Here is a 54,266-nt window from a genome sequence, read left to right on the forward strand (position 1 = left end):
CATAACACGGGAAGAAGTTATTAAAAGCCCCGTGGAATGGATAACCAGCGAACTATTTATCATATAGGAAAAGTTATATATGAGAAACCCATAGAAAATAGACAGAAATACGGTGGTGGTAAATATGACAAAAGATAGGATGGTAGAGCTTTTACAAGACCACTTCGAACTGAACTTATACGAGGCTAGGGCATACGTCGCCCTCGTGGCCTTCGGCGTTCTGACGCCGGCCGAGCTCGCCAGTGTTTCAGAGGTTCCCGCCCCGAGGACCTACGACGTCCTCAGGAGCCTCGAGAAGAAGGGCTTCGCCATAAGCCAGCCAGGCAAGGTCAACAAGTACAGGCCCGTGCACCCCACGAACATCCTCGAGAAGTTCATCGATGAGTGGCAGGAGCGCATCAAGGAGGAGCTCGAGGCCAAGAGGAAGGCCAAAGAGGAGCTTCTTGAGCTCATGACCCCGCTCATTGAGACCGAGATTCCAAAGTACGGCGTTGAGAGGGTGTGGGTCGTAAGGGGCATAAGGAACTCAACCCTCAAGACGAGGGAGATGCTCGAGGAGGTCGAGAAGGAGATACTCCTTGCGGATGACGGCTTCATCGCTATCAACCTCGAGGAGGAGCTCGTCAAGGCCATCGAGAAGGGCATCAGCATGAAGCTCGTGGTCACCAAGCCCATACTCCAGAGGATAAGCATGGGCAAGCTCATGGATCTCTACAAGAAGGGCAAGATTGAGCTGAAAGTCGTGGAGAAGATGGAGCTCCCAATGATGATCTGCGACGAGCAGGTGTTCTTCGCGCTCGAGGACCTCGCGGCGAGGTACTTCAACTACGAGACCCAGGTCTGGATAAAGGACCACCGCATCGTCGAGCTCTTCAAGGGCAAGTTCAACGAGTACTGGGAGAACGGAGAAAAGGTGTGAGGCCCTCAGTAGGGCCTGAGTTTTTTCTCTTCTTCGCTGACCTCTTTTATGCGCCAGTATATTTTCCCATCCCTCTCGAAGGCATCAATCTTGTTGCTCTCCCTAAGCCGCATGAGGAGCTTCCTAACCTCCAGCATCTTAAACCCGGTCTTTTCCGATATCTCAGCCGCCGTAAGCTCCTCCTCATTCAAAAGCTCAAGTATTCTTTCCGCTTTCATTCTCCTCCCTCCAGTTTTTTATAACGTTCTATAACCCCGATTAACCTTTCGATTACACCGAGGGTCTTCTCGAGTTCATCCATATCCTCGGGAAGTGAGTTAACCAGCTCCGTGAGTTTGGCCATGAGGGCTTCCTCAACACCCTTGAGTTCCTTCTTTTTCTGCCTTGACCTGTACTCGCACACCGGGCAGAAAACCCTCCCATCCTTCTCAAAGAGGGGTGCCCCGCACTTCGGGCAGTGTTTGTCGAGCATCTTGGCCCCCGAGAGCAGGAGGGGCGTTATGACCTTTCTTATCTCCTCGTTGGTGAGAGCCATCCTCATCCCTCCAGGAGAAGCGAGTAAACCTCAAGGAACGCCCTCTTACCCAGCCGGGAGCGCTTCAACCTGTCTGAGACCTCCGCCATGTCAAAGGCCACAACTTTGAATTCCCTCTTTACTGCCTCAAGAAGCTCCAAAAGCTCCTCCAGTGTGAGCTCCCCATGCTGGAAGCGGGCTATCCTGTACTCCGGGCCCAGAACGTCGAGGTCAACCGTCAGGTAAATCTCCTCCCCAAGGTAGCGCCTCGCCTCCTTCACAACGCGCTCAACGCCGTGGGTCTCGAGGTTAACGTAGCCCTTCCAGCCCCTCTTCGTTTTTCTGCTCCTGTTCAGCGCTGGAAACACTCTAACCCGCCGCGTCCAGAGGCTCGTGTTGGGCGTTGAGGGCACCATGAGGGTGGCGCCGATTACAGCCGCCCGCTCCACGAGCTTTCCCTCGAGGGCGTAGGCGAGCCACGAGCCATGGTCGAGGTAGTCGTGCATGAGGTCGGTGTGGGCGTCTATGCTGAGGAGTGCCCTTGGACGGAGCTTCTCCACTATACCGTAAGTGGCGAGGTGTTCCCCCACAACGTAGCTCCCATCGAGGGGCAGGTTCTGAGACAGGAGCGCCACATTATTTGATTCGACAATTATGTAATTATCCAAAAGCTTGTTCTTTTTGAGCAGGTTGAGGGCATAGAGCACCCCATCCCTGTTCGGCCGCTCACCGAAGGGGACGAACGTCGTCATTCTCTCACCGGGAGAGAGTAGCATTAAAAGCTTTTAAACGTTTAGCGAGAAATCCCTCAGGTGGGAACATGGAGAGGTACACATTCATGATAAAGGCCCCCAAGGGCTATCCTGTTGATGAGATAGCGCGAGAGACGAGGGAATTTGTGGAGGGCCGCTTTGGTCGGGAGGTGAAGGTGGAGGCCCACAGGTGCATAGGCCTCACGGCTGACGTTGTGATACTCCACGGGGATGGCATAGTCCTGGTTAGGAGAAAAAACGAGCCCTTCAAGGATTCTTGGGCCATTCCAGGTGGTTTTGTGGAGTACGGCGAGAGGGTGGAAGAGGCCGCGGTGAGGGAAGCCCGGGAGGAGACAGGCTTAGATGTAGAGATAATAGGCCTCATAGGGGTTTACAGCGATCCCAGTAGGGACCCCCGGGGTCACACGGTCACAACGGCCTTTCTGGCGAGGGGTAGCGGAAGGCTCAGGGGCGGGGACGACGCGAGGGAGGCAAGGGTCTTTAGGCGGGAGGAGCTCAAAGGGCTCAAGCTCGCCTTCGACCATGAGAGGATACTCCGCGATGCATTTGACATCATTGATGCACTGAGCCTTTAATGGCCCTCAGGAAGCGTTGAACCACCTCGGGTGGGGCTTCCCTTCGTGGTGAGCGCTTCAACCGGGGTTTTTTCACCCCTCCCGCGTAGGCCGTTAGCACTTCAATCGCCTGTTCCCACGCTCCACGGAAGTTGATAACCGGCTCGAAATCCTCGTCCACGTAATAGTATTCCCCGGTTCTCCCATCGTAGACCAAAATTGAGGGGTACATCTCGTCGTTCTCACAGGGACAGTCCATATCAAGGCTGAGCTCGATGACGAAGTCCCCAACCTCCGCCCTGCCGCTCTCCCGGAGTTCTTTCCACATCCTCACCACCCTTTATGAATGAAAATTCATGGATTATAAGCCTCACCAAAAGTATTATTAGTCCGTTTCGACAAACATTTTAGTGGTGATAGCATGAGGCCCAAGGTAGCGGTTCTCTTCAAAATGAAGAGCAAGCCCGTTGAGGAACTCGAGAAGTACGCGGATGTAGAGTTCATTCTGTATCCAAGCGTTGATGAGCTCAAGGAGAGGATAGGCGAGTTCGATGGGGTGATAGTCTCGCCGCTTAACAGAATCCCGCGGGAAGTGATTGAAAGGGCGGAGAAGCTCAGGGTGGTAAGCTGCCACTCAGCCGGCTACGACCACGTTGACGTTGAGGCGGCGACGGAAAGGGGAATCTACGTTACGAAGGTCTCCGGCGTCCTCAGCGAGGCGGTTGCAGAGTTCGCCGTTGGCCTGACCATCGCGCTCCTCAGGAAGATAGCCTACACCGACAGGCTCACGCGCTCCGGAAAGTGGGAGAGTCACGCGATGATATGGAGCGAGTTCAAAGAAATAGAGACTGTCTACGGCAAGAAGGTAGGAATCCTCGGCATGGGCGCTATCGGGAAGGCGATAGCGAGAAGGATGAAGGCGATGGGCACGGAGATACTATACTGGTCGCGATCAAGGAAGGAGGACATTGAAAACGAAGTTGGCGCGGTTTACAGACCGCTTGAAGACGTCCTGAGGGAGAGCGACATCGTGATTCTGGCACTGCCTTCGACGCCTGAAACCTACCACATCATCAACGAGGAGCGCCTGAAGCTCCTAGAGGGCGGGTATCTGGTTAACATCGGGCGTGGAACCCTCGTGGACGAGGAGGCCGTCGTCAGGGCCATCGAAGAGGGCAGGCTCAAGGGCTACGCTACAGATGTGTTCGAGAAGGAGCCGGTGCAGGAGCACGAGCTGTTCAAGTACAAGTGGGAGACCGTCTTAACTCCACACCACGCGGGTCTGAGTAGAGAAGCGATGGAAGACATGGGCTTCCAAGCGGTGAAGAACCTCCTCACCGTTCTGAGGGGGGAGATACCGGGAGACCTCGTGAACAGGGAAGTCGTGAAGGTTCGCCCGCCTGAGAAAGTGAAGATGCTCTGAGGTGGTTGTTATGCTGATTGATGAGCTGAGGGAGATAACCCAGATTCCGGGCATTTCGGGCTACGAAGAGAAGGTTAGGGAGAAGATAGCCGAGTGGATAGAGCCCTACGCCGACTATACCGTGGACACCATCGGAAACCTCGTCGTCGAGCTCGGCGAGGGCGAGACGAAGGCAGTCTTCATGGCCCACATGGACGAGATAGGCCTGCTCATAACCGGCATAAGGCCCGACGGGAAGCTGACCTTCAGGAAGGTCGGCGGCATCGACGACAGGCTCCTCTACGGGCGGCACCTGGATGTGATAACCGAGAACGGGAAGCTCGACGGCGTTATTGGAGTATTGCCGGTTCACCTGAACCTTGAGAGGAAGTTCGAGACGGTTCCCTGGCACAGGCTCGTGATAGACATCGGTGCCGAGGGCAGGGAGGAGGCTGAGGCGCTCGGTGTCAAAGTTCTAGATTATGCGGTCTTCAAGAAGCACTTCGCCGTGCTTAACAACCGCTACGTCTCCACGCGCTCTCTGGATGATCGCTTTGGCGTCGTTGCCCTCGTCGAGGCGGTAAAGGATCTGGTTGACCACGACCTCGACGGCAAGTACGTCTTCGCCTTCACAGTGCAGGAGGAGATTGGGCTCAAGGGGGCGAGGTTCCTGGCCCAGAAGTACTCTCCAAAGTACGCCTTCGCCGTTGACTCCTTCGGGTGCTGCGCTGATTTAACGGGCGACGTTCGCCTCGGCGGCGGAGCCGTCATAAGGGCCCTCGACAACTCGGCCATCTACACGAGAAGGCTCGCGAGAAAGGTTGCGGAGATAGCCTCGAAGAACGAAATCCCGCTCCAGATAGGGGTCACCGGCGGGGGGACGGATGCGTCAGTTTTCCAGGACAGGAGTGAGGTTCTCGCTCTGAGCGTCCCGATAAAGTACCTCCACAGCGAGGTCGAGACGCTCCACATCGGAGACCTGGAGGCGCTGGTAAAGCTTATAGAGGCGATAGCCTTCGAGCTTTGATCTCCCCTTTTCTCAATAGAGAGACTTAAGGGCCCGGATTGAAAGGTAGATGAAAAGCAGCAGCAGTATCGTTAGCACCATAAGGGAGTACACCGGGTTCACGACCTCTGAGTAGGCGAGCATTGAATACCTTACCGCCTCAACCGCGTAGGTGGCCGGCGTTGCGAGGCCCACACCGATGAACCAGCGCGGAAAGAGGAGGAGGGAAGCTATCGCCCCGCTCGTGAACATCATCGGGAGCCTGAGGAGGTTCAGCCACGTCATCGCCTCTATCGGATTCTTCGGTATGAGGGCTATGAAGAGGGCCAGCGCGGAGAACGTCGCCCCCGAGAGGATGACGGAGGCTGCGAGCAGGGGCACGTTCCATTCAAGGTACACCATGAACTGCCTGAGGAGCAGAATAGTCACTCCCCCCACGAACAGGCCGAAGAGCGTTCCCACGAGAACTTTGGCCCACACTATCTCCATGTAGCTCACGGGAGCCACGAGGAGGCGCTCGAAGGTTCTGAGGCGGCGCTCGAAGATTACGGAGGAGGAGACAAAGGACGTCGTGGAGAAGAGGAGCGATATAACCACAAGACCCGGCGCGAGGTGGTCAACGTCACCAAAGCGAACTATGAATGCGAGGGTGAACACGAGCGGGAACATGATTCCCCAGCTGAGGGAGCCCGGCTTAAGGAGGTACTCCCTGAGTTCCTTCCACGCAATGGTCAGCACATTCAAAGGGGACACCCCCCGCACGCGCAGCCGCTCTCCTCCCCGGATGAGTCCGTGGTCAGCTTCAGGAAGACCTCCTCTATGCTCGGGGGCTCTGTGATGAAGTCCACGACCGTAAGCCCAAGCTCGCGCTTCACACCCGTGAAGTACTCCAGAAAGGCGTCAATGTCGTTAACGACCACCGTAACGTAGTCCTCCTCAAAGGAAACGCCAAAATCATCGAGGGCCCTGATGAGCCGGTTTGTTATCGGCCTGACGCGCAGCTTAACGCGCACACCTTTCCCGAGGAGGGCGCGCAGTTCGTGCCTCTTCCCCTCCGCAACTATCCTACCGTCGTTTATTATGGCTATCCTGTGGGGGAGGGTCTCGGCCTCGGTCATGTTGTGGGTGGTGAGGAAGACCGTAACCCCCTCCTTGTTGAGGTTCCGTATCATCCCCCTCACTGCCCTCGCTGACTGGACGTCAAGGCCGTTGGTGGGCTCGTCGAGGAAGAGCACCCTCGGCTCGTGAACGAGCGCCGCTGCTATGGTGGCCCTCCTCTTGAAGCCCGTGCTCAGTCTCCCGAACTTCCTCTCCGCCGGAAGGTTGAACTCCTTTATAAGACGGTCCACGTTCTCCATGGGGGCGCCGTAAAGCTTGGCCAGAAACTTGAGGTTCTCCCTAATGGTCAAGTCGTCGTAGAGGTTCGAAACGTCGGGAACGAGCCCGATGATACTCTTAACCCTCCTCTTCTCCTTCACGACGTCGTGCCCCTCTATGTGCGCCTCCCCGGACGTTATGGACGTCAGCGTGGTTAGCATCCTTACCGTGGTCGTCTTCCCCGCACCGTTCGGCCCCAAAAGGGAGAAGAGCTCCCCGCGTTTTGCACTAAGGTCTATACCCCTGACGGCCGTGAAGTCCCCGTACTTCTTCGTGAGCTTCCTGGCCTCTATCGCCATCATCTCTCCCTTTCCCTCCAAAGGAGCAGCAGCATGAGAACGACCCCAGCACCCAGCAGGGCCAGAATGGTCTTGTTCACCCTAGCGCGCCCTCCCACGGGGGTGGTGGTTTCACCTGGCGAGGGGAAGAGAGTTGAGGAAGCGAGCTCGCTGAGGCGCCAGGCGGTTATCACGCTGTAGCAGTTTTCGAGATCGTGGCTCCCGTATTCAACGACGAAAAAGCCTGTGGGAGAGAACTTCACGTGATAAACGCTTCCATTGAAGGTTTTCTCCCACAGGACGCTGCCGTTTGGTGCTATGAGGTCAACGCTCTGGTCTCCCGAGACGAGGGTGTACCCTTTCCACGTCGAAACGCTGAAAGGGGCCATCAGGTAGGGAAGGGAGTAAACCTCCTCTCCGTTGGTGGCGTTGAGAAGGAGCACGCTCCCGAAGTAGCCCGCTACGGCTATCCCCTCGCCGTCCGAGTCAATGGCCTTGGTGAAGTCGTCAAAATCTCTCTCCCAAAGCACCTCTCCGTCGGGAGTGATGGCGATAACCCTCGAGCTGTCCTCGGAGTCGGGAACCTCCAGAAGGGCCAGGCCCCCTTTGGTTGTAACTATCTGCCTCACGTCCCCCTCGCGGGGAATCTCCTTCAAAACGTTACCACCGAGGCCGAGTACGACCAGCTTCTTCGTGGTTCCGGCGTAGATTTGGTTGTCGTACAGGAGGACACTCCACACGTAGCCGCCGACCTTTTTCTCCCACCTCAGCTTCCCGTTCTCAACGAGGTACACGTAGCCCGAGGCATCGCCCGCAACCGCAACGTTTCCATCGGGAGAAACGTCAACGCTCACAACCGCGTCTTCCAGCTTGTGCTCCCAGAGAAACTTCCCATTGGAGAACGCCTGAATCCACTTCCCCTCTGTCCCCGTAACGACAACGTTGTTATTTGAGACCGCTATCGCGTAGGATATGCCCCTCGAGGGCGCCTTCATAAGGAGGGAGCCGTTTGAACCCAGGAGCTCCGCGTCGTATCCAAATGCAAGACCGAGGTTTCCATTTTCATTGAAGTCCATGGAGAACACCGCACACTGATCAGAGTATTCCCACAGCTTCACGGGGGTGGCTGAAATCAGGGGCAGGGTCATGATAATCATCAAAGTTATCGCCACAAGCTTTGGTGGATGCACGGGTTTCACCTTGGCCCCACTATTGGTGGCGGGGATATAAATTGTTAACGGTTCGCTCTAGGTAACAAAATTAGATGACCTTAATCGAACTGACCACCCCATTTAAACCTTTGGTTGCCAATCTAAGGGTTTAGAAAGGCTTTTTTAAGCGCAAAACAACTCTCCATTGAGATGAATAAAAATGGACATCTGCATATTTGTGTGCATCACCAAAAGGGGTGGTAGGGTTGAGATACGTTAAACTCCCAAAGGAGAATACACATGCATTCCTCGAGCGTTTGAAGGAGTGGGGCAAGCTCTACGCCCCCGTAAAGATTTCCGAAAAGTTCTACGACTTCAGGGAAGTTGACGATGTCAAGAAGGTCGAGTTCAACTACAACAGGACGATAATGCCGCCGAAGAAGTTCTTCTTCCAGCCAAGGGAGAAGCTCTTCGAGTTCAACATAAAAGCTGCCGAGTACAGAGAGACTATAGAGGATGTCGAGCCCTTCGTTGTGTTCGGCCTCCACGCCTGCGACATCTTCGGCCTAAAGATAATGGACACGATATACCTCGACGAACTCCCGGACAAGTACTACAAGGTGAGGCGCGAGAAGGGAATCATCATCGGCATCAGCTGTATGCCCGATGAATACTGCTTCTGCAACCTCCGCGAGACGGATTTCGCGGATGATGGCTTCGACCTGTTCCTCCATGAGCTCCCGGACGGGTGGCTCGTCCGCGTTGGAACCCCCACGGGTCACAGGATAGTGGACAAGAACATCAAGCTCTTCGAGGAGGTAACCAGTGACGACATCTGCGCCTTCAGAGAGTTCGAGAACCGCCGTGCAGCATCATTCAAGTACCATGAGGACTGGAGCAACCTGCGCTATCTCCTTGAGCTCGAGATGGAGCACCCGATGTGGGATGAGCAGGCTGACCTATGTCTCGCCTGCGGCAACTGTAACACCACCTGCCCCACCTGCCGCTGCTACGAGGTGCAGGACATAGTCAACCTCGATGGGAACACGGGCTACCGCGAGAGGCGCTGGGACTCCTGCCAGCTCAGGAGTCACGGGCTGGTTGCAGGAAACCACAACTTCAGGCCCACCAAGAAGAGCCGCTTTATGAACCGCTACCTCTGTAAGAACTCCTACAACGAGAAGCTCGGCCTGAGTTACTGCGTTGGCTGTGGAAGATGCACCTACTTCTGTCCGGCCGGCATAAGCTTCGTCAAAAACCTGCGCACGATCATGGGACTTGAGGAGAAGTCCTGCCCGTCAGAGATAAGCGAGGAGATTCCGAAGAGGGGCTTCGCCTACGCGACCGAGATAAGGGGTGAGGACATATGAGCGAGCTGATTCTTCCAAAGGAAATAATGATGCCGGAGGAGAACCCCTACGCGCTTCACAAGGCAAAGGTGCTCAAGGTATATTCACTCACGGAGACGGAAAAGCTCTTCCTGTTCCGCTTCGAGGACCCAGAACTGGCAGAGAACTGGACCTTCAGGCCGGGGCAGTTCGTCCAGCTCACCATCCCCGGCGTCGGCGAGGTTCCGATAAGCATATGCTCCTCCGCCATGAGGAAGGGCTTTTTCGAGCTCTGCATCAGGAAAGCGGGGAGGGTCACCACCGTCATCCACAGGCTTAAGCCCGGAGACACAGTCCTCGTCCGCGGTCCCTACGGAAACGGTTTCCCGGTTGATGAGTGGGAGGGAATGGACCTGCTCCTCATCGCGGCGGGCCTTGGGACGGCACCTCTGAGGAGCGTCTTCCTCTACGCCATGGACAACCGCTGGAAGTACGGCAACATAACCTTCATCAACACCGCCCGCTACGGAAAGGACCTCCTCTTCTACAAGGAGCTCGAGGCCATGAAAGACCTCGCCGAGGCGGAGAACGTCAAGATAATCCAGAGCGTCACGCGCGACCCGGAGTGGCCCGGTCTCCACGGAAGGCCCCAGAACTTCATAGTGGAGGCAAACACGAACCCCAAGAACACCGCCGTGGCGGTCTGCGGCCCGCCGAGGATGTACAAGTCCGTCTTCGAGTCCCTCATCAACTACGGTTACCGGCCCGAGAACATATTCGTGACCCTCGAGAGGAAGATGAAGTGCGGAATAGGCAAGTGCGGTCACTGCAACGTTGGAACGAGCACCAGCTGGAAGTACATATGTAAGGACGGCCCGGTCTTCACGTACTTTGACATAGTATCAACGCCGGGACTGCTCGACTGAGGTGGTGAAAATGAGTGAGAAAGTCCGCATAGCGTTTTACGCCCTCACCTCATGCTACGGCTGTCAGCTCCAGTTAGCTATGATGGATGAGCTCCTTCAGCTGCTCCCGAACGCCGAAATCGTATGCTGGTATATGATAGAGAGGGACAGCAAGGAGGTCGAGCCCGTTGACATAGCCTTCATTGAGGGAAGCGTTTCAACGGAGGAAGAGGCCGAGCTGGTCAGGGAAGTGCGCGAGAAGTCCAAGATAGTTGTTGCAGTGGGTGCCTGCGCCACCCAGGGTGGAGTGCAGAGCTGGACGGACAAACCCCTCGACGAGCTGTGGAAGACCGTCTACGGCGACGGAAAGGTGAAGTTCCAGCCGAAGCCCGCTAAGCCCGTTGAGGAGTACATAGATGTCGACTACAGACTCTACGGCTGTCCGCCGGAGAAGAAGGACTTCCTCTACGCGATAGGAACATTCCTCGCAGGTTCGTGGCCCGAGGACATAGATTATCCGGTCTGCGTTGAGTGCAGGCTTAGGGGCAACAGCTGCATACTCATCGAGAAGGGCGAACCCTGCCTTGGTCCCCTCACCAGAGCCGGCTGCGACGCCAGGTGCCCTGCCTTCGGGATAGCATGCATTGGATGCAGGGGAGCGGTAGGCTACGACGTGGCATGGTTTGACTCACTCGCCAAGACTTTCAAGGACAAGGGCTACACCAAGGAGGAGATAATAGAGCGCATGAAGATATTCAACGCCCACAACCCCAGGATAGAGGAAATGGTTGAAAAGGTCTACAGGAGGTGAAAGAATGAGCATGAAGAACGTCTACCTCCCAATCACAGTTGACCACATAGCGCGCGTCGAGGGCAAGGGCGGCGTTGAAATAGTGGTGGGCGACGAAGGGGTGAAGGAGGTCAAGCTCAACATCATAGAAGGCCCGAGGTTCTTCGAGGCCATAACCCTCGGCAAGAAGCTCGACGAGGCTCTAGCGATTTATCCAAGGATATGCTCCTTCTGTTCCGCTGCCCACAAGCTGACGGCAGTTGAAGCCGCAGAGAAGGCTATAGGCTTCACCCCGCGCGAAGAAATTCAGGCCCTCAGGGAGGTTCTCTACATCGGCGACATGATAGAGAGCCACGCCCTCCACCTCTACCTCCTCGTCCTGCCCGATTACCTCGGCTACTCCAACCCGCTCAAGATGGTGGACGAGTACAAGAAGGAGATAGGGATTGCCCTCGAGCTCAAGAACCTCGGAAGCTGGATGATGGACGAGCTCGGTTCAAGGGCAATCCACCAGGAGAACGCCGTTCTTGGCGGCTTCGGAAAGCTCCCTGACAAGAGCGTTCTTGAGACGATGAAGGCGAGGCTCAAGGAGGCCCTGCCAAAGGCGGAGTACACCTTTGAGCTCTTCACCAAGCTCGAGCAGTACGAAGAAGTCGAGGGGCCGATTACGCACATCGCCGTTAAACCGCGGGGAGACGTCTACGGAATCTACGGCGACTACCTCAAGGCCTCCGATGGAATGGAGTTCCCGAGCGAAGAGTACAGGGAGCACATAAAGGAGTTCGTGGTCGAGCACAGCTTCGCCAAGCACAGCCACTACCACGGGAAGCCCTTCATGGTGGGAGCGATATCGCGCGTCGTCAACAACGCCGATACCCTCTACGGAAGGGCCAAAGAGCTGTATGAGAGCCACAAGGAGCTCTTAAGGGCAACCAACCCCTTCGCCAACAACCTCGCCCAGGCGCTTGAGCTGGTCTACTTCACGGAGAGGGCGATAGACCTGATTGACGAAGCCCTCGCAAAGTGGCCCATCAAGCCGAGGGACGAGGTGGAAATCCGGGATGGCTTCGGCGTCAGCACGACGGAGGCTCCTCGTGGAGTGCTCGTTTACGCGCTCAAGGTGGAGGACGGAAAGGTCTCCTACGCTGACATCATAACCCCGACGGCCTTCAACTTCGCCCAGATGGAGGGGCACGTCAGGATGATGGCGGAGAAGCACTACAATGACGACCCCGAGAGGCTCAAGCTCCTCGCGGAGATGGTCGTAAGGGCCTACGACCCGTGCATCTCCTGTTCCGTGCACGTGGCGAGGCTTTAGCCTCACTATTTTTTTAAGGTTTTAGACTTATTTTTCAGTGGTGAGGGTATGGCCGAGGAGCTTGTGGATGTGGTGATTCACGTTAAAGTCCCGAAGAAGTATGCCGAGGAGTTCAGGAAAGACGTTGAGGCCAGGGCATGGTATCTGGCCCACAAGAAGGAGCTCTTTGAGAACCTGAAAAAGCTCAAGGGCATCATGAAGACCAACAAGTCATGGAAAGAGCTGAAGGAGGAATACTATGAGGGATTTATTGATTGACAGCTCCGTTCTCATCGAGTACTTCAAAGGGAACGAGCAGGCCGTACGGTTGATGGAGCATTTTGAGAGCAGTGACGATGCCCTTTACATCACCGAAGTCGTGTTCAGCGAGGTTGTTTACATCCTCTTGGGCTACTTTTTGAAAGCCTCCCCCCGAACGGTAAAATGTAATCCACATAAGCTTCCTCCAGAGTTGGGCACTGTTTTCAAGGTTCTGGAGGGCTTTGGTTTCATACCGTCGAGTCAAAACACGCTCCTAAAGACCCTCGAGCTCATAGAAAAGTACGCGCTCCTTCCCAACGACGCCCTGATTCTTGCTACCTGCATAGAGCACGGCTTTTCCTTGGCTACGATGGACGAGGACTTCAAACCCCCTGCCGAGAGGGAGAAAGTGGAAATCATGGGTGGTGTTTAACGTGAGAACCCTCATCCTAGCCCTTGGGAACGAGCTCATGAAGGACGACGGAGTTGGGCTTAATGCCGGTAGAATTCTGCTTGAGAGAGGTTACAACGTCCTCGAGGTTGGGACGGACATCTTCCGTCTGGCCAGCCACTACAACGGTGAGGAAAGGCTCGTAATCATAGACGCAATACTGAGCGATAAGCTGAAGCCCGGGGAGGTAATCCATCTCCAGGGGAGGGAGGTCTTCGAGAAGCTGAAGGGTGAAATCAGGAGCGCCCACTTTATGGGTGCAATAGACGGGCTCAAGCTCCTCATGGCGCTCGACGAAAGGCTGAAGAGGGCGGAAATCCACTTCATCGGTGTGGTGGCGAAGGAGGTAGACCTCGGAATGGAGCTGAGCGATGAGGTTGAGAGCGCTCTCCCGAGGGTCATCGAAGTTGTTGAAGGGCTTCTTCGGTGATTTTGCTCCCTTTTCTAAAACTCTCCGGCCTGAGCGGATATGATTTTACCTTTGCAAAGCTCTCCCCGGGGAGGGTTTAAGCAAGGTTTAAATTACATGGACGTAAAACCTTTCAGTGCAGATATCCACGAGGTGATAACATGTCCTACGCAGAGTACAGGAAGAAGATTCTGGGGTTTATTGAGGACCACGAAAAGTGGAGGAAGTCAACCATAAACATGATAGCGAGCGAGAACGTTACCTCGCCGACGGTTACAAGGGCCGTTGCAAGCGGCTTCATGCACAAGTACGCCGAGGGCTGGCCAAGGGCCCGCTACTACCAGGGATGCAAGTACGTTGACGAGGTCGAGCTCCTCGGTGTCGAGCTCTTTACCAAGCTCTTCAAGAGCGACTTCGCCGATCTGAGACCGATTTCCGGAACCAACGCCAACCAGGCCGCCTTCTTCGGACTCACCAACGCCGGCGATAAGGCTATAGTCCTTCACACCAGCCACGGTGGCCATATAAGTCACATGCCCTTCGGAGCGGCTGGAATGCGCGGTCTTGAAGTCCACACCTGGCCCTTCGACAACGAGGAGTTCAACATTGACGTTGACAAGGCCGAGAAGATGATAAGGGAGCTCGAGCCCAAGATCGTGGTCTTCGGCGGCTCGCTCTTCCCGTTCCCGCATCCGGTCAAGGAGCTCGCTCCAGTAGCTAAGGAGGTCGGAGCCTACGTGATGTACGATGCAGCCCACGTCCTCGGCCTCATAGCCGGCGGCCAGTTCCAGGACCCGCTCCGCGAGGGCGCCGACATAATCACCGCCTCGACCCACAAGACCTTCCCGGGACCCCAGGGTGGTGTTATAATCTACAAGCGCTTCGGCGAGACCGAGGAGATAGCCAGGCTTCAGTGGGCCATCTTCCCGGGTGTCCTCAGCAACCACCACCTCCACCACATGGCCGGAAAAGCCCTCACCGCCGCTGAGATGCTCGAGTACGGTGAGGCCTACGCCAAGCAGATCGTTAAGAACGCAAAGGCTCTGGCTGAAGCTCTCGCGGAGGAGGGCTTCAAGGTCATCGGTGAGGACAAGGGCTACACAGAGAGCCACCAGGTCATCGTTGACGTTTCGGACCTCCACGAGGCGGCTGGAGGATGGGCCGCTCCTCTGCTTGAGGAAGCCGGCATAATCCTCAACAAGAACCTCCTCCCGTGGGACCCGCTTGAGAAGGTCGAGAAGCCGAGCGGGCTCCGCATTGGTGTCCAGGAAGTGACGAGGGTTGGTATGAAGGAGGACGAGATGAAGGAGATAGCAAGGTTCATCAAGCGCGTCCTCATAGACAGGGAAGACCCCAAGAAGGTCGAGAAGGACGTCTTCTACTTCAGGAGAAACTACACGAGGGTGTATTACTCCTTCGACTACGGGCTCCCAGAGTGAGCCCTCATTTCTTCTTGTTTTTGGAAGGTTAAAAGGAAATGTCAGCACACTCGCGGAACGGGGTCGCCCACAGGCGGTTCAAGGAAGCGCTTTCCTCCGATTCCGGTCTCAACGAGAACCCTGCCCGGATACTTCTCAATGACCTCCCCTATTATGGCGGCGTTCTTCCCCCTCTCGGTGCCCCTCATGGCCTTGAGGGCATCCTCCGCGTGCTCCCTTGAGACCACCATAACAACCTTACCCTCGTTGGCCACATCGAAGGGGCTTATGCCGAGCATGTCGCTCGCGGCCCTCACCTCCGGCCGGATCGGGACGTCGGATTCCCTGATGAGTATTCCCACGTTGGCCTTGCCCGCCATCTCGTTGAGAGCATTACTGAGCCCGCCCCTGGTTGGGTCCTTCATGGCGTGGATGTTCTCCCAGCCTATCGCTTTTGCCACCCCCTCCACGACCTCCCATATCGGTGCCACGTCGCTCTCCAGCTCCGTCTCGAAGGCTATGCCTTCCCTATGGCTCATGAGCGCTATTCCATGGTCACCGATGGTGCCGCTCACGAGGACGACATCTCCAACCCTCGCCCCCGCGTCGCTTATCGGGTGTTCCGCGATTCCAATCCCTGCGGTGATGATGAACATACCTATGGAATCCTCCACAACCTTCGTGTCGCCGGTGACGATTGGGACGGGGACTTCCCTGGCCGTCTCGTCCATCGAGCGGAGGATTCTCTTCAGGTCTTCCCCTTCGAAGCCCTCGCCGATTATCATTGAGTTCGCGAGGGCGAGGGGTTTCGCCCCCATCACCGCGAGGTCGTTGACGGTCCCGCTGACCGCCAGGCGACCTATATCGCCGCCGGGGAAGAAGAGGGGCTTAACGGTGTGACCGTCTATCGTGAAGACGAGGTGCCTGTCGCCAAAGGGTATCGTGGCCCCGTCGTCAAGGGCCTCCAAACCTATTCCTCCCGCGGAGTTGAGCGTTATGGCCTTCAGAACAACGTCCCTCAGAAATTCCTCCATTATTTCTCCACCGGCTCCGTGCTCAAGTTTTATCCTCACGTTCACCACCAATTTTATGTATCGCCCACTGGCTTAAAAGTTAACCGGCAGCCTTAGTTCTCTCTTCCGAAAGCTTCGCCCTTCAGGGCGGGGATACAGTAATTGAGAAATCAACATGAGAACAGGAAATGAAAACTATTTTAAAGTTTAAAAAACATACCATCGTTAAAGATGAAGCGAACAGTGACGGTAAAACTCCAACCCTCAAAAGAACAGGAGAAAACCCTCAAAGAGTTAGTTCTCATCAGTTCCAAAGTCTGGAACAGAGTAAACTACCTCCGCAGGCAAGAATTCTTTGAAGGAAAGCCGATAGATTTTCTCAAAACAGAGAAAGTGGCCTATGAGGAGTTTAAGGCTGAGATAGGCTCGGCAACAGTCCAGCAAATTTGCAGGAAGAACGCCGAAGCTTGGCGTTCATTCTTTGCCCTCATAAGAACCAAGAGAAGTGGAGAACTTCCCAAGTGGTTCAAGCCAAAACCACCAAACTACATCAAGGAAGGTGGCTTAATCCTCCTCAGGAACGACCAATACAAGATTGAAGGGAACAAGTTTATTCTCAAAGGCCTTGGAAAGTTCAAGAGGCTGGAAGTCCAGTTCAAGGGAAGAATACACTTAAAGGGAAAACAGGGGAGACTGGAAATAACCTATGACCCAATCAAAAGAAAGTGGTATGCTCACATTTCATATACGGTAGAGGAAACACTTTGGGGTGAGGAATGGGTCGAACTCCCAAGAGAACCTTTAGGTAATCTTTCAGCGGGAATAGACTTGGGAGTGAACAATTTAATGGCCGTTTACGTGGAGAACGGAGAGAGCTTCTTAGTGAATGGAAGACCGCTGAAAAGCATAGCATTCTACTGGCGGAGGAGAATAGCCGATCATCAGTCCAAACTCAACAAATCAGGATCTAAGAAGAGTAGAAAACTCTCAAGAATGCACCAGAAGGCTAAACTTCAGGCTAAACACTACATCAACGCGGCAGTAAGGCAAACCGTTGAAAGGCTCTATCAGATGTGTGTCTCCAGAATAGTAGTTGGTTACCCAAAGGGAATAGCGAGAAACTCCGACAAAGGCAAAAAACAGAATTATCTCCTCTCCCACGTCTGGCGGTTCAACACGGTGATAAAACGGCTCAAGGAAGTTGCCGAAGAGTATGGTATTCGGGTTTTTGTTGTTGATGAGGCTTTCACTTCGAAAACTTGCCCCGTTTGCGGGAAGCCTCATGATGGGGCTCGTTTTGTTCGGGGTTTGTTTAAGTGTCCCGCAACGGGGCTTGTCTTCAATGCAGACCTTGTTGGAGCGTTTAACATTTTGAAAAAGGCTGTGAAAACCATAACCCCGAACTTGCCGGGCTTGTCGGCAAGTAGGGGTAACTGGGGGAAGACCCTCCCGGAGGGGTTGAAGACCCGTTTTAGTTTGGGTCTGAATGAGACTCCTCGAACCTTCTCGCACTCGGCGAGGGGTTAACTCTTTGGAACCCTCGCCGTCCACGGCGGGGAGGAGGTCAGGTTTAAAACCGCACAAAGGATAAATACCACGAGTCCTATTATGGTACAGAGGTGGGAAAATGAAGATAGAAGACCACGTGATGTTTACTGCCAAGCACGAGAAGTGGGAGGTTGGGGAGAAGCTCATAGTGATGGAAGATGAAAACGTGGCCCACTTTCTGGCAAAGGTCGCCAACACGGTCAACGGAAAGATTGGGGAGTACCTGATAGACGTTGTGAACGTTGCCGCCATTGTGAGCCTCGCCGAGGATATCTCGGGGGAAGGGGACGTCAGGGAGGCATTCAAAACCCTCAAATCCCCCGGAACCTCAAGGAAGCTCGGCCAGCTGGTTATGGAGACCGACAAGAAGCTTAAGAAACTGCTCGTTGACGTGGCGAAGGCTTACCTCGTGCGGGAAACCCTTGCCAGGCTCAGCCTCCCGGTGGACTATCCGGAGGAGCCAATAACGGAGCTCAAGGTTGTCCTTCCCTTCCACGGCGAGCACGTGAACTTCACCGCCAAACACGTTAAGGACGGAGAGAAGTGGATAGTGGTCAAGAGGCTCATGATAGACGAGGAGACCACCTTCACGGAGGTGGCAAGGCTTCTCGCCAGCATAAACGAGACCGCGACCCTTAAAATAGCCCCCTACGCCGGCATAGACCTAAAGGGTATAGAGGAGTACTTCTCGGGCGTCAGCAAGAAGACGAAGGGGGACGCCCTCATCGCCGCGGTCGAGAAACTCCTCCACTTCCCCGCGGAGAACTACGCCCCGGAGGAGTTTGCCGGGCACGCGAGGGTCTACGCGTTAAGGACTCTCCTGGAGAAGCTCGGCCTGAACCTCGACATCCCCGCCAAGAGCCTCGAGAAATATTTGGAAAAGAAGGGCTAACGCCACAGCTCCTTCTCCTCTTTTGCCCTCCTCTCCAGGTCGTTCTCTATCTCCTTCTCCTTGGCCTGCTCGAGTATCTTGATGAGAAGCTCCTCCATGAGCCAGGAGTTCCACTTGGGATGCCTGACCTCCATCGCAACCTCGAGGGCCCTGTCCACGTCCCCCTGCTTCAGGAGGTTCACGGCGATGCTTCCAAAGGCAAGGGAGCGGAGGTAGTTGTCTGTTATGAGCTGGGCCAGCGCTATGGCGTTCTGGAATTCGCCGAGCTTGGAGTAGTAGGTAACGACCTTCGTGAGGATGGGCTCCTCGCGAGTTTTGTTACCTACGACGGCAACGACGCCATAGTACTTGGGGTCGGGAGACTCTATCAGGCGATCCATGACGAACTTCGAGACCTCCCTGAAGTAGCGTCCCTCAAGTCTGTCAATCAGGCCCTCGAGAGTCTTGGGATCGTCGAGAATCCTCGCCGTTAGCTCTATGAGGGCGTTCGTCCTATCCTCCTGAGGCAGGGAGTGGAAGATGTCAAGGGCGAGTTCGATCTCCCCCACTATGCCGAAGCTTATCATGAGGTTCTTGAGGATGCCGTCCCCTATATCCTCAGACATGCTCTTAGCAACACCTATAAAGCGCTCAAGCGTTACCCGGGGTGCGCCCTGCGTTTTGAGGTAGATGGCCGTTTCCTTGATCCCCTCCGAGAGCCAGTAGGGGTTCTTTATCCCGCTCAGTATCTTTATGGCGCTCCCATACTCCTCCCTCTTCAGGTGAACCTTTATCGTTTCCACGGAGGCTATGGAACGCCAGGGCTCCTCCTCTATCTGCTCTATTATGAAGTGGGCCTTCCTCATGTTGCCGAGTCTCAGGTAGTTATCGAGGAGGGTTAGGAAGTTGTCGTTCTTCTTGATCCTGTGGGTGAACTGGAGGGTGTAGTAGAGGGCCTCGTCGTAGTCGCCCAGATCCGTCAGGGTCTCCACGATTTCCTCGAGGAGTTCGTTCATGAGGGGGGACGGAAGAGCGCGTGCCATCTCGTACGCCCTGTAGAAAACGCGTTTATAAGCGGGAATGCCGCACTTCCCTATGTACCTCGCAATGGTTATGAGGGCCCTTATTAAAGCCTTGGGGTCGTCTATCTCCTTCGCAGCTTCAACAGCCTTCGTAAAAGCGTCTTTATAGCGTTTGTTTCTGGCCCCATAGAGCTCGTAGGCCATTTTGGCGTAGGCCACGGATTTGAAGTACGGGTCCTTTATTATACCTGCAACCTCAAATGATTCATTAACAACATGCTCCGGGATTTCCATAGGCGCTCACTACCGGGCAGTTCTAGTATGGTTGTGGGCACCGATGTATTTAACCTTTACTAAACGGGGGAAAGAAACCGCCATTTAAGGCGTTACAGAAGTGAAGTAAAAGAGATTTGGCCCGTTACCTCGTGTTCCTCTGAGAACGCGAGCCGGGGAGGGGTAATATAAAAGCGTCCCCGCAGGGAATTTCGACGAATGCCTAATTCAGCTTAGCTCATCGTATACAACGCTGACGACCTCACCGTCGTCCATCGAGACGAAGCTGACCTTGACTTTTTTGCCGGTCTTAGGGTCCACCACGACGAAATCGGGCTTCTTCAGGTACGGGCTCTGTGGAAGCTTCCAAACATCGTCGTAATAGTGCTTTATCTCCTTCATAAACTTTTTAACATCCCTCTTAACCACCGTTGTCATACCCATCACCAATCATATATACCACGTAATGATATAAAAAGCTTTCTAATCGTCACACGTTAAACATGATATCGTCATATGCCGATATAGTGGGGCCAAAGCTTTTAACAGCGAAGGGCTACTATCCCCGGGATGCCCATGAAGCTGGGGGGAATAGACGAAGCTGGAAGGGGGCCCGTGATCGGGCCGATGGTCATATGCGCCGTAACGGTGGACGAGGAGAGGCTGGACGAGCTGAGGGAGCTCAACGTGAGGGACTCGAAGAAGGTGAGCCCGCGCAGAAGGGAGGAGCTCTTTGAGAAGCTCACGGAAATCCTCGACGACTACGTCATCCTCAAGCTCTGGCCCGAGGAGATTGACTCCCGCACGGGAACCCTCAACGAGTTCGAGATTGAGAACTTCATAAAGGCCCTAAATTCCCTCCGCGTGAAGCCGGAGGTTCTCTACGTTGACGCCGCGGATGTCAAGGAGGAGCGCTTCGGCGACCTCATAGGGGAGAGGCTAAACTTCAAGCCAAGAATAGTTTCGGAGCACAGGGCCGACGACAAGTACCCCCCCGTTTCAGCGGCCTCGATCCTCGCCAAGGTCACGAGGGACAGGGAGATAGAGAGGCTCAAGGAGGAGTACGGCGAGATTGGGAGCGGGTATCCGAGCGACCCAAGGACGAGGGAGTTCCTTATCAAGTACTTCAGGGAACACGGTGACTTCCCCCCGATAGTGAGGCGCACATGGAAAACCCTCAGGAAGCTCGAGGAAAGTCTGAGGCCGAAAGAACCCGTCCAAAAATCACTCACGGACTTTTTGCGTTGATGAGCTCAAGGAAGTTGCTCTCAACTTTCCCCCTAACACGGGCCAGCTTGCAGTCGGCGGGGGAACCAATGACCGAAATCCAGCCGTAGATGTAGATTTCAAACTCGCTCTTTTCCCCGTGCTGCAGGTGGTTTAGGAAGAGCTCGGGTATTCTTGCGTTGTCAACGTAGGCGACGATGAGCATGTTCTGAGTCTCGTTGGCGTCGAAGCTCCTCGTGAATATTTTCTCTCCCCTCGAAACCTCCACGCCGTTGAAGAACACCCGGTAGTGGATGCCTCTGAGGTCAACGGGCACGTTGTTCGGATTGGTAACGAACACGTTGAGCCTTATCTCCGTGGCCCTTTCCGGGGCGGCGAGCTCTGCGTAGTTGAGGGTCATCCGCAGGGGCTCAACCGGAAGGTCGCACTCCGGGAAGTTGGCACTTTCGAGCACTATCGAATCCTTTATGTTGGTCTCAAGGGATTTCCCAACGGAGAGCTCAACGTTTCTTTCACCAAAGCGGTAGAGGGCCTTCCCCCTCACCACCAGCCGGAGGGTGCTCTTCTCGCCACTTCTCACGTGCTCCTTCCACCCTTCGATTATCCCGACGGTGTTCATGACTACCTTTCCCCTCACCGTGGTGGAGCCCATTGCAGGGATCGTGGTGTTTTCGCCCGCCCCGTATGCTATGGGCACGTCGTTTACGTAGAGCTCCAGCATGGGGTAGTCAATCGTGTAGCTGAAGGGTAGGAAGTTCCTCACCTTTACGGAGGTCTCCAGAGTTAAGGGAGAATTAAGCGCAACAATGTTTGAATCGTAGGAGGAAATTGTCATGGAATATGTCAAATAAGCCGAGAACATGAGAAGGATTGTTATAAGTGCGAGGATAGTGCGCCGACTTCTTATTCTCGCCATAACTCCCTTCTTTGTTTTGTTTTTTAAAGAATTTAAGTTTTTTCTGGGAACGGCAACAAGGGTCGAGAAGCTATATCGTGGGAGAAATTTGGAAGAAGCTGGCGGACCGGCGGGGATTCGAACCCCGGACCCTCGGCTTAGGAGGCCGATGCCCTATCCTGGCTAGGCTACCGGTCCACTTCGAGGCCATTCTTCTCTCAAAATAGAAGGGTATTTAAGCTTTACGGTTCTAGGAGTTAGGGGGAGTGGTATGGACGAGATAGACAGGAAGATACTCAACATGCTGATGGAAGATGGGAGGATTTCCTACCGGGACATGGCCCGGGAGCTTGGAATAGCCGTTGGCACAGTCCATAACAGGATAAAAAAGCTTGAGGAGAGAGGGATTCTGAAGGGCTTTCTCCCCATCATAGACTACGAGAAAGCCGGCTACGGTCTCACGACAATAATCGGCATCCAGGCCCAGGGAAACAGGATAGTGGAGATTGAGAAGCGCATAGCAAAGGATCCCCACGTCACGTGCGTTTACGACGTAACGGGAGATTACGACATAATAATCATCGCGAAGTTCAGGGACAGGAAGGACATGAACGCCTTTGTGAAGTCCCTCCTGAGCATTGAGGGGGTGGAGAAGACCACGACCCACGTGGCCATGGAAATAGTTAAGGAAGATATGCGCATCGAGGTCTAGACAACGTAGTAAGAGCCCTCCATACTGAGAAACCTTCTTGAGAAGTCCCTCATGGTCTCCGCCGGTAACTTAACCTTTTTTCCATTCAGATCTCCCTCGAAGATGAGGGGCTTGTCCTGGAGCGACTCTTCAACGAACTCGGCGAAGCGGTGCACCTCCCCCATCGTCATGGCCTTCACAATCACGTACTCGCTGAACTCGACGACCCTGATTGCACCCCTAAGAACTATCTCCTCGCCGCAGTCCTCCCTGCTGCAGTGAAACTCGAAGGGCTCCTCTGCCTTCGTCTCCACCATCACGCTCTTTCCGCGAACACCGTACACCATGAACCTGTCCATGAACTGGAGCTCGTCAAGTTCCTCCTTAGTTAGCTCCCTCCGGATGTGGACGTGCTCCCTCAGGTGGCTCTCGAGATTGCCTTCAAAGCCGCAGATGGGACACTTCATCACTCCACCCTCTTTACGACGAACTCACAGTAGGGGTCGCCCTTGGCCTCACATTTAACCTCCTCACCCTTCCACTTGCCTCCCACCCACTCCTCGACAATCCTCGTGATATACCCCGCGTCGTGCCAGTGGACGGCCTTTCCAAAGTTGGGCATCCTAGGGAATAGGTTCTTGCCCCTGACCACCACCACGTCGTCCTCGACGAGGGGCACCTCGACCACCCCACCGCCGCTGATCTTCGTGGAGTGGGCGAGCCTCTCAAGCGACTCCCTAAGACTCTTATAGGTAGCCTTATCAACCCTCGCCACTTCCTCGGCGTCCTTGACGCCCCAGAAGTACAGAAAGTCCTTGGCCCTATCGTAGCCGAGGTACTCGATGATGCTCTCCAGGAGGGAAGCTTCCGAGGACTCGTCTATAATCTGAATCCTAACGTCCTCCTGCCACAGGATACCCTCATCGTCCAGGTGAAGTGCCTCCTTTATCCTCTCCACGCTCTCGTAAAGTTCCCACGCCGGGATTATTCCCTCCTCCGTCCTGACGTATCGGAAGTTGTTGACAGAGCTTATGGGGTGGGGAGCCTTCTCAACGAAGACTCTGTGCTTCTGCGTATCCACGTGAACTATATACCCGAAGGGGATGGATATTAGCGTACCTTCCGACTGGGAGGCGAGGGAGGTTGTGAATGATGTTACGGTTGGAATCCCCGATATCTGCAGTGTGTTTATAAAACGGACCATTATCCTGATGAACTCCTCCTTTATGATGGACATGGCGTAGAGCACGGAGAGGTCATCGAGCACCAGGTAGTCGTACTTTCCCCTCTCCAGCTCGTCTCGGATTATCGCGGTGGTAATAGGAAGGTCGCGAGGATTTGAGAGCACCCCCGGGCCCGAGATTGGGGTGGGGGAGTAGAGGTTTGTGTAACCATCGAGGATTTTGACGTTCTCAAAGTTGCTGTAATCCACACCGAAGTTTTTGAGCCATCTCTTGAGCCCCTTTATGTCCTGTCTGAACTCCACGAGGAGGACCTTCTTTCCCTGCTTGAGGAGGGCCTTAACGAACTGGTGCATCAGGATAACGTTGTCATCGTGGAAGCTACCCGTAAACAGTATGGGGTATCCCTCGCGGACACCCCCGCGAAGCACCTCATCAAGCCTTCCAATTCCCGTACGGAGTACGGTCATAGGCGAACAACCACCTCTACGGGAATTTTATACTCCTCATGGAGCCTGTCTATGGTGTCCCCAACACCAACGAGGAAGAACATTCCAGCGGCCTTTGCCCCGGCCTGGTGGCACATCTCTATCAAGGCCCTCTGGGTCTCGCCGCTCCTTATGACATCGTCCACTATGAGGACCTTATCCCCCTTCTTGAGGGCCCAGTACGGGAGGTACAGCGTGGAGACGGTTCCCGAGGCACTGGGGACGTAGTTGACCTCGTAGAAGCGCTCGATACCGACCTCCTTTTTCTTCTTCGCGTAGACGACGTCAACGTTCAACTCGTTGCCTATGTGGACGGCGAGGGGTATCCCGTCCGTTGCGGCGGTGAGGATTTTATCCACATCCTTTCCCATGTATCTGGCCGCAACGTTCTCCGCGATGAGGCTCATGAGGGCAGTGTCACTGAGCACCGCCATATTATCAAAGAGACCGCGCTCATCGAACCTTATTCTCCGCTTAACCTCTTCCTCGATGTTTATGTAGGGTGACAGCAGCTCAAGGAGTTCTTTTGAGCGTCTGCTGCTTGGGAGCACCTTACCCCTCACGTATCTGTTGAGCACTGTGATGGGCAATCCTGTGATTTTTGAGAGTTCCTCGTAAGTATAGCGCTTTTTTAACAGCTTAAGTATTCTTAAAAGCCTTAATTTTTCTTTAACTGCCGCGAGCTGGCTCATTCTCTCTCCCTCCTTGGGAAGAAGATTGACAAAAAAATGTTTAAATAGGTTTCGGTTTACCCAGAGCGTGGATAAATGGAAAGAAACCCCCCTCGTTGTCTTCACTCCCTGAGGAACTCGAGCTCCTCAACGAGAGGCTTCTCCCTCTTCTTCAAGTCCCTCTCCGCCATGTAACCGTAAAGCATGACCAGCAACTCCATTATCTCACCTCCTTTTTTGTCTCTCCGTAATATACAGGTATTTTTTAGGTTAAAAGCTTTTTCAGCACCTTTACAGGGCCAGATGACCATGAAAAGGCATTCTAACCATAAAAAATGCCCGCTGATAACTTTTTAGCCTTAATGAACATGTTTGTTCAAGAAAAAAGAGTTTAAAGGAACTTTTTTCTCAAAATGCGCACATTTTAGGGAAATTCCACATTGCTAAGGGTTATAAACTGCCGGGCCCCTTTTTAATCAGGTGGTGAAAATGGCACTTGAAAACCTCGGAAAGGCCCTTAACAGCGCGCTCAAAAAGCTCGCGAGGTCAAACGTTGTGGATGAGGCGCTCATCAAGGAGGTCATACGAGACATCCAGAGGGCCCTGATAATGAGCGACGTTAACGTCCGCCTTGTTCTCGACCTGACGAAGAAGATAGAGAAGAGGGCCCTTGAGGAGAAGCTCCCTCCAGGAATATCGAGGAAAGAGCACATAATCCACATCGTCTATGAAGAGCTCACGAACTTCCTCGGGAAGGAAGCGAAGCAGATTGAGATAAAAGAGAAGCCCACAATCCTGCTCACCGTTGGAATTCAGGGTTCGGGTAAAACCACCACGATAGCGAAGCTCGCGCGGTACTTCCAGAAGAGGGGCTACCGCGTGGGCCTGGTGTGTACCGACACCTGGCGGCCGGGTGCCTACTTCCAGCTCAAACAGCTCGTGGAGCCCTTCGGCATCGAGGTCTTCGGTGACCCGGAGGAGAAGGACGCTGTGAAGCTCGCGAGGGAGGGTGTCGCCCACTTTAGGGAGAAGGGCGTTGATGTCATCATAGTGGACACCGCTGGAAGGCACAAGGATGAAGCCGGGCTCATAGCGGAGATGAAGGAGATAAGCTCCGTTGTGAATCCCCACGAGGTGATACTCGTCATAGACGGCACCATCGGTCAGCAGGCCTACAGCCAGGCCCAGGCATTCAAGGAGGCAACTCCCATAGGCTCGATAATCGTCACGAAGCTTGATGGAAGCGCCAAGGGTGGTGGAGCCCTCTCCGCAGTGGTTGCCACGGGAGCACCGATAAAGTTCATAGGTGTGGGCGAGCGCGTGGAGGATTTAGAGCCCTTTGATCCAAAGCGCTTCGTTTCAAGGCTCCTGGGTCTCGGTGATATACAGGGGCTCCTGGAAAAGTTCGAGGAGCTCAGCAAGGAGCAGGAGATAAAAGAGGAGGACATGGAGAAGTTCCTCAAAGGGAAGTTCAACCTCCGCGACATGTACGCACAGCTCGAGGCCATGAGCAAGATGGGGCCGCTCAAGCAGATTATGCAGATGATTCCAGGACTCGGCTATTCCGTCCCCGATGAGTTCCTTCAGGCAGGGGAGCAAAGGCTTAAGAAGTTTAAGGTCATTATGGATTCCATGACGGAGGAGGAGCTGGAGAGACCAGAGATTATAAACTACTCCCGCATAAAGCGCATCGCCCGCGGTTCCGGGACCTCTGTGAGCGATGTGAGGGACCTGCTGAACCAGTACAATCAGATGAAGAAGTTCTTCAAGAGCATGAACAAGAGAAAGCTCTCCCGCCTAGCCAAGAAGTTTGGTGGAATGAACTTCGGGGGGTTTGGGATATGATTGAGGCTTTCATTATGGTTGTCGTCCGACCCGGAAAGGAAGAAGAGGTATACAACGCCCTGAAGGAGGTTCCCCAGGTCAAGGAGATTTACAGGGTTTACGGGGAGTACGACGTGGTTTTAAGGGTCGAAGTGGGGAGCATAAAGGAGCTCGACGACTTCCACGACCACGTGCTTAGGAAGGTCAAGAACGTTGAAATGACGGAGACCCTGATAGCGAGCTCCTACAGGGGGTGATGCCTTGAGGGACGCGAAGTCCCTTGTGGCCACCATCTACCTCGACACGGGAAGGGTGGAGTTCGACCCTAACTTTAAATTTAAGTGCCTCGACGACTGTGCCAAATGCTGTGTGGAGCTCGACATTCCCCTGAGGGACGAGGACATCACGAGGATAGAGGAACTCGGCTACAGCACGTGGGAGTTCGTGGACTATGAGAAGATGTTCTACCGCGGAGACAGGTTCGTGGGTTACGCCCTCAAAAAGCGCCCCTTCGACGGTGCCTGCCCCTTCCTCCGGGAGGACGGGAAGTGCGCCATCTACCCCCACCGCCCCCTCGCCTGCCGTCTCTATCCCTTCCTCCTCGTCAAGCACGGGAACGTCCTCGAGATTTACGTCAGGAACGTTGAGTGTCCGGGTATAGGCCACGAAGAGGGCCGGCCCGTTGACGAAGCCTTTATTGAGGAGTACTTCGGCGAGGTGGTGGAGGAATACAGGGGGAAGATGAAGTCCCATGGAGCAATGGTCGGGCAACGAGCGTGACAGCTTTTTGTTTTATTATGTAATTATGCAATTGTGTTTTTAATTAGAAAGGAGGGAAAGGTGTGAGGAGAATAATCCCCATTCTCATTGCCATCTTAGTTGTGAGTGCAGGATGTGTTGGGGAGAAACCCGTGAGTCCATCCACCACAACAACCGTGACCCCTGAAGAGACCGCCACCACCGAGGTTCCCAGAGAAGAGACAACGACTGAAACACCTGCCCCCACTATGACGACAGAGGGGACCGTCAAAGTTACGTTCATCGTCTCGGTTCCAGATTATACCCCCGAGAACGACTCGATATACATAGCGGGCGACTTCAACCGCTGGAACCCCGGCGACGAGAGGTACAGACTGAGGAAGCGCGACGACAGAAGGTGGGAGATAACACTCGAGTTCCCCTACGGGAAGAAGATAGAGTTCAAGTTCACGCGCGGCTCCTGGGAGAAGGTTGAGAAGGGTAAGAACGGCGAGGAGATCCCCAACCGAGTGATGGTGGTTGAAGAGAGCGGAACCTACGAGTTCACCGTTTATCAATGGAGGGACTACGTGGAGGAGGTCGGAGTGGGCGAGCACACTATAACCGGGAACGTGACGACCTTCAAGATGCTCATCCCTCAGCTCAACAGGACGAGGAGGATATGGGTGTACCTACCGCCCGACTACAACACTTCCGGCAGACACTACCCCGTCCTCTACATGTTCGACGGTCAGAACCTCTTCGACAGTGCAACTTCATTCGCGGGCGAGTGGGGCGTCGACGAGACTCTCGAGAGGCTCTACAACGAGAGCGGCTTCTCCCTAATCGTCGTCGGCATAGACAACGGCGCTGACAAGAGGATAGATGAGTACGCCCCCTGGGTGAACAGGGAATACGGCAGAGGCGGCGAGGGCGACGCAATGGTGAGGTTCATAGTCGAGACACTTAAGCCATACATCGACTCCCACTACCGCACCGTTCCCAACGAGACCGGGATAATGGGCTCTTCCCTTGGCGGCCTGATGGCGGTCTACGCGGGCTTCGCCTATCCGGAGACCTTCCGCTACGTCGGGGCGATGAGTTCGGCCTTCTGGTTCAACCCGGAGATATACGACTTCGTGAGGGATACCACCGGCCCAGAGAAGATCTACATCGACTGGGGAACCCTCGAGGGGAACGACCCTGGCGAGATGATAGCGACGAACGAGAAGATGGTGGAGATACTGAGGGAGAAGGGCTACGTCGAGGGGGAGAACCTTCTCGTGGTGGAGGACAAGGGAGCCACGCACAACGAGTACCACTGGGGCAGACGGTTCCCCAACGCTGTGCTCTGGCTCTTCGGGGGGTGAGCCCCAACCGCAAACTTTATAAACCAATGACCGAGAGTATGCATCGGCACGGCGGTCATAGCGGCGGGGTCACACCCGGACTCGTTTCGACCCCGGAAGTTAAGCCCGCCAGCGATCCCGGTTGTACTGCCCTCCGAGAGGGGGCGGGAACCCGGGGACGCCGCTGGCCTCCCAAATTCTCCCAACACTTCTTCCTTACAAAAGACGCTGTCAAAATTAAAAGTATTAAAAGTTAAAGAAAAGGGTTCATTCGTCCACGCGCTCAAAAATCTCCTGTGTTATCTTGAGAACAGCCCTGTAGAGCTTCTCGCTTATTATGCCGTCGTTGTAGTGCTCCTCAAGCTTCTCCCTGTCAAGGATCTCCTTCTTTCCATCGGGCCACTTAACTATGTCCACCTCGAGGTCTATGTAGCGGGCCCTGTCCGGGTAGAGCTCTATGGGAGTGTTTATGTTGTAGTACTCACCCTTTAGCTCGCCGTTCCTCGAGTAGTAGGAGTGCCTGAACCACCACTTTCCTTCCTCTATCTCCGTTATGGCGTAGTCGCCGTTCTCTATGGGCATCTCGAGGCCGTCGTAGAACTTGCCCGGCTTCAGGCGCCTCTTGAAGACGACGCGGAGCGGGTTGAGGGAGACCTCCATTACCTCTCCCGGCCCTATGCGAACCTTCTGCCCATCGGGCTTGACGTGCTCGAGGTGGAAGAGCCAGCCGGGTTTGGGCCCCTTGTTGTTAACGACTGCCTCAATAAAGCCTTCCCTTACCTTGGCCCTTCCGCCGGTTCTCGCGAGGATGCTCTCGGCTATCTCCACCGCGAAGCTGAACTCCGGGTCGTAGGCCTTGAACTGGTGGTGGCCCTCTATGGTGGGAACCGCCTTGTCCCTTACCTCATCGAGCTTCTTTTTGGCCCCTCCTCCAAACTCGACCTCGTATATGTTCCGCCCCTCGATAATCTTGGCGGGAGCGGAGTAGCTTTCGGCCTCTTTGAGCCTGTCCGCGAGCTTTGAAAGGTTTATGAGCTCGTCCCTAAGGAGGTTCCAGTCCTTGTAGGCAGCAGCCGTTCTCCAGAGTATGCCCCACTCCCCGAGGTCTATGCTGAGCCCGAGTATCTTGAGCCTCTCGCGCTCGCTGTTCTCCCTTATCTTGCGGGAAATCTTGACGTGCTTTTGAGCCCCCACGGGCTTTGGTATTAGCACCGCGTAGTCACCGGGTATGGTAAGGTTCGGGCTCAGGTGGGGCAGGACGTTGTACTTCTTGACCTGGACGAGCACCTCGTCCCCTTCCACCGCATCCGGAAGCTCGTTTATCCGCATCGTGCCTATTGCGTCGCCTATGTCCACGTATATGTACTTCTCGTCCCTGTTAACCACTATGCCCTTGTAGATGCCGTAGAGCTGGTAGGGCATCTTCCTAAAGAAAACGTCTATAAGCTCCTCCTCAAACACCTTTTTAACGTCTTCAACCCTTGTTCCGACTAAAATAACTCCCTGGTCGTCCTTTTTGTCGTAGATGTCCACGTCGAAGTCCTCGTAGCTCTTCTCGAGGTTAAGCCTCTCGGCGATTTTCTTGCTCGGCTGGCTTATCTTAAAGCCCCTGTCAAGGAGCAACTTCGTAAGTGCTGTGCTATATATTCCTCGAATCCTCACCGAAACCTCTGAGTTTGTAGACACTTTCACCACCCCGTTTTCGTCTTTCCACAACACCAATGAGCGTCAAGCCCTCCAGTATGTCCTCCGAAGGAGTTCCGCTTAGTTTTTCCACGTTCCGGGGTTCAACCCATAGAAGCCCCATGGAGTGCCACTCCCTGAGGGCCTCTTCAACCTTGTAAACCCATGAGGGGTGAGTGTAAAGGTGATACGTCAGGTGGAGCAGTTTTTCGAAGCGGGCCTCTATTTCATCAACCTTCTCTATACGCTGGAGTATTCCGGAGGGAAGCTTTTTTTCTTTTTCGCTTTCGCCTATGAGGACGAGACCCTCAACGTCCGCACTGAGGTTCTGAAGGGCCGTGGTCACGGAGTAGTCGTATATCCTGTAGAACTGGATGAGCCTCTGGATTGCGGTGTTGAACTTCGCCCTCTCGCTGTAGCTCTCAAGGGCGTGTCCGAGGGCGGATAGGGTCTCCTCAACCCTGAACTTCATCTGGTGCTCATTCTTCTGGAGTTCCTTCGCGTTATCCGCGAGCCCGTAGAGGGCCGCGGCGCGGTATATCTCCGATGAGAGGAAGAACTTCTCCTCGATTATACCGTGAATCTCCCTGAGAATAGGGGCGAGTTCCTCAACACGCGATGAGGGGCCGGCCTCTAGAAGTGCCGCGAACCTCTTCTCAAACTCCTTGTGGAGGAACGAGGCTTTTTTCACCATCTCCCTTAATTCAGAAATCTCCATTGCTCCCACCCAAATCCTTTTAGGGGAAGAGGTACTTTTACTTTTCGCCCGGGGGAGGAAGTATGAGGATAGGCTTCATAATCAACCCAATAGCGGGGATGGGCGGGAAGGTCGCCCTCAAGGGAACAGACGGAGTTGTGGAGGAGGCGATTAGAAGGGGAGCTAGACCCGTAGCGGAGGAGGTGGCGAGACTCTTTCTTCACGAGCTGACCCACTACGTAGAGGCTTCCGACGTGAGCTTCCTAACGGGGCCCGACGGCATGGGTGAGAGAGTCCTCGGGGATTTTGAGTTCCCGTTCGAGGTTATCCCCCACCGTAAAATCGGCCACCGCGAGGTCGAGGGTGTGAGGATTCCCGACACCACAAGTGAGGACACGAAAACCCTTGCAAGGACGATGGTGGGGAAAGTAGACATGGTGCTCTTCGCGGGGGGCGATGGTACGGCAAGGGACGTTTTCAGCGCCGTTGACAGGGCCGTTCCAATCCTCGGAATTCCCACAGGGGTCAAGATGTTCTCCGGCGTCTTCGCGGCATCTCCCGAAAACGCGGCTCTCATACTCGTTGAGTTCATGAAGGGAAACGCGAGGGTAGTGGAGCGGGACGTTATGGACCTCGACGAGGAGGCCTACAGGAGGGATGAGGTGAGGCCAAGGCACTACGGAAAGGCCCTCACTCCCTACGTTGAGCTGCTGGTGCAGGGGGCCAAGGAGCCCACCCAAGTTGACGAGGAGGAAGAGGTTGAGGCGATAGCGGAGGCACTCGTTGAGGAACTCGAGGACGGTGTGTATTTCCTCGGGGCGGGCTCGACCCTCAAGAGGATCAAGGAGCGGCTCGGGATAAACGGAACCCTCCTGGGCATTGACGTCGTGGAGATAAACGATGGAAAGGCGAGGCTTTTAGTGAAGGACGTCTCCGAAAGGGATCTGCTGGCCTTCATCGAGAGAAGACCAAAGGTCATAGTGACCGTCATTGGGGGGCTGGGCTTCCTGTTCGGACGCGGCAACCAGCAGTTCTCGGCCGAGGTTCTGAGGCACATTCCCAAGGAGAACATCATCGTCGTGGCAACGCCCTCAAAGCTCAGGGGAGGAGTGATAAGGGTCTACACGGGCGACCGAGAAGTGGACGAAAAGCTGAGGGGCTACATGAGGGTGAGGGTGAGCCCCTGGGCCGAGCGCATGGTGAAGGTCATCTAGGGCGCGATGGACATAAGCGGACATCCTTCTCTTTCTGTTCATAATGGGACATATTTAATGGCCGTAAAATATATAAGCTTCCAACTTTTAGTGTAAAATGGTGATGTCATGAAAGCGGTTATTCTTGCCGGCGGATTTGGAACGAGGCTCAGGCCGATTTCCTCAACGAGGCCAAAGCCAATGGTGCCTGTTCTCGGAAAACCGAACCTCGGCTACATCCTCGAGGCCCTCCAGAAGGTTGACGAGGTTGACGAGATTATACTCTCAGTTCACTACATGCGCGGCGAAATCAGGGAGTTCATCGAGACTGAGATGGTGGACTACCCCAAGGACATACGCTTCGTGAACGACCCCATGCCCCTCGAAACGGGCGGTGCACTCAAGAACGTTGAGGAGTTTGTGAGCGACGAGTTTCTGGTGATCTACGGCGATGTTTTCACGAACTTCGACTACGGGGAGCTCATCAAGGCCCATAGGGAGAACGATGGGCTAGTGACCGTGGCCCTCACGAAGGTCTATGACCCAGAAAAGTACGGTGTTGTGGAGCTCAGTGAGGACGGAAAGGTGGTGGGCTTCGAGGAGAAGCCCCACAGGCCCAAGACGAACCTCATAGATGCCGGAATCTACGTGGTGAACAAGGAGATCCTCAAGGACGTTCCCAAGAACAGGGAGGTATACTTTGAGCGCGAGATACTCCCCAAGTACGTTGGCCAGGGGTTGGTTTACGGACACCTCATGCCCAGGGAGACCTACTGGGTTGACCTCGGAACGCCCGAGGACCTCTTCTACGCCCACCAGATAGCCCTGGACGAGATAACCAAGCAGAACGGATACTACACGATAAAGGAGGGCGCTGAAGTAGCTGAAGATGTGGAGATACAGGGGCCGGTCTACATTGACAGTGGGGCAAGGGTAAAGCCAGGCGCAAAGATAAAAGCCTACACCTACATCGGTCCCAACACCATAGTCGAGAAAAAGGCGTACCTCAAGCGCTCGATACTCATAGGGAGCGATATAGTGAAGGACCGGGCCGAGATAAAGGACAGCATCCTCGGCGAGGGCGTCATCGTTGGCAAGAACGTTATAATCAAGGAAAACGCCGTCCTCGGAGACTACGCCAAGATACACGACAACCTCGTTATCTACGGGGCAAAGGTTCTCCCGTGGAAGAAGGTCGAGGAGTATGAGGCGTGGATAAAGCTCAAGCTCGACCCCACCAAAGTCAGGCCAGAGCTCACACCGGACCGCTGCCCTCTCGGACTTCCTGAGTGTATTTACAAGAAGTTCAAGGCCATAGCGGGAGAGAAGCCGCCCTGTGATGAGTGTATCGAAAACCAGTGGCTCTTCTGAGCCTTCTACTCTTTTTGGGTGATGGCCATCAGGGTCAAAGGACTAACGAAGGAGCTCATGATTCTGGCGGAAAGAAAGGGATTCGAGGCCGTTCCCGAGTATCGAACAAGGGACGGCACGCGCGTTGACGTCGCCCTTCTCATGGCCGGAAGGCCCCTGCTGGCGGTGGAGTTTGAAAACTCCTACAAGTGGATAAAGCAGCGCGTCCTGTACAACGCCGTTAAAGCCCACAGGGCGGGCTTTCGGGAACTCTGGGTGGTGTATCCGTTCAAAAACCTCTCCCTCGGCGGCTGGCTGGATGAGTTCATATCCGGGGAGCTCGGACTAATGGTGAGGACGCTCCGCCCTGAGGGGCTAACAGGAGAAATGAAGAAGAGGTTAGAGGAGCTCCTTGAGGAGGGAAATCCTGCGCTTGCTCAGGATGACCTTCGGGTGCTTTAGGAGCGCCTTGATGACCTCCCCGTAGTCCCCGCCGGCTATCTTCTCTGCGTCTGCACCGCTGAGCACCTGGATGAAGAGATCAAGGTCCTCGTCCGTTAGCTTCTCCGTAACCTTCCTGACCTTGAGAACCTTTTCGAGCCTCTTTCCGTCGGTCTCCCACCACTCCTTGGTGTAGTTCTGGAGGAGTGAGAGGTTCTCCTCTTCGAGGCCCCTGACTATCCACTTGCTCGCTATCGTTCCAGCCTCCATCGCCTCGGCCATTCCGCCGCCGTGCATCGGGTTGACCTGCCTCGCTGCATCGCCAACTACCACCACGTTGTCCTTTGCAAGCTCCTTGACGAAGCCGCCGACCGGAACGACGCCGACGTTTATCTCAAGGAGCTTCTTTGCTGGAATGTTGTTCTCCTTGAGCCACTTGTCGAGGTAGTACTTGGCGGTCTGCGGGTTGTCGGAGTTAATGCCTATTCCGACGTTCGCCCTGTCCTCGTCCTTCGGGAAGACCCAGACGTAACCCCTTGGGGCGACCTCGTTGCCGAACCAGAGGTGGATTAAGTCAGGGTCGTAGCCCTCTATGAGCATCTCGTACTCGTAGGATGAGTCGAACTCGTGCGGGGGAGCGTAGGTGTTTATTCCAGCCTTCCTGGCTATTGTGCTCTCAACGCCGTCCGCTGCCACGATTACCTCGGCGTAAATTTCAACCGGCTCGTCCTCGTGCTTGGCCTTGATTCCAACCACTTTGCCCTCCTTCTTTATGACATCGAGGGCCTCCGTCCTCGCGAGAACGTCTGCACCGGCTTTAGCGGCGTAATAAGCCAGCATCTTGTCGAAGACCTTCCTCTCGAGGATTACGCCGCTGGCTTCCTTATACCTGAGCTCGAGCTCGTGGCCGCTCGGGGAGTATAGCTTCGCCCCGTAGATCTCGCGGTTGATGTACCTCTTATCGTAGGGGATGTCGTACTTGTCAAACACCTTTATGCTTATGCCCTCGGCGCACTGCTTGGGCGTGCCTATGGCGGGCTTCTTATCAATGAGAAGAACCGAGTGACCGGCTTTAGCAACGTTTCTGGCAATGATCGGCCCGGCTATTCCAGAGCCGACAACAACAACGTCGTACTTCCAGTTCATTCTTTCACCTCCAGGGGCTCTGCACTTAAAGCCCCAACCGGGCAGGCGTTGATGCATATCCTGCAGCTTATGCACTTGTCCTGGAAAAACTCCCATCCGCTTGAGTGAACCTCTATCGCCAGCGTCGGGCAGACGCCGGCACAGCCACCGCAGAGGTAGCACCTATCCTCGTTGACGACGATTCTAATCTTCTCGGGCATTTTTGACACCTCTAATGATTATAGTGAGGCTCTGTCAATCTCAATAACCTCCCCTTTTATCTTTAACGGCACAAACCTGTTCAGCTCCTGCGCCTTGGCGAGGACTTCCCTCTCCTTCATGTTGAGCCTGTCGGAGAGCTCGTCCACGGTGGCCTCGCCGTTTATCAGGAGGTAGTGGAGTATGGCAAGCTGGGTCATGTCCCCGATTTCAGAGAGATAGCGCTCCTTCAGAAGCTTTGTCAGACCGTCGCGGTAAGCCTCAACGTCCCGGAGGGCCTCGAGTATTTTCTTCAACTCATCGTTTGCCTCGAGAAAAGCCTTCACCATCGAGATTATATCCCCGTGCTCCTCGGGGAGTTTGGAGAGGTTTATTTCATAGTCCCCCTTTTTACCCCCTTCCCTAAGGTCTATGTTCTCGTACCAGAAGAGGTTGGGGGTGATTGTGGTAACGTAGGTGTTGGCGATGTTTATGCGATAGTACTTCCTAGCGGGCCCAATGAAGTGTTCATCCTTCTCGTAGGGCTCCAGGATGCCCTCACGCTCCATTATCTTAAGGTGCTTGGCCACGGCCGTTGAGGAGACGCTAACCTTGCTGCTAAGGAAGCTGAAGTAACACTCACTGCACGTGAGGTGGCTCAGCAAATCACGCCTGACCTTATTACCAAGCACGTAAAATATATCGGGTTCAGACATGTTCCCCACCTACCCAGATTTGTGACGTAAGGTTTATATAGTGTTCAATTTAACCTTTGGTTGCAAACTTGAAATTTGTTAAACTCCAGGTTAGAAATCATGCATAAAACGTTATAAACCTTTAGTTTGGAGGTGGGAAAATGGGACTTATTAGCGACGGAGACAAGAAGGTAATTAAGGAGGAGTTCTTCTCAAAGCTGGAGGAGCCGGTTAAGCTTATCGCTTTCATTGGAAAGGAGCACTGCCAGTACTGCGACCAGCTCAAGCAGATACTCGCCGAGATCAGCGAGCTCTCGGACAAGGTCACCTACGAGGTTCACGACTTCGACGCGGAGAAGGAGCTCGCGGAGAAGTACCGCGTTGACCGCGCGCCTGCAACCGTGATAACCAGGAACGGCGAGGACTTCGGCGTCCGCTTCTTTGGCCTTCCAGCAGGTCATGAGTTTGGGGCATTCCTCGAGGACATAGTTGACGTCAGCACCGGCAACACCGACCTCGCCCCCGACACCAAGGAGGCCATAGCGAACGTCGAGAGGGACGTAAGGATACTCGTTTTCGTCACCCCGACCTGCCCCTACTGCCCGATGGCGGTCAGGATGGCCCACAAGTTCGCCCTTGAGAACACCAAGGCGGGCAAGGGCAAGATACTCGGCGACATGGTCGAGGCCATCGAGTACCCAGAGTGGGCCGACGAGTACAAGGTCATGGCCGTCCCGAAGGTCGTCATAATGGTTGACGGCGAGGACAAGGTCCAGTTCGAAGGTGCTTACCCGGAGAAGATGTTCCTCGAGAAGCTTCTCGCTGCCCTCGAGTGAATCCCTTTTTCATACTTTTGTTAAATTTCCAACCTGTTCTTGAGAGGTTGATAATGTCAGGTAAACCTGTTAAGGAGCGGACCAAGCACTTCGGGGATAATTTCAGGAGTAAAGAGGGGGGAGGGTTCACAGGTTCATCTTCCTGTATCGTTTATAGAAATCTACTTACCTCCCCTGAGCGCTAAAATCATCAGAGATAGCAATACAATAAAAGCCGGCCCGCAAATTCCTTCCTCTCTTTTTGTTTCGGTCACGGTTTTAGTATGCTCCTTTGTCTCCGTTACAGTTTTAGTCATTGTCATCGTCACAGTTTTTGTCATGGTGATCGTCACGTTCCTGTAAATGCATTTAGGCCAATGAGTGAAGAAGTTCTTCTCCACAAAAATCTCTAATTTTCCATTCTCACCAATCCTGAAGATGTGGAAAACTTTCAGGCTCTTCCCATCATAGAAGAATACGGGGAACGGCTTCAAACTTGATGTGTTTAGGAGTTTGGTTTCGCTTTCCTCTTTTCCGAAGAGAACTACCTTACTGTAATCATGCTGTCCCGGTGTGATGTTCCAAATGCCCTGATAGACTGCGGGATAGAAGAGAACCCCCTCCTTAAGGAATACCCCTTCAATGTGTTTTACCGTGAAGTTGGCGTCAAAATAGGGTTCCAGTTCTTCAATGGGGATCACATACGTTTGTGAACCATCGGAAAAAATCACAGCATCATCTTCTAACACCCCTTCAACGGGTTTAGTTGTTGGGCTTCTCTGTTCTCTTGTGTAATTCCCTACTCCTAAATAATCAATGCAATTTCTATCAACGCGCCACACAAGAGAAGAGAATGGCTCTTTCTGTCTAAAAAAGACAATGGTCCATGCACTATCTTGACGATAGAACAGGGGATGGGATGAAATCTCTGAGGATTTAGAGGAAGAGTCATCCAAGAAAGGATTAACAAAGTACAGATTATTCCCATCAAAATAAAAAGGAAAATAGTACCAGACGACTGGGCTAAGATAGCAGTGAAACGGTTTTTCTTCGAGAGTGTAGTTCCAGAAGCCCTCACAAACCGGCCCCAGATGTGTAGGCCACTGGGTTGGAGTGTACGTGACAAGTAAGAATGCGTTTTCTCCGTCACTGTAAACTTCCGTATATGCAGAAAATCCATCTCCCAATCCGGCCTGATAAACAATACCGGCTGAAGCAAAGCTCGCCAGAGTGGAAAAGATTAAAAAGGCAATGAAAACATGCTTAAACTTAAACATAAGGCTCCCCCAAATTGTTCTGGCAGTAATCTTCCATTTCATCAATAACTCTCAAGTCCGTGCTAAAGTAATAAGCCCTATGATAAAACTTGCCGCCCAAAACATCTTCTTGTGCTTTGATTTGACCTCCTCCCCACTTAAACCACCACAAGGCAAAAGTCGACATCATACCACCTCTAAGATTTCTTCGCAATACTTTATAGTTGGTGTGTTTAATTATGTCTGAAAGTTTTTTAAGGTTTGCCCTAGCTCAGTAGATACTGTCAGGATACCCCTAGTTCCCACCACTCATGAAGTTGTGTAATCCACCAGGTTCACGGTCAGGATTGCTTCCAAAATCCTAATGGAGCAGTTCATTTCTTCAACTAACACCCTGTAAGCATGCTTGTAAACTCCTCCGAAGTATAAGTGTGCCAGTACTGCGAAATGTTATCAGGTCGTAAAGCTGATTACTTCACTTCTCTGCGGGTGTTTTTCAGGGAGTGCTCTCTGATCATCAGGTAAATCCTCGGATTTTATGATCAAAACCTCCTGCTGGAAGTTCATAGTGCCAATCAGCCAAAAACTCAAGTGCTTATAGCCCTAAACGATTTGATGGGAACTAAATTTCCACGGGGGAACACCGCCTGTTTTAAAACCGATTATCCCCTTAACTTCTTCGGAGTGGTTAACCTAACTTCTCCGGGGGTTTCACGGAAAGGTTATAAATCTCGTTTCCTCACCGTTACCGGGGGAGAGAATGAGCATAAGAGTGGGTGGAGTGACCGTTCAATTCACAGGAGACCTTGACGACGGGTTTGAGGAGGCTTTCAAGGGGCTCTTCGCGCGGCGCTACGTTCCCGCGGTTGATGACGCGTCCGGAGAACCCCACGTGATTGTTGAGCGCTTCAAGGGCGAGGAGTTCAGGGTATTCAGCGCGGTTTACGACCACATGGGGAGGGACTCCTACAAGATAGAGTCGAAGGTGCCCTCCGCCTACGGAAATGAGGCGCCGATATTTTTTATACTCCAGACGGCTGCCAGAGCGGCCGCCAAGATTGGACGGATGTTCGTAACGGACTCCGTTGGTGTTGTTGCCCCAAACGGGAAGGCCGTCCTCTTCGTGGGTTACCCCCACACGGGGAAGAGCACCATGTCAGTACTGGCGATGGCGCACGGTCTGCCCGTTCTGAGCACGGAAAACACGGTGCTCGAGGTGAGGGACGGAAGGCTCTACATCGTCGGGGGAACGGAGGTTCTCGTTTACGACCCCCGCATAGAGGGCATCTACGACATCGAGGTTCCATACGACGAGCAGACCCGGAGCGGCTACCGCATAACCGACCTCCGGAAGGACGGTGAGAGGAGAAGGCTCCTCGAAGAAGGGGTCGAGGTGGACACGATAGTCGTGCTCCACGCGGCCTTTAACTGCGGTGCCGCGAGCTTTTCACGGATAAAGGGGAGGAAGGTCAGGAAGACCCTCTGGTACTTCTCGACGGCGCTCATGAAGGGGCTGGACTACTACGATCCGATGCCCCTCCACGTGCCCATGAACGATGAAATCGTCAGAAACCTGGAGCTCTTTCTCAAGACGGCCTCAGACAACTACTCCGACAGGATGTTCGAGGCCTTCGGAAACCACAGGGCAATATTTGACGTGATCCTTGAGGGGGAAGGGTGAACAGCCCCCCACCCTAAGGAGTGAAGCCTGCTAAAAGGAAAGTGTCAGCAGTTGTAGCACAGCATCGCCGCTTTTTTTAGCAGGACCACTCGGTAGAGTTTTCCATTTATTATGCGCGGGTTCGAGAGCCTGTTGAGGTTGTGGATGCGCTTCCTCTCTATGGCGGCAAAGTTTAACTCCCTGAGCACCTGAACGAAGTCCTCCCACCTTATGTTGAGCCATCCCCCGAGCTCCTCAAAGCTCTCCAGTTCAACCACGTGGTACCTCTTCCCGTCTATTATGTAGCGAATCACGCGCTTTGGAAGCTCCTTCCTGAGGCGCCAGCGGGCGTGCTTGGGCTCCTGCACCTCAAGAACGGCCCTCTCCATGTCCTTGCCTTCCGTGAGCATCTTGAGGAGGGCCTCAAGGATTAGGGGTATCCTGTCTGGAACGCCTATCACGTCCCCCCTCAACTCAAGGCGTCTCCTCCTTACCCTTATCCCCTCCGCCTCGAGGGCGTCGCCTATCTTAGCGGTGGTTCCCTTCTTGGTGCCCCCCATGTCAACTATGCCCCCGATGATGAAGGCTCCCGCGGAAAAATCCTCCTCACCTAAAACCCCCTCCCCCCTCGGGTCGAGGAGAACAACCTCTTCAATCCCATTCTCACGGAGCAACTCGACGGTCGTTCCCGGGTAGGAAATCGCGTCCACATCTGGAACCGCCTTCAGGAGGGAGCGGAACTCATCGTTGGCCCACGTTGCCCTCAAGAGCCCGCCGTGGAGGTACTCCCTCATCGTCCCGTAGGAGCGGGAGACCTGGAAGGCGACCTTCTTCTTCTCCCGCGGAGTGTGCTTATCCCAGTGCATAAGGTCTATTATGAATAAGGGATAGCCGATATCCTCAAGGACCTCCCTGAACTCGCCGGGCGTTAGGACGGCCTCAAACTTCTCGCTCAGCCCCATGGGTATGAAAGCGTACCCGGCACGCTCGACCCTCTCACCGCTGAGCTTCCACGCCAGATGCGCACCATCCGGTACGCGGCCTATGAAGCCCCTCCCCTCATAGAGCGCCACTGCTATCCCCTGAAAGGGGTCGGAGCCCCTCTTTGGAATCTTCTTCGAGAGCGTGCCTATAGCATCCACGCCCATTTCCAGGAGCATTGCCCTGAGAACTTCGCCGAGCTTCCTCATGGTCATCAAGCGGGAGAAAGGGAGAGGCCTTTTAAGATTTATGGGTGGTGAGCCGGAGTAGCAGGAGCACCCCGAGGCTCGCCCCAACGAGTAAGGGAAGGTACTTGAAAACCGCGGCGTAGCCTTGGAGTCTCGCCACGTACCCGAGGAACAGGGGGCCCGAGAGGTAGCCGAGGTCAAAGAACATGGTGTAAACGCCTGAACCCACCGTCCTTATGCGCTTTGGGAGCTCCGCAAGGGCCATAACCTGAAGGGCAGGAACCGCGAGCCCGAAACCAGCCCCAAGGAGAACAGCACTGACGTATGCCGCTGGGGGCAGCTTGCGGAAGACGAGAACGGTGTAGGCAACCAGCACAAGGGATAGACCAGTCAAAGCAACGGGAAGCGGGCCCCTCCTGTCCGCCTCCTTACCCCCAAAGACCCTCGTCACGAGGCTAGCCCCTCCCATAACGCTCGCATAGAGACCAAATACCCCCGTCCCAAAGCCACTCTCCTTGTAGAAAGCCGGGAGGAACGTGAGTATTCCTCCGTAGCTGAAGGCCATAAAGAAGAGCGCCGCTGATGCCGCAACGAAGAAGGGCATGAGCAGCTGCCGGTAGTTTGCCTTCTCCCTCCGCTCGCCGCTCCCCACGCCAACGTGGACTCCCACCTTCATGTAGGCAGCAAAAACGAAGGCTATCGCGGTGAGCGAGAGGAACACGGTCAGGCCGAAGGCCGCGTTGAAACCGAAGAACTGCGCCACGTAGCCCCCAACACCGGGCCCCACGAGGTTGCCGAGGGAGAACATCATGCCCCTCCACCCAAGGGTCTCGCCCACCTGTCCCTTGGGGGGCCAAATCTATGGCACTCGAGAGCGATGAGGGGAAGAAAAGGGCCATCCCAAACCCATGAATTGCCCTGCCTGTGGCGAAGACCCACAGGTTGTCGGTAACGCCGGAGACTATGTAGAGAAGACCCCCAACCGCCCCGAGGAACGAACCCAGGGCCATCATGTGGAACTTCAATCCCCTGTCCCCCAAGAAACCACCGAGGGGCTTGAAGGTCAGGGATACTATAGAAGCTACCGCCGCCACCGCCCCCACGAGGAACGGGTCGGCCCCTATCTCTATGACAAAGGGCGAGATAATCGGGTTCACCACGGCCATCCCGAGGAAAAAGAGGAAGGTGGAAGTGTGGAGGAACCATATGTTGCTTTTTCCCATTTCATATCCCCGTGTAAGGTTCTGACATGCCCTCCTTCATGTAGGCGACGCTCATGTGTTTGGTGTTCTTCGCGAAGCCTACGTTGCCGTTGCGGTCAATCATTATAATCCCCGCCACGTTCTCACCGAACCTGCTCGTGACGAGGCTTATCGCGGCTTCGCTCGCCCTCTGGGCATCCAGTCCAAAGCGCACAAAATCGGAAGCGGTTTTCGCCAGAACCAGCCTTATCATGACCTCACCTATTCCCGTGGCGGAGGCTCCCGCAAACTCGTTCGCGTAGGTGCCCGCGCCGATTAAGGGAGTGTCCCCTATTCTCCCGAACATCTTGAGGAAAACCCCACCTGTGGAGGTTCCGGCAACGACCTCTTCACCGTCAAAGGCCACCGCACCGACTGTACTCCTCAGCACCTCCGGGTACTCCTTTATAAGTTCGTTCAGCTTTTTCCAGTGGCCGCTCTCACCCTTCTCGAGAAGCTTTTTTCTGAGCTCCTCCCACTGCTTAAGTCTCTCGTCGGTTATGGGGTTGTACTCCTCAAAGCCAAGAAGCCTCGCGAACTTCACGGCTCCCTCCCCACCGAGGAGCACGTGGTCGGTCTTCTCCATCACCTTCCTCGCCACGCTTATGGGGTTCTTTACACCCCATATCCCGGCAACGGCACCCGCCTCAAGAGTTTTCCCGCGCATTATGGCAGCATCCATCTCCACCTTTCCATCGAGCGTTAGGACGCTCCCCGTTCCCGCGTTGAATATGGGGTTGTCTTCCAGAGATTTGACCGCTTCCTCAACCGCGTCAAGGGCAGAGCCCCCCTTAAGTTCACGCCATCCGGCCAAAACAGCCTCTCTAACCCCTTCAAGGACCTTTGGAATCCTATCCTCATTTCTTATCGTTCCGGCACCGCCGTGGACTATTATCGCGACCATGAGAACCACCGTAATAAAAAGCGCTCGAACGGTTAAAAGGATTATGGAAACGAAAAGATACGAGACATAGCCTCAGCTCATGCTCATGTTGATTATCGTCTCACCTATGTTCTCGAGATACTCGAGAATTCTCCTGTAGCTGTCCATTGAGACCGAGCTGCGGTAGTCTATACTTTTAATCCTATCCTTCAGTTCGGCCATTAGCCGGTCTATCTTCTTCAAATCCCTCCTCTCAACCTGTTTCATCATCTCCGAGAAGTAGTGTTTGAGCTCCTCTATGTCAAGCTCCTCGTCGAAGTTCTGGGAAATCCTGAGTATGTGGTCGCCTATTCTCTCCACGTTTCTTACGATGAACAGGAGGCCTATGAGGTCGAAGCTCCCCCTCCCCCCGCTGGAACGGTAGGAAAAGGCCTTGTTGACGGCCCTTATAGCCAGGAAGTAGAAGCGGTCGAGCTCGTTCTCAAGGTCGTTTATATCTCTGGAGAGGGCCTTGTCCTGGAACTCCCTCATGAGGGCGAGATCCTCGAGCATGGAGATAACTATGGAGCCGAGCCTCGAGAGTATCTCGATCAGGTCAATCTCCTCCTCGTCTAGGAAGCTCTTAACGACAATCCTCGAAGGCTCCTCGGAGAGTATCTCCACCCCGGGGAGGTTCTGGAGAGTCTTCCTTATCTTGACCTTGTACTGGGGCAACTCCTCCGCGAACTCTATCTCCAGCGTGTCGTAGCCCTGTATGTAGACGGATATGACCAGTCTAACCGCCATATCGGGTGAATACTCGCTCGATATTGTGAGCCTTTTGCTCTCGCTAACGCTGCGGGGCTCCCCTGGATGAATGGTTATAGAACCGTCCGGGTTTACGCTCAGGGGGACAGTGTCGCCCTGTTTGAGGCCGTTTTCCAGAACCCACTTCTTGGGAAGAGAGATTATGTATGAGCTCCTCCCGGTAAACTGTATCTTCCTGAACTCCATATTCACCACCCGCACTATATAGATGATAAGAACTCAAAGAGAAAACATATAAGGGTTTCGCAAATAATAGATAAAAGTCAGTCACGGGATAGTTCTATTCCCCTCTCAAGGGCCCTGAAGTTGACCTCCCAGAGCTTCCCGCGGAGGGTGAGCCTTATCCCCTCGTAGAGGCTCTCCCTCTTGAGCGGGACGAGCCCCTTCCCGAAGGCGTAACCGAGCATGAGGACGCCAAGGGTTCTCGGGTTTATCTTATCGGCCTCCCTCTGGAAGTCGAACATGTCAACGAGACAGATTTTACCTATCGCTTCCCTTATCTCGTCGAGTCCCGGATAGCGCTCCTTCCCGACGAGGGTTGTTGCCGTATGTATCGGATAGGCGTTTATTATCGCATGGCTCCCCTTCCCGAGGAAGCGCGCGTTTCTGAGGGCCTCAGCCGGCTCGAGGGCGAGCATAAGGCTAGCCTCTCCTTCCTCTATGAGGGGGGAGTAGACCTCTTCGCCAAATCTGAGATAGCTCAGAACGCTTCCATAGCGCTGGCTCATTCCAAGGGTTTCGCCTATTCTGACGTTGTAGCCCTCGTGCATGGCGGCGTTTCCAACGATGCGCGAAAGCGTTAAACCACCCTGACCGCCGACGCCGGTGATTATCAGATTGAACTCCATCGGCACCACCGGAGGAATTACGCTTTGACGTTTTTAAAGGTTGGGCCCGGGGCCCCGCAGAAACCCTTTTAACGTTCACCCCCATTTACGTATTAGCATAATAACAGGGTGGAGCGCAATGTGCGGGATTATCGCTTACATCGGTGACGGAGAGGCTGGAAAGATACTCGTTGATGGTCTAAAGCGCCTCGAATACAGGGGCTACGATTCTGCGGGTGTCGCCATTGACACTGGTGAGGGCATCACAATAAAGAAAGGCGCCGGGAGGGTTGACGAGCTCAATGAGATGCTCGGCTTCTCAAAGCTGCCCGGAAAGAGGGGCATAGCCCAGACAAGGTGGGCAACCCACGGCGAGCCCAACGACGTCAACGCCCACCCACACACGGACTGCTCCGGCAGGATAGCCCTCGTCCACAACGGCATAATCGAGAACTACCTCGAACTCAAGGAGGGCCTGATGGAGAGGGGGCACACCTTTAAGAGCGAGACCGACACCGAGGTGATAGCCCACCTCATAGAGGAGGAGCTGAAATCGTCGGAGAACTTCGAGGAAGCTCTCAGGAGGGCCCTTCTTAAACTTAAAGGCTCCTTCGCGCTGGCGATAATCTACGCGGGTGAGAGAGACCGCCTGTACCTCGTGAGGAACGAGAGTCCCCTCGTGCTGGGCATAGGGGAGGGGGAGAACTTCGCGGCGAGCGACGTCCCGGCCTTCTTAGAGTATACTAACCGCGTCGTTTTTCTAGATGACGGGGAGTACGCCGTAATCGGGAAGGATTTCTACGAGGTTAAGCGGATTGAAGACGGTGAGAGGGTGGAAAAGGAGATTCAGGAGATAAGCTGGACCCTCGACATGGCCGAAAAGGCCGGCTATCCCCATTTCATGCTCAAGGAGATATACGAGCAGCCCCAGGCCATAAAGGACGCCATATATGGAAACATGGAGACGATAGGCGAGATAGCGAGGGCCATTGATGAATACGAGAAGATATTCATCGTCGCCATGGGGACTTCATACCACGCGGGCCTCTACGCCAAGTACCTCTTCCAGCACCTCCTGGGGAAGGTTGTCCTCGTTGAAGATGCAAGTGAGTTCCGCTACAGCGCGGAGAAGGTCGTGGATGAGAACACGCTCGTGATAGCCATCACCCAGAGCGGCGAGACCGCGGACACGCTCGCGGCCATAAAACTGGCAAAGGCAAAAGGGGCCAAGGTTCTCTCCGTGGTGAACGTGGTTGGGAGCATGGCGACGAGGCTGAGCGATCTGGTCATTTACACCCACGCAGGGCCCGAAATCGGTGTTGCCGCGACAAAAACCTACACCACCCAGCTCACCGTCATGGCTTTGCTGGCGATGGCTATCGCGGAGCTCAGGGGGGTGAATATTTCGACGCTCAAGGAGGCCCTCCTAAGGGTGCCCGGCCTTGTGGAGGAGGTATTGAAGCACGACGGTGCCATAAGAGAGCTCTCCAAGTCCCTAAAGGAGGCAAGGGACTTCTTCTACATCGGCCGCTCCTTCAACGTCCCCACGGCCCTTGAGGGCGCGCTTAAACTCAAGGAGATAAGCTACATCCACGCCGAGGGGCTGAGCGCCGGTGAGCTCAAGCACGGGCCTCTTGCACTTATAGAGGAGGGCGTCCCCGTCGTGGCGATTGCCCCATCAGGGAGGCTCTTTGAGAAGATGGTGAGCAACATCAAGGAGGTCTCAGCTAGGAAGGGCTTCATAATAGCCCTCGGCGACTCGGAGGAGCTTAAGAAGGTGAGCGACGTCTTCGTGGAGATGCCCTCCCTTCCGGAGGAGCTCACCCCGATAGTCTACGCCGTCCCGCTCCAGCTTCTCGCTTACCATTTAGCGGTTTTGAGGGGCAACGACCCCGACAAGCCGAGGAACCTTGCGAAGTCCGTTACGGTTGAATGAGGTGATTGAAATGGTAAAAACCAGAGAGAAGGAAATGAAAGAGGCAAAAAAAGGGGAGAACATCTCCCCCCTTTTTGAACGCATAATCAAAATCGCGATTCCAGTTGTGGTTCTCGTGGCGGCGTACATCGGCTACCACCTAAGGATGCAGACCGCAGCGACCAGGTACTTCATAGACCCTGACACCTTCTACCACTACGAGATCTACCGCCTCGTCATACAGGAATGGCTCCCCAAGTACTACGCCCTCGCCGAGCCCCCCGTCGGTTCCACGATAGGAGAACCCCTCGGACTCTACATCATCCCCGCAGTGTTCTACAAGGTGGTTTCCCTCTTCGGAGTTACGGAGCTCTCCGCGTTCAGGATGTTCCCCCCGTTCGTTGGGTTCCTCAGCATTATAGCCATCTACCTGCTCGGCAGAAAGCTCCACAGTGAGTGGACGGGGCTCTGGAGCGCCCTCATCCTCAGCTTCCTCGTGGGTCACTTTGTGAGAACCTTCTCAGGAAACGCGAGGGGAGACGGGCTCTTCATGATGTTCTTCCTCTTCGCGTCGGTGGCAATGTTCCACTACCTCGATGAGAAGAGAAGCTCCCTGAAGTACGCCTATGGGGCCCTCTTCGTCATCCTCGCCGTCCTGAGCCTCGCAGCGTGGAACGGCTCTCCCTTTGGGATAATGGCACTCCTCGGCTTCGGCGCCCTGACGGCGATAGGACTCTTCGTGTTCGGAAAAATTGAGGAGTTTAAAGAGTTCGTGAAGTTGTACTACCCCGCTTACCTCCTCATCCTGATCCTAGGCTACGCGCTGGTCCCCTCAGGTGTCGTGAGGGTCGGGGGACACATAAGATTCGCCCTCGAGGCATTCGCAGGCCTTCTGATCCTAACGGTGGTGATGCTCTACGGTGGGAGGTACCTCAACTACTCCGATAAGCTCCACAGGCTCGCGGTGGTCTCGGCCGTCATCCTGATCGGCCTCGTGGGGGCGAGGCTCTACGTGGGCCCGAAGATCTGGGGGCTTATGAGCGGTGCCTACCAGTCAACGCAGGTCTACGAGACGGTGCAGGAGCTCGCCAAGACCACGATGGCCGATGTTACGAGGTACTACAGCGTAAGGGGAAGCGATTCCCTCGTCTTCGTCCTCAGCTTAGCGGGCCTTGGCGTTGGGGCTATACGCTTCCTATACGATCTCTTCAGGAAGGAGGAGGTTAACAGCAAGGCCCTCTTCATGCTGCTGTTCTACGGCATGTCCGTCTACCTTATGATGACGGCCGTGAGGTTCCTCTTCCTCGCCTCCGCGGCCGTGGCCCTGCTCGCGGGCTACCTGATAGGCGAGGCCTTCCAGGCAGTGCTCAACATGAACGACAAACCCTCAACCAAGGCCCTCTACACCCTCCTCCTCATACTCCTTCTCGTGCCGATGCCCGTGGCGGGGGCCATGTACCTCAACAATAGCGCGAAGGCCATGGCGCGGGACTCCGTAACGACCTCATGGGAAGAGACCCTCAACTGGCTGAAGAACAACACCAACGAGTACGATACAGCAACATCGTGGTGGGATTACGGCTACTGGATTGAGAGCTCTCTCCTGAGCAACAGGCGTGCGAGTGCCGATGGTGGACACGCAAGGGACAGGGATCACATTCTTGCCCTCTTCCTCGCGGGGGATGGCGTTAAAAGCGAGGTGGACTTTGAGAGCTGGGAGCTCAACTACTTCCTCGCCTGGAACCAGGACTGGGCGAAGTTCAACGCAATAAGCTACCTCGGAGGAGCGATAACAAGGAACGAAAGAGACACGATGTCCATGATAATCCCCTTCCAGGGAAGCGGAAACACCTTCACCAACCCCTATTTCGGCGGCATGCTGACGATCGAAGGGAACAAGGTCACCGTAACCCTCGGGAACAATCAGTACGAGCCGATCCAGACGGTGGATTTTACCACGGGCCAGCTCATCCAGGGTAAGGGGACGCTTCCCTACGTGGCCTATATTTTCCAGAACTACGCTATCTTGGCATACTACAAGATCGCAACGAGCAACTTCCTTAAGCTCGCCTTTGGAGTGCCAATATCCTCCGAGGGGAACTTCACGGAGAAGCTCCTCTCCAACTTCAGGCTTGTCCACAGCACCGGTGACCTGAACACCTACGAGTTCCAGCCTTTCGGCATCTACCGCATGGAGGTCATGGAGAACGGCACGTGGAACGCAGTGAACAAGCTCAAGCCCGGCGAGTACAGGGTAAAGCTCTACATCTCGGCATTTGGAAGGGACGTGAGGGACGGAAAGATACTCCTCAGGGCTTACAAGGGAGGGAGCAAGGTGTACGAGGAAGTCCTCGCCGAGAACGTTAACGTTGACCACACGAACGAGACCCCCGTTGAGGTCACGATGAAGGTGCCCGAGGCGGACCACTATGAACTCGTGCTAATTCAAAAAGGCCCCGTTGGAGTGCTCACCGAGCAGCCAAAACTCAACGGAAAGCCGGTATCTCCAATCCGTGTAATGGGCGACGGCGGAAGCGGCGAGCTCGAGCTCAGGGCAGGCTTTAGAAAGGACTACAAGAACCTTGAGCTCAACCTCAGAGTGACGTTCATATACCTCGTCAGGAGCGCCGGGAAGAGCAACGACGACCCCAACGCGGCCTTTGAGCCCCACATGGACATCGTCCACTACGAGCCCATCGCAAGCGGCCTTTCCACCGAGAACAGGGCGATACGCGTCAAGGTCAGCGCCCACCTTCCAGAGGTCATAGGGCCCTACACCCAGAAGCTCCAGGAGGAGTACGGCGATAAGCTCACGATAAGGGGGATACGCGTCGAGCCCGTGTTCATAGGCGAGAAGGAGTACACTCTCTGGGAGGGTTAATCCCTCACAATTTTTATATCTTTGAGGGAACTAAGACCGCTCTTCTCCGTGGTTTCCGCGATTCTGCTCTCGATTTCTCCACCGGGCACGAGAACGAGAGCCTCCACCGTCCCAAACCCCAGCTTCCAGAGGGCGTAGGCGCGGTGGTGACCGTCAAGAATGTAGTCCCTACCGCGGTAGCGGAGCACGATTATGGGGGCATCGTAGCCGTGCTTTATCTCCTGGAGCACGACGAGGAGCTTAACCTCGCTCAGCTCGCCCTGAGTGGGCACCAGCCCTTCAAGGGGGAGCCTTTCCTCGAGGAGGTCGAATTTGACGCCATAGAGCCCCTCGTTGAACTCCTTCAGACGTTGGGCCCTTTCAACAGCCCTCTTCCTGGTTATAAGCTCCATTGTGCTCCCCAGGGAATGTTTAGGTGGCCATAATATTTAAACCTGCCCCGATTCAAAGGCTGACGGCCCCAGCCCAATGTCCACATCAGGGGATTAGATGCCCCTTAACGGGGACACTCTTTTAAAAGGGAGCCACACTTCTTCAACTAGCGCATCTCACCAGCCTAGAGGCCCATCAGGTTTCAGAAAATGCCCCGTTTCCGAAAGGTTTATATACACCTTCTTTCAAAGATTAAAGTGCCAAAACACATTAAAAAAATGTTAGGAGGTATGTGAAATGGCTGAGTTGCCAATTGCCCCAATTGACAGGCTGGTTAGGAAGGCCGGTGCCGCCCGCGTTAGCGAGGAGGCCGCCAAGGTTCTCGCCGAGCACCTCGAGGAGAAGGCCGTCGAGGTCGCCAAGAAGGCCGTCGAGCTCGCTCACCACGCGGGCAGGAAGACCGTCAAGGCCGAGGACATTAAGCTCGCCATCAAGCAGTGAGCTTGCTTTCCCTTCTTTTTTGTTATGGCCAGTCCCATCCCGTTCTGTACGGTTTGAACACCTCAAAGCTGAACTTCCCTTTATCTATCTCCGCCACCCCAAACGTCGGGTCGCTTCTCCTTGGGAGAGTGGGCGAGCCGGGGTTCAAAAGCTTCACTTTCTCCCCGTGGAACTCAAACTCCCCGTAGAAGAAGCGGTGGGTGTGGCCAAACACGAGTAGCTCCACTCCCATATCGAGCGCCTTGTAGGTCAAACTCTGGGAGTCAAGGGGAAGTCTGTGCCCGTGTATGAGGCCAACCTTCAGCCCCTCAACTTCCACAACGAGTTCATCGGGAAGGCTCATTCTATCGGCGTTGCCCCTCACAGCCTTAACCGGTGCTATCTCCCGCAAGCGAGTGAGGAACTCGAGGGAAGTTATATCCCCCGCGTGGAGTATCAGCTCAACGCCCCTCTCCTCAAGGGTTTCCAGCACGTAGGGGTGAACGTACGCATCTGGAACGTGGGTATCGCTCAGTATGCCGACCCTCATTCCATCACCTCACGTACTGGGCGTAGTCTGAGAGCGCCTTGAGCAGGTCGTTGAACCCCTCAAACGTGACGAGGGAGAGGGCTATCGCGTCCTGGCCGAGGCGTTTTTTAATCAGCTCCCTGAGCTCCGAGACGCGCTCCCCCGTGACGAGGTCGATCTTGTTTATAACGACTATGATCGGCTTCTCGTAACGCATCTTCAGCAGGTGATGGAGCTTCTCCATGCCCCTGTGAAGGCCCACCGTCGCGTCAACAACGTGGATCACTACGTCCGCCTGGAGAACCTCGTTGACTATCGCCTTGAATCCCTCGTCGCTCAGCACCTTCCCTCGAAGCTCCATCTTCGAGTCAAACAGCCCCGCCGTGTCTATCAGCACCACCCGATCGGCACCGCCGAGGGGGTTCTTCATGCTCTTGGATATTTTGACCGTCCCAAAAGCCCTCTTAATGCTCCCCTTTGTGGTTCCCGGGATCGGAGAGGTCTCCGAAATCTCCTTACCTATGAGTGCGTTCAGCAACGTTGATTTTCCGGCGTTTTCGGCTCCGATTATTGCTATCCTTATCATGCTCCCACCACTTAATTTATATACTCCCGGTCAGTTAATTAACTTTTGGCGGGTGATGGGATGCCCAAGAGAATAAAATTCGGGCATGGTTACTATTACATTGTAACGCCTGAAGAACTCAGGGATAACAGGATGAAAGGGAAAAAAGTCGTTCTCGAGGGCACTGTTGATGGGAAGCCGCTCATAGAGTTCCTCCCCATGGAGCTCCCGAGTTACAGGACTTCTTTCAGCCTCGATGGTCTCAGGGTCGAATTTGCGGGGGCCGTGCCCCTCAGCAGAGGTGAGTGGGTGAGGGTTTACGGCGTTTTCATTGGGCACACCATAGTTGCGAGGGCCATAGAGACGGAGGGTGCGGTGTTCACAACGGAGGAGTGAGCATGATCGACCTCTTTTTTATTATCGGCAACCTGAAGAGGCTCCCAAGGACGGGGTGGCTTCTGAGGGGTGTTGCCAGTCCGGAAAGCATCGCCGACCATTCCTACCGCGTTGCCGTTATGACCCTCATACTCGGAGAGGAGCTGAGGAGAAGGGGCCTTGAACTCGACGTGGACAGGGCAGTGAGGATAGCGCTTATCCACGATGTGGGGGAGGCCCTCATAACGGACATACCCCTGACCGCACAGCGCTACCTCGATAAGGGGGAAGCCGAGCGCAGGGCAATCTCCGACCTCCTTGGAGAGGAGTATGCGGAGCTCTTCCGCGAGTACGAGGAAGGGACAACGGTAGAGGGGCGCTTCGTGAAGTTCGTGGACAGGCTCGAGATGCTCCTCCAGGCAGAGGAGTACAGAAGAGCAGGTTTCTCGAACCTCGACGAGTTCTGGGGAACCCTTGAGGGCCTTAGGAAGAGCGAGTTCTACCCGTACTTTAGGGACGTCGTTGAAGCTCTGGAAAAAAGATAACGTTAAATACCCTTCTCCCTATTTCAGCTTGCTTAGAGGTGATGTAAATGAAAAGGATTTTGGTGGCTCTAATAGTGGCCTCCCTCTTCTTGGGAATGGTCCACGCCGAATACAGGGAGCGCTATGAGGCTCTCTACACGATTGATGAGAAGGGAAATGCGAACGTAACGTTCACGACGATATGGTACGCTCCTGAGGATTTAATCAACCAGAGCAAGGAAGCTATAATGAACATGACCGTGGAGAACGCGAGCAAGGCGATCCTCTACCAGGAAGAGCAGAAGCTCCGCTCCGCTGGACTGTACCTCATAAACGGCACCGTTGAGCTAGAGGGTTACAACACAACCGGGCCGTTGAAGAAGACTCTCAGGGGATACTTCGCCGAGCTGGCAAAATACTACGCCTACGATGACACATGGGAGCTAGAGATTGACATCCTCCGCCTCCTTGACCTCAGTCAGGCTTTCCAGAGTGGCGGAATAGCCCAGAACATGACGCTCGACAGCTACTTCACGATCCAGCTTCCCGAGGATGCCTCGGATGTAAGCGTCCCCAAGCCCTTCGAGAACACCCTTGGAGAGAACAGCGTGAAGATAGAGTCAAACGTTTCAGGTAACAGCGTAAGCATACACACCTACATCCACCTCGTTGCGAACACGACGACACAGGAGCTCGTCTCCCTCTTCGGCGACTACAAGATGCTCCCCATAACATACAAGGGCATAAAGGGCGAGGACATCCACGAGCTCTGGAAGGCAGAGCGCGTGCTCAAGCTCCATGTTTACCCTGACCACGAGGAGCTCACCACGATTGACCGCCTTTACAGCCCGCCAGAGTACATAATGCAGACGAAGCTTCAGCTCCTCCAGCTTGGAGTTGAGAACGCGACGAAGCTCCTCACCCAGCAGACGAGAGCCCAGCTGCAGGCTCAGGGCGTGACCGTTGAGAGCGGAAACGTCACGCTCGGCGATATGAAGGGCGACACGCCGATAGAGATCATGGGGAACTGGGTGGTGAAGAACTACACCAAAAAGAACGGCGACCTCTACGAGTACACCTACATCCCCAACTTCCAGATCAACCCCGATTCCCTCGGAAGGAGGTTCCCCTACGAGCTCAACCAGACATCCCGGGTGGAGATAACCCTCGAGGACGGTGAGTTCGTGGAGGTTCCGGAGAACTTCACAAAGGACTACAAGGGCAACAGAATCGAGCTTAGGGTCACGAGGGAGGGCAACACCCTCGTCATGGAGAACAGCATCTACCTCCGCTATGGTGCCACAAAGGACGACATACTCGAGCTCGTGAAGGAAGTACCAGAGGAGGTTTACGTCAAGTATCGCCTGAACGAGCCATCTTCCACCGAGAGTTCTTCAAAAACAGGAACCTGCGGTCCGGGTTTCATAGGGGCGTTTGCGTTGCTTCCACTTCTCCTGAGGCGGAGGCGCTGATACCCTTTCCTTCTTTTCGATACCCATTTAAACGCTGATGACAACTTTTTTCGGTGGTGAACTTGACGAGGAAGCTCTACTATGAGGACGCATACATGAGGGAGGCAAAGGCGAAGGTTTTGGGAATTAGGGACAACGCCCTCCTCCTGGACCAGACGATATTCTACCCGACGGGCGGAGGCCAGCCCCACGACAGGGGCACAATAAACGGCGTTGAGGTTCTGGACGTCTACAAGGACGAGGGAGGGAACGTGTGGCACGTGGTTAAGGAGCCCGAGAAGTTCAAGGTTGGAGACGAGGTTGAGCTCAAAATAGACTGGGACTACCGCTACAGGCTGATGAGGATACACACAGCCATGCACCTGCTCGACCACGTGCTCAACGAGGTTCTACCAGGCGATTGGAGGCTCTACGGGAGCGGGATGAGCGCCGAGAAGGGCCGCTACGACATAGAGTATCCCGAGAACGTGAACCAGTACAAGGAGAAGA

At 54.6% G+C, this 54,266-nt stretch carries 60 protein-coding genes, 1 tRNA gene, 1 rRNA gene and 2 pseudogenes (1 of these 64 running past the window's edge); 33 read left to right on the top strand and 31 right to left on the bottom strand.

All coding sequences use genetic code 11. The features are described from left to right. The first annotated feature begins 124 nt into the window (after positions 1–124). Positions 125–919: an HTH-type transcriptional regulator TrmBL2 gene (gene trmBL2, locus PFER_RS01810; protein WP_048148109.1), complete on the top strand. Its 795-nt coding sequence runs from the start codon at positions 125–127 to the stop codon at positions 917–919. Between the two features lie 5 nt (positions 920–924). Here trmBL2 and PFER_RS01815 read toward each other — a convergent pair whose 3' ends face one another. From PFER_RS01815 to PFER_RS01825, 3 genes are read right to left on the bottom strand one after another with little or no spacing between them, the layout of a single operon-like run. After that, on the bottom strand, positions 925–1,137 hold the full coding sequence (locus PFER_RS01815; RefSeq protein WP_048148112.1) for a hypothetical protein: 213 nt from the start codon (positions 1,135–1,137) through the stop codon (positions 925–927). Continuing rightward, positions 1,134–1,454, bottom strand: coding sequence for an Sjogren's syndrome/scleroderma autoantigen 1 family protein (locus PFER_RS01820; protein ID WP_048148115.1), 321 nt, complete (start codon positions 1,452–1,454; stop codon positions 1,134–1,136). Before PFER_RS01820 ends, PFER_RS01815 begins: the two co-directional genes overlap by 4 nt. Before the next feature lie 2 nt (positions 1,455–1,456). Further along, the gene (locus tag PFER_RS01825) at positions 1,457–2,185 is read right to left on the bottom strand and encodes an arginase family protein (RefSeq protein ID WP_048148116.1); all 729 of its coding nucleotides are present in this window, start codon (positions 2,183–2,185) and stop codon (positions 1,457–1,459) included. A gap of 68 nt (positions 2,186–2,253) precedes the next feature. Here PFER_RS01825 and PFER_RS01830 point away from each other — a divergent pair, with 68 nt between their 5' ends. Then, positions 2,254–2,781, top strand: coding sequence for an NUDIX domain-containing protein (locus PFER_RS01830; protein ID WP_048148120.1), 528 nt, complete (start codon positions 2,254–2,256; stop codon positions 2,779–2,781). Here PFER_RS01830 and PFER_RS01835 read toward each other — a convergent pair. Then, positions 2,759–3,088 carry a hypothetical protein gene (locus PFER_RS01835; protein WP_048148125.1) on the bottom strand — a complete coding sequence of 110 codons (330 nt, stop codon included), beginning with the start codon at positions 3,086–3,088 and terminating at the stop codon, positions 2,759–2,761. The two genes, PFER_RS01830 and PFER_RS01835, sit on opposite strands and share 23 nt — an antisense overlap. Before the next feature lie 93 nt (positions 3,089–3,181). On the opposite strand from PFER_RS01835, the gene PFER_RS01840 reads away from it, so the two are divergent. Together PFER_RS01840 and PFER_RS01845 are read left to right on the top strand one after the other, a co-directional pair. Beyond that, complete coding sequence (locus PFER_RS01840) at positions 3,182–4,183, top strand: 2-hydroxyacid dehydrogenase (RefSeq protein ID WP_048148126.1); 1,002 nt, start codon at positions 3,182–3,184, stop codon at positions 4,181–4,183. A 10-nt stretch (positions 4,184–4,193) separates the two neighbouring features. Beyond that, on the top strand, positions 4,194–5,189 hold the full coding sequence (locus tag PFER_RS01845) for a M42 family metallopeptidase (protein ID WP_048148129.1): 996 nt from the start codon (positions 4,194–4,196) through the stop codon (positions 5,187–5,189). A gap of 12 nt (positions 5,190–5,201) precedes the next feature. Here PFER_RS01845 and PFER_RS01850 read toward each other — a convergent pair whose 3' ends face one another. The 3 genes from PFER_RS01850 to PFER_RS01860 are packed head-to-tail and all read right to left on the bottom strand — an operon-like array spanning position 5,202 to position 8,013. Further along, positions 5,202–5,906, bottom strand: coding sequence for an ABC transporter permease (locus tag PFER_RS01850; RefSeq protein WP_245612408.1), 705 nt, complete (start codon positions 5,904–5,906; stop codon positions 5,202–5,204). Positions 5,907–5,908: 2 nt separating this feature from the next. Then, entirely contained in the window at positions 5,909–6,844 is a 936-nt protein-coding gene (locus PFER_RS01855; RefSeq protein ID WP_245612403.1) for an ABC transporter ATP-binding protein, read from the bottom strand. Next, positions 6,844–8,013 carry a WD40 repeat domain-containing protein gene (locus PFER_RS01860; RefSeq protein ID WP_157255010.1) on the bottom strand — a complete coding sequence of 390 codons (1,170 nt, stop codon included), beginning with the start codon at positions 8,011–8,013 and terminating at the stop codon, positions 6,844–6,846. Before PFER_RS01860 ends, PFER_RS01855 begins: the two co-directional genes overlap by 1 nt. 227 nt (positions 8,014–8,240) lie before the next feature. Here PFER_RS01860 and hydB point away from each other — a divergent pair, with 227 nt between their 5' ends. The 8 genes from hydB to glyA all read left to right on the top strand — a co-directional run bounded on the left by hydB (position 8,241) and on the right by glyA (position 14,854). Further along, a complete protein-coding gene (hydB, locus tag PFER_RS01865; protein ID WP_048148137.1) occupies positions 8,241–9,344 on the top strand; it encodes an NADPH-dependent hydrogenase/sulfhydrogenase 1 subunit beta in 1,104 nt (367 codons plus the stop codon). Next, positions 9,341–10,228, top strand: a complete 888-nt coding sequence (gene hydG / locus PFER_RS01870) for an NADPH-dependent hydrogenase/sulfhydrogenase 1 subunit gamma (RefSeq protein WP_048148139.1) — start codon at positions 9,341–9,343, stop codon at positions 10,226–10,228. The genes hydB and hydG overlap by 4 nt, the downstream gene beginning before the upstream one ends. Positions 10,229–10,238: 10 nt before the next feature. After that, positions 10,239–11,018 carry an NADPH-dependent hydrogenase/sulfhydrogenase 1 subunit delta gene (gene hydD / locus PFER_RS01875; RefSeq protein WP_048148141.1) on the top strand — a complete coding sequence of 260 codons (780 nt, stop codon included), beginning with the start codon at positions 10,239–10,241 and terminating at the stop codon, positions 11,016–11,018. Between the two features lie 10 nt (positions 11,019–11,028). Continuing rightward, positions 11,029–12,315, top strand: a complete 1,287-nt coding sequence (gene hydA / locus PFER_RS01880) for an NADPH-dependent hydrogenase/sulfhydrogenase 1 subunit alpha (protein WP_048148362.1) — start codon at positions 11,029–11,031, stop codon at positions 12,313–12,315. Between the two features lie 48 nt (positions 12,316–12,363). Continuing rightward, on the top strand, positions 12,364–12,573 hold the full coding sequence (locus PFER_RS01885) for a hypothetical protein (RefSeq protein WP_048148143.1): 210 nt from the start codon (positions 12,364–12,366) through the stop codon (positions 12,571–12,573). Beyond that, positions 12,554–12,988 carry a type II toxin-antitoxin system VapC family toxin gene (locus PFER_RS01890; RefSeq protein WP_048148145.1) on the top strand — a complete coding sequence of 145 codons (435 nt, stop codon included), beginning with the start codon at positions 12,554–12,556 and terminating at the stop codon, positions 12,986–12,988. Before PFER_RS01885 ends, PFER_RS01890 begins: the two co-directional genes overlap by 20 nt. A 1-nt stretch (position 12,989) precedes the next feature. Then, complete coding sequence (locus PFER_RS01895; RefSeq protein WP_048148147.1) at positions 12,990–13,436, top strand: hydrogenase maturation protease; 447 nt, start codon at positions 12,990–12,992, stop codon at positions 13,434–13,436. A 140-nt stretch (positions 13,437–13,576) separates the two neighbouring features. Beyond that, a complete protein-coding gene (gene glyA, locus PFER_RS01900) occupies positions 13,577–14,854 on the top strand; it encodes a serine hydroxymethyltransferase (RefSeq protein WP_048148149.1) in 1,278 nt (425 codons plus the stop codon). 41 nt (positions 14,855–14,895) lie between these two features. Here the strand turns inward: glyA and hypE are convergent, their stop codons facing one another. Beyond that, a complete protein-coding gene (gene hypE, locus PFER_RS01905; protein WP_048148151.1) occupies positions 14,896–15,906 on the bottom strand; it encodes a hydrogenase expression/formation protein HypE in 1,011 nt (336 codons plus the stop codon). A gap of 171 nt (positions 15,907–16,077) precedes the next feature. On the opposite strand from hypE, the gene PFER_RS01910 reads away from it, so the two are divergent. Together PFER_RS01910 and PFER_RS01915 are read left to right on the top strand one after the other, a co-directional pair. Next, positions 16,078–17,373 (top strand): RNA-guided endonuclease InsQ/TnpB family protein, encoded by a 1,296-nt coding sequence (locus tag PFER_RS01910; protein WP_048148152.1) that lies wholly within the window; start codon positions 16,078–16,080, stop codon positions 17,371–17,373. A 100-nt stretch (positions 17,374–17,473) separates the two neighbouring features. After that, positions 17,474–18,286, top strand: a complete 813-nt coding sequence (locus PFER_RS01915; RefSeq protein ID WP_048148154.1) for a DUF2666 family protein — start codon at positions 17,474–17,476, stop codon at positions 18,284–18,286. On the opposite strand, the gene PFER_RS01920 is transcribed toward PFER_RS01915, so the two are convergent. Together PFER_RS01920 and PFER_RS01925 are read right to left on the bottom strand one after the other, a co-directional pair. Further along, complete coding sequence (locus PFER_RS01920) at positions 18,283–19,581, bottom strand: hypothetical protein (protein WP_048148156.1); 1,299 nt, start codon at positions 19,579–19,581, stop codon at positions 18,283–18,285. The two genes, PFER_RS01915 and PFER_RS01920, sit on opposite strands and share 4 nt — an antisense overlap. A 207-nt stretch (positions 19,582–19,788) precedes the next feature. Further along, on the bottom strand, positions 19,789–19,998 hold the full coding sequence (locus PFER_RS01925) for a hypothetical protein (RefSeq protein ID WP_048148158.1): 210 nt from the start codon (positions 19,996–19,998) through the stop codon (positions 19,789–19,791). A 138-nt stretch (positions 19,999–20,136) separates the two neighbouring features. On the opposite strand from PFER_RS01925, the gene rnhB reads away from it, so the two are divergent. Then, positions 20,137–20,808, top strand: a complete 672-nt coding sequence (gene rnhB, locus PFER_RS01930; RefSeq protein ID WP_048148160.1) for a ribonuclease HII — start codon at positions 20,137–20,139, stop codon at positions 20,806–20,808. On the opposite strand, the gene PFER_RS01935 is transcribed toward rnhB, so the two are convergent. Continuing rightward, entirely contained in the window at positions 20,789–21,703 is a 915-nt protein-coding gene (locus PFER_RS01935; RefSeq protein WP_048148162.1) for an LEA type 2 family protein, read from the bottom strand. The two genes, rnhB and PFER_RS01935, sit on opposite strands and share 20 nt — an antisense overlap. A gap of 99 nt (positions 21,704–21,802) precedes the next feature. Further along, positions 21,803–21,880 (bottom strand) — tRNA-Arg (locus PFER_RS01940). 73 nt (positions 21,881–21,953) lie between these two features. Between PFER_RS01940 and PFER_RS01945 the strand changes: the two genes are divergently transcribed. After that, positions 21,954–22,394: an Lrp/AsnC family transcriptional regulator gene (locus tag PFER_RS01945; RefSeq protein WP_048148163.1), complete on the top strand. Its 441-nt coding sequence runs from the start codon at positions 21,954–21,956 to the stop codon at positions 22,392–22,394. On the opposite strand, the gene PFER_RS01950 is transcribed toward PFER_RS01945, so the two are convergent. Genes PFER_RS01950 through PFER_RS01960 form a run of 3 tightly spaced genes read right to left on the bottom strand, consistent with a single transcriptional unit; the run spans position 22,391 to position 24,734 of the window. Further along, positions 22,391–22,840: a hypothetical protein gene (locus PFER_RS01950; protein WP_245612405.1), complete on the bottom strand. Its 450-nt coding sequence runs from the start codon at positions 22,838–22,840 to the stop codon at positions 22,391–22,393. The genes PFER_RS01945 and PFER_RS01950 overlap by 4 nt on opposite strands. After that, a complete protein-coding gene (locus PFER_RS01955; protein ID WP_048148165.1) occupies positions 22,840–24,024 on the bottom strand; it encodes a V4R domain-containing protein in 1,185 nt (394 codons plus the stop codon). The genes PFER_RS01950 and PFER_RS01955 overlap by 1 nt, the downstream gene beginning before the upstream one ends. Then, positions 24,021–24,734, bottom strand: coding sequence for a phosphoribosyltransferase family protein (locus PFER_RS01960; protein WP_048148167.1), 714 nt, complete (start codon positions 24,732–24,734; stop codon positions 24,021–24,023). Before PFER_RS01960 ends, PFER_RS01955 begins: the two co-directional genes overlap by 4 nt. A gap of 468 nt (positions 24,735–25,202) precedes the next feature. Between PFER_RS01960 and PFER_RS01965 the strand changes: the two genes are divergently transcribed. From PFER_RS01965 to rrf, 5 genes are all read left to right on the top strand, one after another. Beyond that, positions 25,203–26,558 carry a signal recognition particle protein Srp54 gene (locus PFER_RS01965; protein WP_048148169.1) on the top strand — a complete coding sequence of 452 codons (1,356 nt, stop codon included), beginning with the start codon at positions 25,203–25,205 and terminating at the stop codon, positions 26,556–26,558. Continuing rightward, positions 26,555–26,794: an Lrp/AsnC family transcriptional regulator gene (locus tag PFER_RS01970; RefSeq protein ID WP_048148171.1), complete on the top strand. Its 240-nt coding sequence runs from the start codon at positions 26,555–26,557 to the stop codon at positions 26,792–26,794. The genes PFER_RS01965 and PFER_RS01970 overlap by 4 nt, the downstream gene beginning before the upstream one ends. Before the next feature lie 4 nt (positions 26,795–26,798). Further along, positions 26,799–27,317: a YkgJ family cysteine cluster protein gene (locus PFER_RS01975; protein WP_048148174.1), complete on the top strand. Its 519-nt coding sequence runs from the start codon at positions 26,799–26,801 to the stop codon at positions 27,315–27,317. A 62-nt stretch (positions 27,318–27,379) separates the two neighbouring features. Next, on the top strand, positions 27,380–28,645 hold the full coding sequence (locus PFER_RS01980) for an alpha/beta hydrolase-fold protein (RefSeq protein ID WP_048148176.1): 1,266 nt from the start codon (positions 27,380–27,382) through the stop codon (positions 28,643–28,645). Positions 28,646–28,692: 47 nt separating this feature from the next. After that, positions 28,693–28,814: ribosomal RNA gene (gene rrf, locus PFER_RS01985) — 5S ribosomal RNA — on the top strand. 77 nt (positions 28,815–28,891) lie between these two features. Here rrf and PFER_RS01990 read toward each other — a convergent pair. Next, on the bottom strand, positions 28,892–30,310 hold the full coding sequence (locus PFER_RS01990; RefSeq protein ID WP_048148177.1) for a DUF402 domain-containing protein: 1,419 nt from the start codon (positions 30,308–30,310) through the stop codon (positions 28,892–28,894). Next, complete coding sequence (locus PFER_RS01995) at positions 30,264–31,025, bottom strand: hypothetical protein (RefSeq protein ID WP_048148180.1); 762 nt, start codon at positions 31,023–31,025, stop codon at positions 30,264–30,266. Before PFER_RS01995 ends, PFER_RS01990 begins: the two co-directional genes overlap by 47 nt. 62 nt (positions 31,026–31,087) lie before the next feature. Here PFER_RS01995 and PFER_RS02000 point away from each other — a divergent pair, with 62 nt between their 5' ends. The 3 genes from PFER_RS02000 to PFER_RS02010 all read left to right on the top strand — a co-directional run bounded on the left by PFER_RS02000 (position 31,088) and on the right by PFER_RS02010 (position 34,009). Continuing rightward, entirely contained in the window at positions 31,088–32,218 is a 1,131-nt protein-coding gene (locus PFER_RS02000; RefSeq protein ID WP_048148182.1) for an ATP-NAD kinase family protein, read from the top strand. Positions 32,219–32,326: 108 nt separating this feature from the next. After that, positions 32,327–33,568, top strand: coding sequence for a sugar phosphate nucleotidyltransferase (locus tag PFER_RS02005; RefSeq protein WP_048148184.1), 1,242 nt, complete (start codon positions 32,327–32,329; stop codon positions 33,566–33,568). 21 nt (positions 33,569–33,589) lie between these two features. Then, positions 33,590–34,009, top strand: coding sequence for a hypothetical protein (locus PFER_RS02010; RefSeq protein ID WP_048148185.1), 420 nt, complete (start codon positions 33,590–33,592; stop codon positions 34,007–34,009). Here the strand turns inward: PFER_RS02010 and PFER_RS02015 are convergent. The 3 genes from PFER_RS02015 to surR are packed head-to-tail and all read right to left on the bottom strand — an operon-like array spanning position 33,947 to position 36,027. After that, positions 33,947–35,134, bottom strand: coding sequence for a geranylgeranyl reductase family protein (locus tag PFER_RS02015; RefSeq protein WP_048148187.1), 1,188 nt, complete (start codon positions 35,132–35,134; stop codon positions 33,947–33,949). The two genes, PFER_RS02010 and PFER_RS02015, sit on opposite strands and share 63 nt — an antisense overlap. Beyond that, positions 35,131–35,334: a DUF362 domain-containing protein gene (locus tag PFER_RS02020; RefSeq protein ID WP_048148189.1), complete on the bottom strand. Its 204-nt coding sequence runs from the start codon at positions 35,332–35,334 to the stop codon at positions 35,131–35,133. Before PFER_RS02020 ends, PFER_RS02015 begins: the two co-directional genes overlap by 4 nt. Before the next feature lie 18 nt (positions 35,335–35,352). Continuing rightward, complete coding sequence (gene surR, locus PFER_RS02025; RefSeq protein ID WP_048148191.1) at positions 35,353–36,027, bottom strand: sulfur metabolism transcriptional regulator SurR; 675 nt, start codon at positions 36,025–36,027, stop codon at positions 35,353–35,355. Between the two features lie 140 nt (positions 36,028–36,167). Between surR and pdo the strand changes: the two genes are divergently transcribed. Then, positions 36,168–36,842: a protein disulfide oxidoreductase gene (pdo, locus tag PFER_RS02030; protein ID WP_048148193.1), complete on the top strand. Its 675-nt coding sequence runs from the start codon at positions 36,168–36,170 to the stop codon at positions 36,840–36,842. Between the two features lie 161 nt (positions 36,843–37,003). Here the strand turns inward: pdo and PFER_RS02035 are convergent, their stop codons facing one another. Next, positions 37,004–38,140: a CGP-CTERM sorting domain-containing protein gene (locus PFER_RS02035; protein ID WP_157255013.1), complete on the bottom strand. Its 1,137-nt coding sequence runs from the start codon at positions 38,138–38,140 to the stop codon at positions 37,004–37,006. 267 nt (positions 38,141–38,407) lie between these two features. Further along, positions 38,408–38,653, bottom strand: a pseudogene (locus PFER_RS12630) (IS982 family transposase); the annotation flags it as partial. A gap of 184 nt (positions 38,654–38,837) precedes the next feature. On the opposite strand from PFER_RS12630, the gene PFER_RS02040 reads away from it, so the two are divergent. Continuing rightward, entirely contained in the window at positions 38,838–39,758 is a 921-nt protein-coding gene (locus PFER_RS02040) for a hypothetical protein (RefSeq protein WP_048148198.1), read from the top strand. Positions 39,759–39,802: 44 nt separating this feature from the next. On the opposite strand, the gene trm10 is transcribed toward PFER_RS02040, so the two are convergent. The 6 genes and pseudogenes from trm10 to PFER_RS02065 form a co-directional block, all read right to left on the bottom strand. Continuing rightward, positions 39,803–40,927 carry a tRNA (guanine(9)-/adenine(9)-N1)-methyltransferase gene (gene trm10 / locus PFER_RS02045; protein WP_048148199.1) on the bottom strand — a complete coding sequence of 375 codons (1,125 nt, stop codon included), beginning with the start codon at positions 40,925–40,927 and terminating at the stop codon, positions 39,803–39,805. 31 nt (positions 40,928–40,958) lie between these two features. Continuing rightward, positions 40,959–41,717 (bottom strand): MFS transporter, encoded by a 759-nt coding sequence (locus tag PFER_RS12595; RefSeq protein WP_342666371.1) that lies wholly within the window; start codon positions 41,715–41,717, stop codon positions 40,959–40,961. Positions 41,718–41,811: 94 nt separating this feature from the next. Next, positions 41,812–42,129 (bottom strand): annotated as a pseudogene (locus tag PFER_RS12600) (MFS transporter); the annotation flags it as partial. A gap of 1 nt (position 42,130) precedes the next feature. Further along, on the bottom strand, positions 42,131–43,051 hold the full coding sequence (locus PFER_RS02055; protein ID WP_048148201.1) for an isoaspartyl peptidase/L-asparaginase family protein: 921 nt from the start codon (positions 43,049–43,051) through the stop codon (positions 42,131–42,133). 72 nt (positions 43,052–43,123) lie between these two features. Beyond that, positions 43,124–44,023, bottom strand: a complete 900-nt coding sequence (locus tag PFER_RS02060; RefSeq protein ID WP_048148204.1) for a phosphate signaling complex PhoU family protein — start codon at positions 44,021–44,023, stop codon at positions 43,124–43,126. Between the two features lie 77 nt (positions 44,024–44,100). After that, complete coding sequence (locus tag PFER_RS02065; RefSeq protein WP_048148207.1) at positions 44,101–44,685, bottom strand: indolepyruvate oxidoreductase subunit beta; 585 nt, start codon at positions 44,683–44,685, stop codon at positions 44,101–44,103. A 118-nt stretch (positions 44,686–44,803) separates the two neighbouring features. Here PFER_RS02065 and glmS point away from each other — a divergent pair, with 118 nt between their 5' ends. Together glmS and PFER_RS02075 are read left to right on the top strand one after the other, a co-directional pair. Beyond that, positions 44,804–46,600, top strand: coding sequence for a glutamine--fructose-6-phosphate transaminase (isomerizing) (glmS, locus tag PFER_RS02070; protein ID WP_048148209.1), 1,797 nt, complete (start codon positions 44,804–44,806; stop codon positions 46,598–46,600). 10 nt (positions 46,601–46,610) lie between these two features. Next, the gene (locus PFER_RS02075; RefSeq protein ID WP_048148211.1) at positions 46,611–49,460 is read left to right on the top strand and encodes an STT3 domain-containing protein; all 2,850 of its coding nucleotides are present in this window, start codon (positions 46,611–46,613) and stop codon (positions 49,458–49,460) included. Here PFER_RS02075 and PFER_RS02080 read toward each other — a convergent pair. Then, on the bottom strand, positions 49,457–49,852 hold the full coding sequence (locus tag PFER_RS02080) for a ParB/RepB/Spo0J family partition protein (RefSeq protein ID WP_048148213.1): 396 nt from the start codon (positions 49,850–49,852) through the stop codon (positions 49,457–49,459). The genes PFER_RS02075 and PFER_RS02080 overlap by 4 nt on opposite strands. A 277-nt stretch (positions 49,853–50,129) precedes the next feature. Between PFER_RS02080 and hpkB the strand changes: the two genes are divergently transcribed. Beyond that, positions 50,130–50,333 carry an archaeal histone HpkB gene (gene hpkB, locus PFER_RS02085; protein WP_048148216.1) on the top strand — a complete coding sequence of 68 codons (204 nt, stop codon included), beginning with the start codon at positions 50,130–50,132 and terminating at the stop codon, positions 50,331–50,333. A gap of 22 nt (positions 50,334–50,355) precedes the next feature. On the opposite strand, the gene PFER_RS02090 is transcribed toward hpkB, so the two are convergent. Beyond that, complete coding sequence (locus tag PFER_RS02090; RefSeq protein WP_048148219.1) at positions 50,356–50,862, bottom strand: metallophosphoesterase family protein; 507 nt, start codon at positions 50,860–50,862, stop codon at positions 50,356–50,358. A 4-nt stretch (positions 50,863–50,866) separates the two neighbouring features. Beyond that, positions 50,867–51,427, bottom strand: coding sequence for an Era-like GTP-binding protein (locus PFER_RS02095; protein ID WP_048148222.1), 561 nt, complete (start codon positions 51,425–51,427; stop codon positions 50,867–50,869). A 60-nt stretch (positions 51,428–51,487) separates the two neighbouring features. On the opposite strand from PFER_RS02095, the gene PFER_RS02100 reads away from it, so the two are divergent. The 4 genes from PFER_RS02100 to PFER_RS02115 all read left to right on the top strand — a co-directional run. After that, positions 51,488–51,802: a hypothetical protein gene (locus PFER_RS02100; RefSeq protein ID WP_048148225.1), complete on the top strand. Its 315-nt coding sequence runs from the start codon at positions 51,488–51,490 to the stop codon at positions 51,800–51,802. A 2-nt stretch (positions 51,803–51,804) separates the two neighbouring features. Beyond that, entirely contained in the window at positions 51,805–52,326 is a 522-nt protein-coding gene (locus PFER_RS02105) for an HD domain-containing protein (RefSeq protein ID WP_048148226.1), read from the top strand. 47 nt (positions 52,327–52,373) lie between these two features. Next, positions 52,374–53,777 carry a CGP-CTERM sorting domain-containing protein gene (locus tag PFER_RS02110; protein ID WP_048148229.1) on the top strand — a complete coding sequence of 468 codons (1,404 nt, stop codon included), beginning with the start codon at positions 52,374–52,376 and terminating at the stop codon, positions 53,775–53,777. 62 nt (positions 53,778–53,839) lie between these two features. After that, positions 53,840–54,266: the 5' portion of an alanyl-tRNA editing protein gene (locus PFER_RS02115; RefSeq protein WP_048148231.1), read on the top strand. The gene runs 215 nt beyond the window's last position; only the first 427 of its 642 coding nucleotides appear in the window; the start codon lies at positions 53,840–53,842; its stop codon lies off the right edge, out of view.

Origin of the sequence: Palaeococcus ferrophilus DSM 13482 (assembly GCF_000966265.1) — an archaeon.
In the GTDB taxonomy this organism is placed as follows: Archaea; Methanobacteriota_B; Thermococci; order Thermococcales; family Thermococcaceae; genus Palaeococcus; species Palaeococcus ferrophilus.

Excerpts from the sequence above, each read along its gene's own strand:
- trmBL2 (WP_048148109.1), top strand. The coding sequence starts at position 125 with ATGACAAAAGATAGGATGGTAGAGCTTTTACAAGACCACTTCGAACTG.
- PFER_RS01815 (WP_048148112.1), bottom strand. The coding sequence starts at position 1,137 with ATGAAAGCGGAAAGAATACTTGAGCTTTTGAATGAGGAGGAGCTTACG.
- PFER_RS01820 (WP_048148115.1), bottom strand. The coding sequence starts at position 1,454 with ATGGCTCTCACCAACGAGGAGATAAGAAAGGTCATAACGCCCCTCCTG.
- PFER_RS01825 (WP_048148116.1), bottom strand. The coding sequence starts at position 2,185 with ATGACGACGTTCGTCCCCTTCGGTGAGCGGCCGAACAGGGATGGGGTG.
- PFER_RS01830 (WP_048148120.1), top strand. The coding sequence starts at position 2,254 with ATGGAGAGGTACACATTCATGATAAAGGCCCCCAAGGGCTATCCTGTT.
- PFER_RS01835 (WP_048148125.1), bottom strand. The coding sequence starts at position 3,088 with ATGTGGAAAGAACTCCGGGAGAGCGGCAGGGCGGAGGTTGGGGACTTC.
- PFER_RS01840 (WP_048148126.1), top strand. The coding sequence starts at position 3,182 with ATGAGGCCCAAGGTAGCGGTTCTCTTCAAAATGAAGAGCAAGCCCGTT.
- PFER_RS01845 (WP_048148129.1), top strand. The coding sequence starts at position 4,194 with ATGCTGATTGATGAGCTGAGGGAGATAACCCAGATTCCGGGCATTTCG.
- PFER_RS01855 (WP_245612403.1), bottom strand. The coding sequence starts at position 6,844 with ATGGCGATAGAGGCCAGGAAGCTCACGAAGAAGTACGGGGACTTCACG.
- hydG (WP_048148139.1), top strand. The coding sequence starts at position 9,341 with ATGAGCGAGCTGATTCTTCCAAAGGAAATAATGATGCCGGAGGAGAAC.
- hydD (WP_048148141.1), top strand. The coding sequence starts at position 10,239 with ATGAGTGAGAAAGTCCGCATAGCGTTTTACGCCCTCACCTCATGCTAC.
- hydA (WP_048148362.1), top strand. The coding sequence starts at position 11,029 with ATGAAGAACGTCTACCTCCCAATCACAGTTGACCACATAGCGCGCGTC.
- PFER_RS01885 (WP_048148143.1), top strand. The coding sequence starts at position 12,364 with ATGGCCGAGGAGCTTGTGGATGTGGTGATTCACGTTAAAGTCCCGAAG.
- PFER_RS01890 (WP_048148145.1), top strand. The coding sequence starts at position 12,554 with ATGAGGGATTTATTGATTGACAGCTCCGTTCTCATCGAGTACTTCAAA.
- glyA (WP_048148149.1), top strand. The coding sequence starts at position 13,577 with ATGTCCTACGCAGAGTACAGGAAGAAGATTCTGGGGTTTATTGAGGAC.
- PFER_RS01910 (WP_048148152.1), top strand. The coding sequence starts at position 16,078 with ATGAAGCGAACAGTGACGGTAAAACTCCAACCCTCAAAAGAACAGGAG.
- PFER_RS01915 (WP_048148154.1), top strand. The coding sequence starts at position 17,474 with ATGAAGATAGAAGACCACGTGATGTTTACTGCCAAGCACGAGAAGTGG.
- PFER_RS01920 (WP_048148156.1), bottom strand. The coding sequence starts at position 19,581 with ATGGAAATCCCGGAGCATGTTGTTAATGAATCATTTGAGGTTGCAGGT.
- PFER_RS01925 (WP_048148158.1), bottom strand. The coding sequence starts at position 19,998 with ATGACAACGGTGGTTAAGAGGGATGTTAAAAAGTTTATGAAGGAGATA.
- rnhB (WP_048148160.1), top strand. The coding sequence starts at position 20,137 with ATGAAGCTGGGGGGAATAGACGAAGCTGGAAGGGGGCCCGTGATCGGG.
- PFER_RS01935 (WP_048148162.1), bottom strand. The coding sequence starts at position 21,703 with ATGGCGAGAATAAGAAGTCGGCGCACTATCCTCGCACTTATAACAATC.
- PFER_RS01945 (WP_048148163.1), top strand. The coding sequence starts at position 21,954 with ATGGACGAGATAGACAGGAAGATACTCAACATGCTGATGGAAGATGGG.
- PFER_RS01950 (WP_245612405.1), bottom strand. The coding sequence starts at position 22,840 with ATGAAGTGTCCCATCTGCGGCTTTGAAGGCAATCTCGAGAGCCACCTG.
- PFER_RS01955 (WP_048148165.1), bottom strand. The coding sequence starts at position 24,024 with ATGACCGTACTCCGTACGGGAATTGGAAGGCTTGATGAGGTGCTTCGC.
- PFER_RS01960 (WP_048148167.1), bottom strand. The coding sequence starts at position 24,734 with ATGAGCCAGCTCGCGGCAGTTAAAGAAAAATTAAGGCTTTTAAGAATA.
- PFER_RS01965 (WP_048148169.1), top strand. The coding sequence starts at position 25,203 with ATGGCACTTGAAAACCTCGGAAAGGCCCTTAACAGCGCGCTCAAAAAG.
- PFER_RS01970 (WP_048148171.1), top strand. The coding sequence starts at position 26,555 with ATGATTGAGGCTTTCATTATGGTTGTCGTCCGACCCGGAAAGGAAGAA.
- PFER_RS01995 (WP_048148180.1), bottom strand. The coding sequence starts at position 31,025 with ATGGAGATTTCTGAATTAAGGGAGATGGTGAAAAAAGCCTCGTTCCTC.
- PFER_RS02000 (WP_048148182.1), top strand. The coding sequence starts at position 31,088 with ATGAGGATAGGCTTCATAATCAACCCAATAGCGGGGATGGGCGGGAAG.
- PFER_RS02005 (WP_048148184.1), top strand. The coding sequence starts at position 32,327 with ATGAAAGCGGTTATTCTTGCCGGCGGATTTGGAACGAGGCTCAGGCCG.
- PFER_RS02010 (WP_048148185.1), top strand. The coding sequence starts at position 33,590 with ATGGCCATCAGGGTCAAAGGACTAACGAAGGAGCTCATGATTCTGGCG.
- PFER_RS02015 (WP_048148187.1), bottom strand. The coding sequence starts at position 35,134 with ATGAACTGGAAGTACGACGTTGTTGTTGTCGGCTCTGGAATAGCCGGG.
- PFER_RS02020 (WP_048148189.1), bottom strand. The coding sequence starts at position 35,334 with ATGCCCGAGAAGATTAGAATCGTCGTCAACGAGGATAGGTGCTACCTC.
- surR (WP_048148191.1), bottom strand. The coding sequence starts at position 36,027 with ATGTCTGAACCCGATATATTTTACGTGCTTGGTAATAAGGTCAGGCGT.
- pdo (WP_048148193.1), top strand. The coding sequence starts at position 36,168 with ATGGGACTTATTAGCGACGGAGACAAGAAGGTAATTAAGGAGGAGTTC.
- PFER_RS02035 (WP_157255013.1), bottom strand. The coding sequence starts at position 38,140 with ATGAAATGGAAGATTACTGCCAGAACAATTTGGGGGAGCCTTATGTTT.
- PFER_RS02040 (WP_048148198.1), top strand. The coding sequence starts at position 38,838 with ATGAGCATAAGAGTGGGTGGAGTGACCGTTCAATTCACAGGAGACCTT.
- trm10 (WP_048148199.1), bottom strand. The coding sequence starts at position 40,927 with ATGAGGAAGCTCGGCGAAGTTCTCAGGGCAATGCTCCTGGAAATGGGC.
- PFER_RS12595 (WP_342666371.1), bottom strand. The coding sequence starts at position 41,717 with ATGATGTTCTCCCTCGGCAACCTCGTGGGGCCCGGTGTTGGGGGCTAC.
- PFER_RS02055 (WP_048148201.1), bottom strand. The coding sequence starts at position 43,051 with ATGGTCGCGATAATAGTCCACGGCGGTGCCGGAACGATAAGAAATGAG.
- PFER_RS02060 (WP_048148204.1), bottom strand. The coding sequence starts at position 44,023 with ATGGAGTTCAGGAAGATACAGTTTACCGGGAGGAGCTCATACATAATC.
- PFER_RS02065 (WP_048148207.1), bottom strand. The coding sequence starts at position 44,685 with ATGGAGTTCAATCTGATAATCACCGGCGTCGGCGGTCAGGGTGGTTTA.
- glmS (WP_048148209.1), top strand. The coding sequence starts at position 44,804 with ATGTGCGGGATTATCGCTTACATCGGTGACGGAGAGGCTGGAAAGATA.
- PFER_RS02075 (WP_048148211.1), top strand. The coding sequence starts at position 46,611 with ATGGTAAAAACCAGAGAGAAGGAAATGAAAGAGGCAAAAAAAGGGGAG.
- PFER_RS02080 (WP_048148213.1), bottom strand. The coding sequence starts at position 49,852 with ATGGAGCTTATAACCAGGAAGAGGGCTGTTGAAAGGGCCCAACGTCTG.
- hpkB (WP_048148216.1), top strand. The coding sequence starts at position 50,130 with ATGGCTGAGTTGCCAATTGCCCCAATTGACAGGCTGGTTAGGAAGGCC.
- PFER_RS02090 (WP_048148219.1), bottom strand. The coding sequence starts at position 50,862 with ATGAGGGTCGGCATACTGAGCGATACCCACGTTCCAGATGCGTACGTT.
- PFER_RS02095 (WP_048148222.1), bottom strand. The coding sequence starts at position 51,427 with ATGATAAGGATAGCAATAATCGGAGCCGAAAACGCCGGAAAATCAACG.
- PFER_RS02100 (WP_048148225.1), top strand. The coding sequence starts at position 51,488 with ATGCCCAAGAGAATAAAATTCGGGCATGGTTACTATTACATTGTAACG.
- PFER_RS02105 (WP_048148226.1), top strand. The coding sequence starts at position 51,805 with ATGATCGACCTCTTTTTTATTATCGGCAACCTGAAGAGGCTCCCAAGG.
- PFER_RS02110 (WP_048148229.1), top strand. The coding sequence starts at position 52,374 with ATGAAAAGGATTTTGGTGGCTCTAATAGTGGCCTCCCTCTTCTTGGGA.